This is a genomic window from Sulfurovum sp. TSL6 (assembly GCF_019972115.1).
Classification (GTDB): domain Bacteria; phylum Campylobacterota; class Campylobacteria; order Campylobacterales; family Sulfurovaceae; genus Sulfurovum.
The window spans coordinates 806,612-864,282 of the sequence record NZ_BPFJ01000001.1; the positions used below are offsets into that span (position 1 = coordinate 806,612).

The 57,671-nt window shown below is 40.0% G+C and carries 47 protein-coding genes, 1 tRNA gene and 1 riboswitch (2 of these 49 running past the window's edge); of the genes, 20 read left to right on the top strand and 28 right to left on the bottom strand.

Going from position 1 to position 57,671, the window contains the following annotated elements:
• The 11 genes from LDM93_RS03965 to glgP form a co-directional block, all read right to left on the bottom strand.
• A protein-coding gene (locus tag LDM93_RS03965) for a glycosyl transferase (RefSeq protein ID WP_223890775.1) crosses the window boundary here: on the bottom strand, window positions 1-494 show its 5' end (the start). The gene continues 736 nt to the left of window position 1, outside the view; the window shows 494 of its 1,230 coding nt (coding positions 1-494); the start codon lies at window positions 492-494; its stop codon lies beyond the left edge, outside the window.
• 10 nt (window positions 495-504) lie between these two features.
• Window positions 505-1,659 (bottom strand): glycerate kinase, encoded by a 1,155-nt coding sequence (locus LDM93_RS03970; protein ID WP_223890776.1) that lies wholly within the window; start codon window positions 1,657-1,659, stop codon window positions 505-507.
• Window positions 1,652-2,446, bottom strand: a complete 795-nt coding sequence (locus LDM93_RS03975; protein ID WP_223890777.1) for a mannosyl-3-phosphoglycerate phosphatase — start codon at window positions 2,444-2,446, stop codon at window positions 1,652-1,654. Before LDM93_RS03975 ends, LDM93_RS03970 begins: the two co-directional genes overlap by 8 nt.
• Window positions 2,447-2,654: 208 nt before the next feature.
• Entirely contained in the window at window positions 2,655-3,875 is a 1,221-nt protein-coding gene (locus tag LDM93_RS03980; RefSeq protein WP_374706123.1) for a glucose-6-phosphate isomerase, read from the bottom strand.
• 1 nt (window position 3,876) lies between these two features.
• Window positions 3,877-4,509 carry a bifunctional 4-hydroxy-2-oxoglutarate aldolase/2-dehydro-3-deoxy-phosphogluconate aldolase gene (gene eda / locus LDM93_RS03985; protein WP_223890778.1) on the bottom strand — a complete coding sequence of 211 codons (633 nt, stop codon included), beginning with the start codon at window positions 4,507-4,509 and terminating at the stop codon, window positions 3,877-3,879.
• On the bottom strand, window positions 4,506-6,335 hold the full coding sequence (gene edd / locus LDM93_RS03990; RefSeq protein WP_223890779.1) for a phosphogluconate dehydratase: 1,830 nt from the start codon (window positions 6,333-6,335) through the stop codon (window positions 4,506-4,508). The genes eda and edd overlap by 4 nt, the downstream gene beginning before the upstream one ends.
• Window positions 6,332-7,030, bottom strand: a complete 699-nt coding sequence (gene pgl / locus LDM93_RS03995) for a 6-phosphogluconolactonase (protein ID WP_223890780.1) — start codon at window positions 7,028-7,030, stop codon at window positions 6,332-6,334. Before pgl ends, edd begins: the two co-directional genes overlap by 4 nt.
• Window positions 7,020-8,483 (bottom strand): glucose-6-phosphate dehydrogenase, encoded by a 1,464-nt coding sequence (zwf, locus tag LDM93_RS04000; protein ID WP_223890781.1) that lies wholly within the window; start codon window positions 8,481-8,483, stop codon window positions 7,020-7,022. The genes pgl and zwf overlap by 11 nt, the downstream gene beginning before the upstream one ends.
• 179 nt (window positions 8,484-8,662) lie before the next feature.
• Window positions 8,663-9,646, bottom strand: coding sequence for a glucokinase (gene glk, locus LDM93_RS04005; protein ID WP_223890783.1), 984 nt, complete (start codon window positions 9,644-9,646; stop codon window positions 8,663-8,665).
• A gap of 17 nt (window positions 9,647-9,663) precedes the next feature.
• The gene (locus LDM93_RS04010; RefSeq protein ID WP_223890784.1) at window positions 9,664-12,861 is read right to left on the bottom strand and encodes a glycoside hydrolase family 15 protein; all 3,198 of its coding nucleotides are present in this window, start codon (window positions 12,859-12,861) and stop codon (window positions 9,664-9,666) included.
• Between the two features lie 391 nt (window positions 12,862-13,252).
• Complete coding sequence (gene glgP, locus LDM93_RS04015) at window positions 13,253-14,914, bottom strand: alpha-glucan family phosphorylase (RefSeq protein ID WP_223890785.1); 1,662 nt, start codon at window positions 14,912-14,914, stop codon at window positions 13,253-13,255.
• 453 nt (window positions 14,915-15,367) lie between these two features.
• Here glgP and pgm point away from each other — a divergent pair, with 453 nt between their 5' ends.
• Window positions 15,368-17,002: a phosphoglucomutase (alpha-D-glucose-1,6-bisphosphate-dependent) gene (pgm, locus tag LDM93_RS04020; RefSeq protein ID WP_223890786.1), complete on the top strand. Its 1,635-nt coding sequence runs from the start codon at window positions 15,368-15,370 to the stop codon at window positions 17,000-17,002.
• 11 nt (window positions 17,003-17,013) lie between these two features.
• On the opposite strand, the gene glgB is transcribed toward pgm, so the two are convergent.
• From glgB to LDM93_RS04060, 8 genes are read right to left on the bottom strand one after another with little or no spacing between them, the layout of a single operon-like run.
• A complete protein-coding gene (gene glgB / locus LDM93_RS04025; protein WP_223890787.1) occupies window positions 17,014-18,933 on the bottom strand; it encodes a 1,4-alpha-glucan branching protein GlgB in 1,920 nt (639 codons plus the stop codon).
• Window positions 18,930-20,420, bottom strand: a complete 1,491-nt coding sequence (gene glgA / locus LDM93_RS04030; RefSeq protein ID WP_223890788.1) for a glycogen synthase GlgA — start codon at window positions 20,418-20,420, stop codon at window positions 18,930-18,932. Before glgA ends, glgB begins: the two co-directional genes overlap by 4 nt.
• On the bottom strand, window positions 20,413-21,852 hold the full coding sequence (locus tag LDM93_RS04035; RefSeq protein WP_223890789.1) for a glycogen synthase: 1,440 nt from the start codon (window positions 21,850-21,852) through the stop codon (window positions 20,413-20,415). Before LDM93_RS04035 ends, glgA begins: the two co-directional genes overlap by 8 nt.
• Window positions 21,845-22,876, bottom strand: a complete 1,032-nt coding sequence (locus tag LDM93_RS04040) for a DUF4931 domain-containing protein (RefSeq protein ID WP_223890790.1) — start codon at window positions 22,874-22,876, stop codon at window positions 21,845-21,847. Before LDM93_RS04040 ends, LDM93_RS04035 begins: the two co-directional genes overlap by 8 nt.
• Window positions 22,869-24,911 carry an alpha-amylase/4-alpha-glucanotransferase domain-containing protein gene (locus LDM93_RS04045; protein ID WP_223890791.1) on the bottom strand — a complete coding sequence of 681 codons (2,043 nt, stop codon included), beginning with the start codon at window positions 24,909-24,911 and terminating at the stop codon, window positions 22,869-22,871. The genes LDM93_RS04040 and LDM93_RS04045 overlap by 8 nt, the downstream gene beginning before the upstream one ends.
• Window positions 24,912-24,957: 46 nt before the next feature.
• Window positions 24,958-26,994: a glycoside hydrolase family 57 protein gene (locus tag LDM93_RS04050; RefSeq protein ID WP_223890793.1), complete on the bottom strand. Its 2,037-nt coding sequence runs from the start codon at window positions 26,992-26,994 to the stop codon at window positions 24,958-24,960.
• A gap of 2 nt (window positions 26,995-26,996) precedes the next feature.
• Complete coding sequence (locus LDM93_RS04055) at window positions 26,997-29,504, bottom strand: sugar phosphate nucleotidyltransferase (protein WP_223890794.1); 2,508 nt, start codon at window positions 29,502-29,504, stop codon at window positions 26,997-26,999.
• A gap of 51 nt (window positions 29,505-29,555) precedes the next feature.
• The gene (locus tag LDM93_RS04060; RefSeq protein ID WP_223890796.1) at window positions 29,556-29,837 is read right to left on the bottom strand and encodes a hypothetical protein; all 282 of its coding nucleotides are present in this window, start codon (window positions 29,835-29,837) and stop codon (window positions 29,556-29,558) included.
• Between the two features lie 516 nt (window positions 29,838-30,353).
• On the opposite strand from LDM93_RS04060, the gene LDM93_RS04065 reads away from it, so the two are divergent.
• The 3 genes from LDM93_RS04065 to LDM93_RS04075 all read left to right on the top strand — a co-directional run bounded on the left by LDM93_RS04065 (window position 30,354) and on the right by LDM93_RS04075 (window position 31,853).
• Window positions 30,354-31,025: a CPBP family intramembrane glutamic endopeptidase gene (locus tag LDM93_RS04065; protein ID WP_223890798.1), complete on the top strand. Its 672-nt coding sequence runs from the start codon at window positions 30,354-30,356 to the stop codon at window positions 31,023-31,025.
• A 306-nt stretch (window positions 31,026-31,331) separates the two neighbouring features.
• Window positions 31,332-31,550 carry a cold-shock protein gene (locus LDM93_RS04070; RefSeq protein WP_008244343.1) on the top strand — a complete coding sequence of 73 codons (219 nt, stop codon included), beginning with the start codon at window positions 31,332-31,334 and terminating at the stop codon, window positions 31,548-31,550.
• A gap of 93 nt (window positions 31,551-31,643) precedes the next feature.
• Window positions 31,644-31,853 (top strand): hypothetical protein, encoded by a 210-nt coding sequence (locus LDM93_RS04075; protein ID WP_223890799.1) that lies wholly within the window; start codon window positions 31,644-31,646, stop codon window positions 31,851-31,853.
• Window positions 31,854-31,926: 73 nt separating this feature from the next.
• On the opposite strand, the gene bioA is transcribed toward LDM93_RS04075, so the two are convergent.
• The 4 genes from bioA to LDM93_RS04095 form a co-directional block, all read right to left on the bottom strand.
• Window positions 31,927-33,213, bottom strand: coding sequence for an adenosylmethionine--8-amino-7-oxononanoate transaminase (bioA, locus tag LDM93_RS04080; RefSeq protein WP_223890800.1), 1,287 nt, complete (start codon window positions 33,211-33,213; stop codon window positions 31,927-31,929).
• A gap of 314 nt (window positions 33,214-33,527) precedes the next feature.
• Entirely contained in the window at window positions 33,528-34,316 is a 789-nt protein-coding gene (locus LDM93_RS04085) for a hypothetical protein (RefSeq protein WP_223890801.1), read from the bottom strand.
• A gap of 170 nt (window positions 34,317-34,486) precedes the next feature.
• Window positions 34,487-34,561, bottom strand: a riboswitch (cyclic di-GMP riboswitch).
• 311 nt (window positions 34,562-34,872) lie between these two features.
• A complete protein-coding gene (locus LDM93_RS04090) occupies window positions 34,873-36,309 on the bottom strand; it encodes an RtcB family protein (RefSeq protein WP_223890802.1) in 1,437 nt (478 codons plus the stop codon).
• Between the two features lie 12 nt (window positions 36,310-36,321).
• Window positions 36,322-36,735 carry an archease gene (locus tag LDM93_RS04095; RefSeq protein WP_223890803.1) on the bottom strand — a complete coding sequence of 138 codons (414 nt, stop codon included), beginning with the start codon at window positions 36,733-36,735 and terminating at the stop codon, window positions 36,322-36,324.
• 201 nt (window positions 36,736-36,936) lie between these two features.
• Here LDM93_RS04095 and LDM93_RS04100 point away from each other — a divergent pair, with 201 nt between their 5' ends.
• Entirely contained in the window at window positions 36,937-39,768 is a 2,832-nt protein-coding gene (locus LDM93_RS04100) for an AMP-binding protein (RefSeq protein ID WP_223890804.1), read from the top strand.
• A gap of 14 nt (window positions 39,769-39,782) precedes the next feature.
• Here the strand turns inward: LDM93_RS04100 and LDM93_RS04105 are convergent, their stop codons facing one another.
• From LDM93_RS04105 to LDM93_RS04115, 3 genes are all read right to left on the bottom strand, one after another.
• A complete protein-coding gene (locus LDM93_RS04105) occupies window positions 39,783-41,462 on the bottom strand; it encodes a long-chain fatty acid--CoA ligase (protein ID WP_223890805.1) in 1,680 nt (559 codons plus the stop codon).
• 98 nt (window positions 41,463-41,560) lie between these two features.
• A complete protein-coding gene (locus LDM93_RS04110) occupies window positions 41,561-42,778 on the bottom strand; it encodes an aminotransferase class I/II-fold pyridoxal phosphate-dependent enzyme (protein WP_223890806.1) in 1,218 nt (405 codons plus the stop codon).
• Window positions 42,768-43,727, bottom strand: a complete 960-nt coding sequence (locus tag LDM93_RS04115; RefSeq protein WP_223890807.1) for an L-threonine 3-dehydrogenase — start codon at window positions 43,725-43,727, stop codon at window positions 42,768-42,770. The genes LDM93_RS04110 and LDM93_RS04115 overlap by 11 nt, the downstream gene beginning before the upstream one ends.
• 277 nt (window positions 43,728-44,004) lie before the next feature.
• Here LDM93_RS04115 and LDM93_RS04120 point away from each other — a divergent pair.
• The 8 genes from LDM93_RS04120 to LDM93_RS04155 all read left to right on the top strand — a co-directional run bounded on the left by LDM93_RS04120 (window position 44,005) and on the right by LDM93_RS04155 (window position 49,090).
• A tRNA-Met gene (locus LDM93_RS04120) sits at window positions 44,005-44,081 on the top strand.
• A 26-nt stretch (window positions 44,082-44,107) separates the two neighbouring features.
• A complete protein-coding gene (locus LDM93_RS04125) occupies window positions 44,108-44,278 on the top strand; it encodes a hypothetical protein (RefSeq protein WP_223890809.1) in 171 nt (56 codons plus the stop codon).
• Between the two features lie 286 nt (window positions 44,279-44,564).
• Window positions 44,565-45,746, top strand: a complete 1,182-nt coding sequence (locus LDM93_RS04130; RefSeq protein ID WP_223890810.1) for a N(5)-(carboxyethyl)ornithine synthase — start codon at window positions 44,565-44,567, stop codon at window positions 45,744-45,746.
• Window positions 45,747-46,049: 303 nt separating this feature from the next.
• Window positions 46,050-46,268 (top strand): cold-shock protein, encoded by a 219-nt coding sequence (locus LDM93_RS04135; protein WP_008244343.1) that lies wholly within the window; start codon window positions 46,050-46,052, stop codon window positions 46,266-46,268.
• A gap of 93 nt (window positions 46,269-46,361) precedes the next feature.
• Window positions 46,362-46,571 (top strand): hypothetical protein, encoded by a 210-nt coding sequence (locus LDM93_RS04140; RefSeq protein WP_223890799.1) that lies wholly within the window; start codon window positions 46,362-46,364, stop codon window positions 46,569-46,571.
• 187 nt (window positions 46,572-46,758) lie between these two features.
• On the top strand, window positions 46,759-47,079 hold the full coding sequence (locus LDM93_RS04145; protein WP_223890811.1) for a hypothetical protein: 321 nt from the start codon (window positions 46,759-46,761) through the stop codon (window positions 47,077-47,079).
• A 286-nt stretch (window positions 47,080-47,365) separates the two neighbouring features.
• Entirely contained in the window at window positions 47,366-47,929 is a 564-nt protein-coding gene (locus tag LDM93_RS04150) for a DedA family protein (RefSeq protein WP_223890812.1), read from the top strand.
• A gap of 345 nt (window positions 47,930-48,274) precedes the next feature.
• Window positions 48,275-49,090: a protein-glutamate O-methyltransferase CheR gene (locus tag LDM93_RS04155; RefSeq protein WP_223890813.1), complete on the top strand. Its 816-nt coding sequence runs from the start codon at window positions 48,275-48,277 to the stop codon at window positions 49,088-49,090.
• Window positions 49,091-49,141: 51 nt separating this feature from the next.
• Here LDM93_RS04155 and rtcA read toward each other — a convergent pair whose 3' ends face one another.
• Entirely contained in the window at window positions 49,142-50,209 is a 1,068-nt protein-coding gene (rtcA, locus tag LDM93_RS04160) for an RNA 3'-terminal phosphate cyclase (RefSeq protein ID WP_223890814.1), read from the bottom strand.
• Window positions 50,210-50,494: 285 nt separating this feature from the next.
• On the opposite strand from rtcA, the gene LDM93_RS04165 reads away from it, so the two are divergent.
• A complete protein-coding gene (locus LDM93_RS04165) occupies window positions 50,495-50,875 on the top strand; it encodes a DUF504 domain-containing protein (RefSeq protein ID WP_223890815.1) in 381 nt (126 codons plus the stop codon).
• Between the two features lie 350 nt (window positions 50,876-51,225).
• Here the strand turns inward: LDM93_RS04165 and LDM93_RS04170 are convergent, their stop codons facing one another.
• Window positions 51,226-52,089, bottom strand: a complete 864-nt coding sequence (locus tag LDM93_RS04170) for a cache domain-containing protein (protein WP_223890816.1) — start codon at window positions 52,087-52,089, stop codon at window positions 51,226-51,228.
• 445 nt (window positions 52,090-52,534) lie between these two features.
• On the opposite strand from LDM93_RS04170, the gene LDM93_RS04175 reads away from it, so the two are divergent.
• The 6 genes in view from LDM93_RS04175 to LDM93_RS04200 are tightly spaced (each overlapping or abutting the next) and all read left to right on the top strand, a layout consistent with a single transcriptional unit that may run on beyond the window.
• Window positions 52,535-52,897 carry an NADH-quinone oxidoreductase subunit A gene (locus tag LDM93_RS04175; RefSeq protein ID WP_223890818.1) on the top strand — a complete coding sequence of 121 codons (363 nt, stop codon included), beginning with the start codon at window positions 52,535-52,537 and terminating at the stop codon, window positions 52,895-52,897.
• Window positions 52,888-53,406, top strand: coding sequence for an NADH-quinone oxidoreductase subunit B (locus tag LDM93_RS04180; protein WP_223890819.1), 519 nt, complete (start codon window positions 52,888-52,890; stop codon window positions 53,404-53,406). Before LDM93_RS04175 ends, LDM93_RS04180 begins: the two co-directional genes overlap by 10 nt.
• On the top strand, window positions 53,399-55,045 hold the full coding sequence (nuoD, locus tag LDM93_RS04185; RefSeq protein ID WP_223890821.1) for an NADH dehydrogenase (quinone) subunit D: 1,647 nt from the start codon (window positions 53,399-53,401) through the stop codon (window positions 55,043-55,045). The genes LDM93_RS04180 and nuoD overlap by 8 nt, the downstream gene beginning before the upstream one ends.
• On the top strand, window positions 55,042-55,485 hold the full coding sequence (locus LDM93_RS04190) for an NAD(P)H-dependent oxidoreductase subunit E (protein ID WP_223890823.1): 444 nt from the start codon (window positions 55,042-55,044) through the stop codon (window positions 55,483-55,485). The genes nuoD and LDM93_RS04190 overlap by 4 nt, the downstream gene beginning before the upstream one ends.
• Window positions 55,475-56,707, top strand: coding sequence for an NADH-quinone oxidoreductase subunit NuoF (nuoF, locus tag LDM93_RS04195; protein WP_223890824.1), 1,233 nt, complete (start codon window positions 55,475-55,477; stop codon window positions 56,705-56,707). Before LDM93_RS04190 ends, nuoF begins: the two co-directional genes overlap by 11 nt.
• On the top strand, window positions 56,704-57,671 hold the 5' portion of the coding sequence (locus LDM93_RS04200) for a 2Fe-2S iron-sulfur cluster-binding protein (RefSeq protein WP_223890826.1). Its footprint extends 376 nt past the window's final position; 968 of the gene's 1,344 nt are visible here — the first part of the coding sequence; the start codon lies at window positions 56,704-56,706; its stop codon lies beyond the right edge, outside the window. The genes nuoF and LDM93_RS04200 overlap by 4 nt, the downstream gene beginning before the upstream one ends.

Consider the following 57,671-nt stretch of genomic DNA (forward strand, 5'->3'; position numbering starts at 1 on the left):
TAAAAAAGCCGAGCAGGAACTTCACGACTGTAGTTTACAATGTCGCAATCATGCAGGGCAAATGCAAAGGCATTTTTATCTGCAAGGGCATAGCCCAGCATCGTCCATACATTTCGACCTTTTCCTTTAATCTTAATACTGTTAAATCCTAGATCACTAAACTCTTGGTAGAGTTTTTGAACATTAGGCCCATCATTCCAAAGTACTTCTACCCTCACATCGAGTGTGGACATGATCTCTTTAACCTTTTCAAACTCCTCTTCCGTTGCTCTGTCTAAGCCCAAAATGATCTTATAAAGATATTTTATCCCTTTCAGTTCTTTAAGGATCTGTTGCATAGCCGGTGTTTCAAATTCTGAGTAAAGTGCAGGCAGAAGCAGCACCATATTGTGTCTTTTTGAGAACTTTTCTAACTCAACCTCCATCTCATCAAGTGTTCTATTTGAGAGATTTTGTAGTGTTGTGATTAATCCGTTTTGAAAAAAATCTGCCATTGCTTCTCCTTTATTTTTTTAAGATGATCATAAAATCCATCACATTCGTTCCTGTAGAACCTATGGTAAAATCGGAATTTAGTGCTTTAAAAAAAGTATAACTGTCACTGTTTTTTAAATATGTTTTTGGTTTTAAGCCTTTTATTTTCATTTTTTTGTAAATATTTGATTCTAAAAAGGCGCCTGTTGCAGGCGAATTTCCATCGATACCATCACTCCCTGCAATTAAAATAGAGATCTTGTCCGAAACCAATGCATCTTCCAGCAGTCTTAGAGCCAACTCCTGGTTGCGACCTCCTTTACCCGTACCTTTGACTTCTGTGGTCGTCTCTCCGCCAAAAAGCAGACAAAAAGAGTCATATCTTTTGTCATACTCTTTTATTTTTTTAATTAGATATTTCGCAGCCTCTTTAGAAGGTCCGTTGAGTGTATTCGTTACTATTTTTACCCTCTCAACTTTGCCTTTGATATACTTTTTTGCCTCTTTTAAAGCAATCGTATTGTTTCCGATAATATGGTGAGGTATTTTACCGTTCATCATTGGAGCAGAACCGATAGTCTGTAGATCATCACCGATCACATCACTCAATACCAAAACCACCCCTTTGGCCTTTGTATGGTTCGCCAGTTTTCCACCTTTGATCTGAGAGATAGCTTTTCGTACACTGTTCATTGTTTGAATATCTATACCCGAACCTAGCAATGCGGAGGATATTTTTTGAAAATTCTCTAAAGTGATGCCATCAATAGGTTTTTCGATCATGGCTGAAGCCCCACCTGAAAGACAGAAGATGAAAAAGTCATCTTCACCCATGGTTTGCATAGCTTCGATCAGTTTTTCTGCAGCGTCAATACTCTTTTGTGAAACTAAAGGATGTGTTGAAGTATGGTGTTCAATAAAGCTACATTCACCCTCTTGATGTGAAATAGCAACCCCTCCTTGGATCAGAGGTCCTAAAATCTTTTCTACAGCCTTTGCCATACCTAATCCAGCTTTCCCCACGGAAAAAAGGTATAGTTTATTCAACTTTTTCAAAGGGTAAGCCGTGTTGCAAATGGTGAGATTTTTTTCATCCAAAGTGATATTGTTACGAATGATCGTCTCGGCTTTTACCGCCTGGAGGGCTTGGTGATAGATCTGTGCTAATATTTTTTTATTAGACATTTTTCAATACCATTTCATTCCAGCCTTTACTGCCTTGATAACTTGATTTTTGTATATGGGTCACATTGGTTTCAAGATAGCTTCCATCATATTTTTGAATCAAAATAGGTATGTCAACATGCTCCAGCATTTCAGTATCATTTTGGCTGTCACCTAAGGCAATGGAACGGATATTCTCATGATATAATGCTTCAAAAAGTTCTATCGTCTTGATCACGGCAATTCCTTTATCCTGGGATTCACGCATTAAGTGATAGAATCGTCCGCCTTGGGTGATTTTTAACGCATAAGAGTGAGCCAACTTTTTTAATGCGTCTAATTTTGTCTCATTCTTAAGTATAAATGGTTCCGTAAAATCACGATGTTTTGCAAGGATAACATCTCTTTGGCTCAAGCCCGTTAAATGTATAATTTCATCATCAGACATATCACTCATTCCAAGCATACTGAATTCATCTTTATAGCGTCTATAAAATTCCAGAACTTTCGTATAAGATTCACCAAAGACCATAACTTTCTTATCATCATAATTTCCAAGAAATGACAGATCAAGTCCTTGATACCCATCAGGTATAAAGAGTGCTGCACCATTTTCAACAATAAAAGGTTCCGAGATACCGACCTTTTCTTGCAAATATTCAACTTCCGCTTTCGTTTTACTCGTAGTGAAAATAAGAGGAATCCCTGCCTCTTTGATTTTTTGCAGTGCCTCAAAAGATTCTTCAAAGGAGTAATCATGGTGATTTAAAAAAGTACCATCTAGATCAGTGAATATTATACGTTTCATACACATACTATAACATATTAGTGAAATATCATTCATGAATTATTGTATAATATCTATACAATTAATAAATAATTTATTATCTAACATTATTATTTATTAACCAATGGGCAGCACTGTAGTTTTACTGTCTTACATACGTTTAAATACTAAAGAGTAGAGGCAGTGTTCTATGCATACCTACCTGCTGATTGTACTTATCACTATAAAATCATAGTTCCTGCAATTTACTCTTCAAAATAATTTTTCCTGCCTCTACTCCTGGTTGATCATAAGTATTGACATCTATCAATTCTCCCACCAAAGATGTGAGTAATTCATAATAGAATATAAGAGAACCGATATTTGATTCTGTCACACTTTGAATAGTGATCGTATCTAAAGGGATATTGTTTTGATCCAACAGTGCTTCGATCACAGAATCACATTGCATATTGATCAGTTTTGAAAAAGGAAGATTATTTAAACTGTCAAGCATTTCCAAATGAGGCAGTGTAATATCAGGTATCGTGGTATTGTCATGAAAATCTTCTATCTTTATAAAGGTCACCGATTTATCTCTGGTACCTTCCATGATCAGTTGTAAAAAAGAGTGTTGGTCTTCAGGCCCGATAAGTCCGATAGGAGTAAGCCCTACATGAAAGGCACTGTGACGCTGATGTTTTCCTAAACTCTCACCCCAGAGTTGCACATACCATTGACAAAAGTATTTCAGTGTTTCTGAATAGGCAAAGATACAGTTAATACTGTACTGTGCATGGTTTTTAGCATAATAGACAGCTTTTTCAAGCAACATATCTTGCACATATCCTTTGTTAAAGAATCTCTCTTTGATCAATTGTGCACCCGTTAACAGGTCTCTGATATCAATACCGCACAGTGCCAAAGGGACCAAACCTACCGTTGAAAGGACTGAGAACCTACCGCCTACATTATCAGGAAGGTAGAGTACAGAAGCGTCTATCTCTTTGGCATATTTTTCAAGTGGCGAACCAGGGTCAGTAATAAAAGTATAGAAAGAGGGATCGTTTTGTAAAGAATAAATGTATTTATAGATAGAAAATGTTTCTACTGTGCTCCCTGATTTTGAGATGACCAAAAAATGTGTCTTATTGACATCAAGTTTGGAAAGGAGTTCAGTAATATTGATAGGGTCGGTACTTTCAAAGAAATAGAGTTTTCTAGATAAGTCTTTGACCGGTTTCATGAATTCATAAACTGCCTTGGCCCCCAAAGAACTTCCTCCTATCCCGATCACCGCAATCGTTTCTATGGTTTCAGGAATCGTACTGCAATACTCAAGTATCGGACCAATATCCTGATCTGGCAAAGCATAATATCCTATAGACTTTTGTTCTTCAACAATGGCTTCAAATGCCTTTTCTTCTGCTCTTTTACTGATCGAACTAAAATAAAGTTTGTTTTTTATCATCTTATTTTTTTCCTTTTATGACCTGTGTGGCTTCTGTGCAAAGCTTTGTGATCTCTTTAAAATTTTTCTCTTTCATCGCATGTTTAGGGACGATCCAGCTTCCTCCTGCACAGAGCACATTTTCAAGTGAAAGGAAACCATTGATATTGTCAAGATTAATGCCTCCTGTAGGGCAAAATCTCATGCTGGGAAAAGGTCCGAAAAATGCCTTCAGAATCTCAATTCCTCCTGCAAGTGTTGCAGGAAAAAGTTTACAATGTTCAAAACCGTTATTTTTCGCAAGCATCACTTCTGAAGCCGTTGCCACGCCAGGAATCAATGCAATATTTAATTCTTTTGAAGTCTGCATCAATGCTTCGCTGATACCTGGGCTAAAGACAAACGCTGCGCCATGAGCCACTGCATTTTTAAAATCACTTCTATTGAGTACGGTTCCCGCACCGACATGCATCTGTGGCAAAGCCTTTGAAATGATCTCTATAGCCTTCAGACCTGCCTGGGTACGCAGTGTGATCTCCATAATGTTAATGCCGCCCTCCAACAATGCTTTTGCAAGAGGGAGTGCATCTTCTTCATTCTCCAGTGCTATGACTGGAACGATAGGTGAAAGTTTCATTACTGCTTCAGCCGTCATGCCCGCTCCTTACCAGAGATATCAAATAGACTTGCACCCTCTTCTGCCATACCGACACTCTGACGGACAGAGACAAAAAGCTCTCTACCAAACCCATGGGTATTGGCACTAAGGTCTGGTCTGTCAATGGTACGTGCCTTTAACTCTGCATCCTCAACCAAAAGCATGATCTCCCCTTTTTTTGCATCAAAACGGATCATATCCCCGCTTTTAACCTTGGCCAGAAGTCCTCCATCAAGGGCTTCTGGAGAAAAGTGAATGGCAGAAGGCACTTTGCCCGAGGCACCGGACATACGTCCATCGGTGATAATGGCAACTTTATACCCCTTGTCTTGAAGTGCACCAAGCGGCGGCATCAGTCCGTGTAACTCCGGCATTCCATTGGCCTTTGGACCCTGATAACGCACTACAGCAATAAAGTCTTTTTCCAATTCACCTTGATGAAATGCATCCTGTAAAGCTTCCTGAGATTCAAAAACGATCGCCGGTGCTTCAATGAAAAACTGTTCGGGCTTCAATGCAGAGGTCTTGATAACACTGCGTCCAAGATTTCCATTGAGGAGTTTAAGCCCTCCCTCTTCACTGAAAGGTGTTTCTTTGCTCGAAATCACCTCTTTGTTACGTGAAACCTGAGGACCGGATTCAAAGGTCAAAATACTCTCACTCATGTGAGGTTCAACAATATAGGCATCCAGCCCTCTGCCTACAATTGTTTCGACATCATTATGCACAAGTCCTGCATCAAGTAGTTGTGAAATGACAACACTCATCCCTCCTGCGTCTCTAAAATGATTCACATCCGCCTGCCCGTTTGGATACATTTTACAGAGCAGAGGGGTCACCTTTGATATCTCATCAAAGTCATCCCAATTAAGTAGTATTCCCGCCGCTCTTGCCATAGCGATAAGATGAATGGTATGATTCGTAGAACCACCTGTTGCCATCAACCCTACGATAGCATTGACAAAACTTTTTTCATCAATGATATCAGCTATAGGTTTGTAGCTTCCCCTTAACTCTGTCATCGTTAAGATCGTTTTTGCAGCATGTGCAGTCAATGCTTCTCGCAAAGGCGTATTGGTATTGATAAAAGAGCTGTTTGGAAGTTGCAATCCCATCATCTCAAGCAACATTTGATTGGAGTTTGCCGTACCATAGAATGTACAGGTACCGCTACTGTGATACGAAGCAGATTCGACTTTGAGCAGCGCATCTTCACTCACCTTGCCTTGGGCAAAATCTTGACGTACTTTTGCTTTTTGTGCATTACTGATACCTGAAGGCATAGGGCCTGCAGGAACGAAGACTCCAGGAAGATGTCCAAAGGCCAAAGCACCGATCACAAGTCCCGGAACGATCTTATCACACACACCAAGATAAAGTGCACCATCATAGACATTATGAGAAAGACCTATAGCAGTTCCCATGGCAATATTATCACGACTGAAAAGACTCAACTCCATACCAGGCTGTGATTGGGTGACACCATCACACATTGCAGGGACCCCACCTGCAACCTGTGCAGTAGCACCCAGATCCATCAAGGTACGTTTTATCAATGGAGGATAGAGTTTATACGGCTCATGTGCAGAGAGCATATCGTTATAGGCTGTGATAATAGCAATATTAGGACTTTCTAATCCAGCAAGCGATTTTTTTTCACCCTCTTCCATAGGTGCCATAGCATGTGCTAAATTACTGCATCCCAGTTTATTACGGTTGACGCCATGTCCTTTTGCTAAAGCAATTCGGTCCAGGTAAATGGTTCTACTCTCTAAAGAACGTTCACGAATTCTGTCTGTCACTTTTTGAATAACTTCATTCATCTGTAAAATACCTCTATCTCTTTAATGTCTTGATTTAATACACTGCGTATAGGCATCATATACATATCTTCTCCGGCAATCGCTTCTTCATACACAGCAATCTTCTCATCACCTTCAAAATGGATATAAATATGTTTGGCACCTAAAATGGCCCAACGGGTTAAACTCATCCTTGTATAAGGTGCTGTTGTCGGTTCTATAGCGATACAAAAGTTTTGATTTTTAAGATCAAAAGCCTCTTCTAGTTTAATATTCTCCGGGAAAAGAGACGCCGTATGGGCATCAGTTCCCATACCCAAGATGAGTACATCAAAAGGGAAAAGCTTCTCTTTCATCTTTTTTGAACATAGTTTTTGTGCAGTATAGATATCTGTATCTTCACAATACATCCCTACAAAGTGAGCCTTTGCAGCCTCTTCTTGAAGCAGATATTTTTTGACAAAATGTTCATTGCTCTCTTCTTTGGAAACATCAACCCATCGTTCATCACAAAGACCTACAGTTACTTTATCCCAATCCAAAACTTCTTTTCTAAGTTTTTCAAATAAAGGTTTAGGTGTACTTCCCCCTGAAACAAGTAGAGAAGCTTTTCCCTTTTCCTCAATGGCTTTTTGAAGATTTGCCAGTATACTTTGACTTAATGCCTCTATAAGTGCTTTTTGTTCATTAAAAGCATGTACAGATCTACTCATCATGCCAACTCCTGCCATCTCTAGCGATTAATTGCACTGCAGCACTTGGTCCATCCGTTCCCGCACTGTAACTTTTCATCGGAACCATATCTGCTGCCCAGCTTTCCAAGATCACATCTGCCCATTTCCATGCTGCTTCCACTTCATCCAAACGCATAAAAAGTGTCGGATTTGCACGAATCACATCTAAAAGCAAGCGCTCATAGGCATCTGGCTTATGTGCAACATTTAAAGGTGTATTGAGCTCAAGTTCTACAGGTTTTAACATCATCTGTTCACTGAGACCCGGAATTTTATTCATCAGCTGCAGATGGATACTCTCTTTGGGCTGCAGTGCAATGACCAGTTTATTTTCTGAGATACATTTACCTTGATTGGCAAAAATAGAGTGTGGTATACCTTTAAAATGTATCACGATCTCAGAATTTCGACGTCCCATACGTTTACCGCTTCTAAGGTAAAAAGGTACCCCATTCCAACGCCAATTGTCGATATCTACACGAAGTGCAGCAAAAGTTTCTGTAGTACTTTCTTCCATACCGTCACCCTCACGATAACCCGGTACAGGCATGCCGTCACTAGAACCCTTCGTGTACTGCGCACGTACTGTTTTCTGTTCAATATCCGCAGGTGACATTCTACGAAGAGAACGGAGTACTTTCACCTTCTCATCACGTACACTGTCAGCATCAAGTGAGCAAGGCGGCTCCATCGCTACAAGACAAAGCAACTGCATGAGGTGATTTTGCACCATATCACGCATCGCACCATAATCATCGTAATATCCCCAACGTCCTTCAACACCGACACTTTCGGCTACAGTGATCTGTATATGGTCAATATGGTTTGAATTCCACAATGGCATAAAAAATCTGTTTGAAAAACGTAGCGCCATGATATTTTGTACGGTATCTTTACCCAGATAATGGTCGATACGGTAGATCTGTGATTCTTCAAAATACTTCAGTACTTCGACATTGATCACACGTGATGATTCAAGATCTCTTCCTATAGGTTTTTCAAGCACTACCCTGCTTTGTGGTGTGACAAGCTCTAACTTGCTCATAGACATACAGATCGTACCAAAAAAGTCAGGTGCTGTAGAAAGATAGTTCACTCTTTCTCTTTCTGGATACGCATCCAATAACGTTTTAAGTCCTGTATAGCTCTCCACTATATCAAACTCAATGGTCACTACATGAAGTTGTGCTCTAAAATACTCAAATTTCTCCTCTTCAAAAGCATCATCTGATAAAAATTCTTTCAGTTTGGACTTCACCAGATCACAATGTTCATCATTACTCATAGGTACTCTGGTCGCTGTGATAATACGACTTTTCTCATCCAGATATCCGCTATTGCTCAAATGATACAGTGCAGGCATCAACTTCCTGAATGCTAGGTCACCATGTCCGCCAAAAATGGTAATATCACATAAACTTTCCATTGTATCCATTTGATCTACCTTCCTTTCACGCTTATCGTAAAATCATCGTTCTATCAAATTCTAGTTATCAACTCATATTTTATTATAACACTTTATTATCTATCAATGATTATAACCCAATATGGATCATAAGTAATCATTACTATGCCTATATTTTATGCAATCTGTATTTTAAAACCAAAATATCCTTAAAGTCTATCGAATGCAAAATGCGCAGCGCCCAGTAATGCAGTTTCAGAGTTTAAAGAGATTTTCACCTGCATTGCCTGCAACATTTCATTAAAACGGCCTTTACTTAAAAATCCATTCATAAAATGGTTATTGGCAAGTACAGGTAAGATTTTAGGAGCAATACCACCACCAATATATACGCCACCCAATGACATTGTTTTTAAGGCAAGATTTCCCGCCTCAGCACCATATATCTCTGCAAAAAGTCTAAGTGCTTCCATGCAGAGCGGATTGTGTTCTTTTAAAGCACATTCACTCACCATGGCACTACGGTCTTTTCCTTCGGGTATATTTAACATCGAGCTCGGCTCTGCTGAAAAACCACTTTCCACTAAATATTCATACAGTGTATAGATACCCGGGCCTGAGAGTATTCTTTCAAAACTCACATGTCCCGGATACCGATTACGCATCCACTGCAACAGTGCATCCTGCTGCGGTGTCAAAGGTGCAAAATCACTATGCCCACCTTCAGAACCGATAGGATGATATGCGGTACCGTCATAATACAACATCGCTTCTCCAAGTCCTGTACCTGCAGCGATCACCGCTCGATTTCCACCCATGAGCCGAGCTTTAGGGTTGAGATCTACAAATTCATCGTCAGGAAGATACAACATACCATAAGCGGTTGCTTCCAGATCATTCAGGAGCCGTACCTTTTGAATGCCCAGATGTTCCTGCAAGCCTGATGTCGTAATATCCCAGGGTAAATTAGTCGTACGGCAACGCCCTTCAATTACCGGACCGGCGATACCAAAACAAGCTGCATCTATATGTGGCATGGAAGTCTTTTCCTTAAATAATGTGATCACCTCATCGAGCGTGGAAAATTCTCTACTGGGAAAATGATGTTGTGCATGTACACTCAATCTGTTTTCTTTATATTTAAAAAGTGCAAGATTCGTTTTTGTACCGCCTATATCTCCTGCCATTATCATACTAACTCCCTATTCTTCTATACTGTAAGATCATGCAAAGCATCCTGTGGTGATAACAAAAACATAAAGGCCTCTAAAAATGCTTTGTCTGTTTCTACAGGTGAACGTGTATAAAACGCTTTCCAAGCTTCTGAACGGTGCTCATTATAATGCTTTGAAGCACTCTCCTTTTCCCAAGATATGCGTACTGCATGTCCTATGAGTACATCCATAATGAGGTCATCTTCAAGATGCAGGTCGGGGTTTTCTCTAAATAGTCTTACCAGGCTTTCGATCAGTTCAATATTCAACTGGCGGTAATCAGGGGCATCGATACTTTGTAAAAGTGCATCGATCTTCAAGGCAAAGCTTCGTTCACCTGCAGTTGATTCCAATGTAAGTTCTGAACCTATCCTGTTTTGAACATTGTATTTATCTCCGATCACCAAGCCGCTGCATTGCCGTAATAAATACCATATATCCTTATAGAAAACAGAAGAAAACGGACCTATCATACCCCTCTCATATCTCCATTGCGACCAGTCAGTGACTTTGCCAAACTCCGTAACTGTCGGACCTTGTTTAATTGATTCAAAAGAAGGTGTACCCGAAGCATGTAAATTTTCATGCACGAGAAACAGCGAGACTTCTCTTTTAAATGATTTTAATACCCTGTGCAAACGGTCATAAATTGCGTGAGGAGCTAAACTAAGCAACCTTTCATAAGCATCGGCCATATGCAGGTTCTCCTCCCTGCTTATCTGTCCTACAAGTAACTGAATAAAGTACCAAGTACGAATCGTTAGCATATTTTCAAAAAGTTCAGGTTCATTTCTGATCATATATCCAAGATGTAAAATGATCTCCTGTGTCAAGACACTTTCTGCTGTATTATTACCACAATATTCCATGATCGTTTTAACGATATCACTACTTTCATACGGTTTTGAAAATGTCGCTTTTCCACTGTATGACCGTCCTACTGCAAGGCGCTTTTGCCGTATCACTATATCAAGCAATACATCTTCAATACGATCATCATATTTTTCTGTAAAATCAGCGATACGCCGTACCAGATTCCACTCATGACACACGGTAGCTAATTCATAAAGATTTTGGGCAAACTGTGACAATGTCACATTTTCATGTTCCACGGAAAATACAAAATCTGCACCCTTGCGTTGCCACATCTCTTCAAGTGCATAGGTCTTATATAAACGATTTTTTTTACCCAAAAGTATCTCTATCAATCCAGAGTCATCCTGATCACTAAGAGACTGTATTTCCTCTGGACTCAAAAATGTATGGATTTCAGTTTCCTTCAAACAGATACCCAATCTATTATTATTTGACACAATGTCTGAAGCTTGCAAGGTAAACCCGTGAATATCTTGCATACGTTCCATACACGCTAGACCCAATAATTTTTCCAATGGGCCTGTCTGAATAGTCACATCGCCACTCTGCTCTTTTTGTATATCCTCCAATAGTTCAACCAGTGCCTCACGTTCACTATCAGAAAACATCGATTCACGAACAAAGAACGGTATGATAGGATTACCTCTTGCATCCCACTGCATAGCAAGGAACTTTAATGATGCCCGAAAATGTTCTACTAACAATTGATTATCCGCTGAGAAATAAAATCCATGCGGATTAAAATAATAAGGAAGAAAGACTATCTCTTCACCTCCATAGAAGTGAACCCTTGCAGTCGTCATTGTTCTTGCAACTATCCATTCCCTACCGCTTAAAGAAAGTTTTTCATTTTGACCCAAAAACGTATGAAGCATAGAGAGTTGATCAGCATGTAAGATCCGTACAGGCTTGATCTCTTCGATGGTTTCACTTTCAAAACCAAGATCAGCCAATTTTTCTTTAACCGATTCATTTTCAGCGATCACCGGAACCAAAGGTTTGGTACCGAAACTGTGTCCTATACGTTTGTGACGCTCTAAGGGATCTATATCTTCCGATTCCAAAAGACCATCAAGCATCATATCGGAGAGCATATAAAGACTTTGTGCCCATACCAAAGGTATATTTTCATTGGCAACACGTATTTGACTTCCAGGATCTTCTTTTTCTGCCTCTATACTTTCTTTGGGAACAATATAGAGTTCAGGTAAAAGCTTCTTCCCATCCTGTTCAACAAAAAGCGGTTGCAGTTTTTGCTTCCAATGCTTGATCTCTTCTTTCTCATTACGTATCAATGCATCCAGTAGTAAATAGGTGAAAAAAAGAGGCCATTCTGATTCAATATGTTCAAATTCACGCAACTCTGAGGGTTCATAGTGCAGGCGGCTCGCATCTTCAATACTGCTTTGATGACCATCGAGTAAAAAACGTTTACATCCGTAATTTCCTGCAAGTTTTTTGATGATCTTATCACGTGTACGTTTGACCAGTTTCGTATCTTCAACCGCATAGGCGGGATAGCCTATAATACTCAGCAATGCGGCATCAGTCTCTTTAGAATTGGATTCTCTGGGTAACAGTCCCTGCAACGTGAAGCGAGAACGGGCGATATCACTAGGAACCACATGGATCACAGCTTCATGGTTTGGCAGATCAGCAAAAAGATTAAAGCCGTCCAAGGCTTCAAGTGCTGCTTTTGCCATACCTACAGAACTACCATTGACTTCTGTATTTCCATGATTGATCTTATTTCCGCGCTCCCAGATACCATAATCAGGGGTACAGTAAGTATGGCTGATATAGTGCACCATATTTTGTACAAAATCAACTTCATCCATCGTATAGATAATACGCAGTCCAGAAGCAATCATTTGCGCGATCATCAAGAGAAAAAGAGAGCTTGCATCCAGTTGCAAATGCCCCCATTCGTCATCTCCTACCACGGCTAAACCTGTATTTGTACCATACTTCGCATGCAGAGCATCTGTAGGATTATGTGTTTTTTTAAATACTTCGATTCTGTCCGACTGTCTCATCATAGCAGTGAGCAGTCCCCTCATCAATTTAACCACACTCTGGCTCAAAAGATAACTACGATGATGGTCAGCATCAAATTTTCTATAGGCAATTGCAAGTCCCCAGACACTCAAAATGCTGTAGACATTATCTCTTACCCAGGCATCGGTATAATCCCCATGGGCATTTACCGCTGTACTTGCAGGCAACAAACCGGTGATAGGATCTTGCCGTGAGAGGATGATCTTGTCAACAACCAGAAAATGTCGATCAAGTGTAGCCTGAAGTGTATCTTGATTCATATATCTCACCTTTTGCAGCATACTATTCATGAGTACAGCTTATATAGCTATAGTACATTTTTATTACTTAAGTTAATTATAATCCAATTTTGGAAAAAAGTATAATATTATTGTTTCAATTTTAATCAGTAGATAGAGAGATTTCTTATATTGTCATTTTCTTTGATATTTTTTTATAGCATCCAAATAACCGCTCCATTCTCTAGTTATTGGAAGAAGGTGACGAGCTTTAAAAAACAATGATACTGCTGTCTGATGCAAGCAAAGTAAATTAGCTACAAATAGACGAATCTCTTGCACTGTCTGCGGCAAATCTATAATAGGAGTTTGATCCTTTATAATATATTTTTATCAGTTAAATATGATTGTAGTCATATAATGATTACATACTCTACTTCTCAACCTGCCCCTCATCATCATACATCCACTTATAGTATTGGTGTGCCATACGAGTTGAATTAAATTCTCGCACTACATCATTCATAGCATATTTCATCATTTTTACCCATTCCTTCATGTCATTATAATACAAGGGTAAAATAACGTTTTCAAGTTTATCCATCATCGCTTTATGATCATAATGATCTTGGTCATGGATAGGTAAAGAAGCATCTGCTGTGGCTATAGAAAATGCATTTACCCCGTCTTTGGCAAATTCTGGATGCCATCCGTCATTGATAGAAAAATGAATCGAAGCATTCATACTTGCGGACATACCACTTGTACCACTAGCTTCACGTGTTACACGTGGTGTATTAAGCCATATATCACTTCCTTGCTTAAGCATTTTAGAAAGGTTTAACTCATAACCAGTCAGCACAGCCATATTTTTATAGCCATGGCTCAACTCAATAAGTTCATTAAACATATTGATAGCACCCGCATCATTAGGATAAGGTTTTCCTGCCCATATAATCTGTACAGGATATGTTGTGTTATGCATTAGCTTATGAAAACGTTCAAAATCATAAATGAGTAATTCTGGACGTTTGTATTCAACAAAACGACGTGCCCAAACTATGGTTATGGTATCAGCAGAAAACACTTTTCCTGTTTGATTGGCTACCTCTTCAAAAAGAATTTTTTTAAGGTGTTTTTTACGTGCAATAATTCCATAGTCTTCATGCTCTTCCAGCGCTCTTAATAATGGTTTATCAACCCAAAATCTACGATTTTGTGCATTGGTAATCCCAATTATCTCACATCGTCCATCAACATTTTTCCACATTTTGTTTGCTACTTTTTCATGTATCTTAGATACAGCATTGGCACGTTTAGATGTTTTCAATGCACCAATTGTTAAACAAAATTTTTCATCATAATAATGAAGTTCATTTTGGATCTCTTTTAGAGAATATCCGTTAAAAAATCCCATTTGGGCTAAAAGATAGACATTGTGTTCTTCATTTCCTGCCTTTTCGGGAGTATGTGTCGTAAATACCACATGTTCACGTACCGCTTCAAACGTTTTATATGTATTTAACAACTCAAATACCAACGGTAATGCATGCCCCTCATTCATATGGTATATATCGACCTTTTGATTGAGTGATTCGAGTGCTTTCACACCACCAATACCCAAAACAACTTCCTGTGCTATACGTGTTTCTTCATTTGGATCATAAAGTTTATGTGTGATAGTACGGGAAAGAAAATCATTTTCAGGAATATCTGTTGTGAGTAAAACAAGCGGTGCAGAACCGAACACCCTGCTAGGCATGACCAGTACCTTCACTTGGACAGGTTGACCATTGACGTTTACGGTTACTCTAACTTCAGGATCTTCAAGAAAAGAATAGTATTTACGGGTATATTTCAAATCTAAAGTGCGATCTTTATGCCGATCCTGGTCATAATACCCATAACTCCAAAGTATACCCACACCAACCATATGCTGTTCAAGATCGTATGCACTACGCATATGAGATCCTGCCAAAAATCCCAATCCGCCAGAATAAATTTTAAGCGATTGATCTATCGCAAATTCCATTGAGAAATAAGCTACTTTTGTTGCATATTGGCTGTCAATTTCATAATGCACCAAATTTTTCATTCTATTTTTTCCTAAAATTAATTATTACCCACAAACACACACCTATCAACAAGGCGAAAACTGTATCCCCATTCATTATCATACCATGCAAGTACTTTAACCGTAGCGCCAACAACTACACTGGTCATATCTGGGTACGTAAGTCGAACTGTAGGTCGAGCCTATAAAGTTACTTGAAATAAGTTTACCTTTTAAATAGCGACATCCTTGGCTGCACCCGTTTTCGTAGCACAAGATGCATTTGAGATAATTGTCTCTCCTTTGTACTCACTAGTGCAGAACCAAAGTCGAGCTCATTCAGATCATAGGATCCCTTTATATTCTTACATTATTATATTTAAGATATAGTATAAAAATGATTACATAATTGTTTCATTTTTAATCCAATACCTAATATTTAATCTATTTAAAAAACGCTAAAATAACATAATTAATTCTTCTTAAAGGTAAACAATGAGTCTTCATGCATATGCTGGAAAACTGGCACCGAAATCAATTCTTGTAAATGTTCCTGAACTCATCAGTGATTACTATACTAAGATTCCCGATACAAAAGACAGAGCCCAGTGTATCAGCTTCGGAACCTCTGGGCACCGTGGTTCTTCACTGCGTAAAAGCTTTAACGAGATGCATATCCTTGCTGTAACACAAGCCGTCTGTGACTACCGTAAAAAAGAAGGTATAGAGGGGAGACTCTTTATGGGTATGGATACCCATGCACTCTCATATCCGGCACAGCTCACTGCCATTGAAGTCTTGGCAGCCAATGAGGTCGATCTTTATATCGCCGAAGATTTCGGCTATACACCGACACCTGTCATATCACATGCGATTTTGACACACAATGCAAAAGGCGGACCGCTGTGTGACGGTATCGTGATCACCCCTTCACATAACCCGCCGACAGATGGAGGGTTTAAATACAATCCGCCGCATGGCGGACCTGCAGATACCGATGTAACGGATTGGATAGAAGCACGTGCCAATGAAATTTTGGAAAATAACCTGCAAGATGTCAAAAAAATACCCATAGAAGAGTCATTAAAGGCAAAAAATATTACCCAATACGACTATGTAACGCCTTATGTAGATGATCTTGAAAATGTGATAGATATGAAAGCTATTGCTGCATCGGGTATTCTCATCGGTGCAGATGCTATGGGCGGTTCGGGTATGGCATACTATGCTGCCATCAAAGCACGTTACGGACTCAATATGGAGATCTTCCACGATACACTGGATGCTACATTCTCTTTTATGCACTGTGACAAGGATGGTAAGATCCGTATGGATTGTTCTTCCCCTTATGCAATGGCCGGACTGATAGAGCTCAAAGAAAAGTATGACATTGCTTTTGGAAACGATACAGATTTTGACCGTCATGGCATTGTCACGAAAAGTGTCGGACTTATGAATCCCAATCATTACCTCAGTGTAGCCATCAACTATCTGGCACAAAACCGTCCTGAGTGGAACAGTGACCTGGGTATAGGAAAAACACTCGTAAGCAGCTCTATGATAGACCGTGTAGCAAATGACCTAGATAAAAAAGTGATCGAAGTGCCCGTCGGCTTTAAATGGTTCGTTGATGGTCTTATCAACGGGAGTATCTTCTTCGGAGGAGAAGAGAGTGCCGGTGCAAGCTTTTTGCGTAAAGACGGTTCGGTTTGGAGTACCGATAAAGACGGCATTATCCTGACACTTCTGGCCGCTGAAATATTGGCAGTGACAGGGAAAGACCCTGGTGTGCATTATCAAGAGTTAACGGAAAAATTCGGAGCTCCTATCTACGCCCGTATCGATGCACCTGCGGATGAGCAGCAGAGAAGTATTCTGAAAAATCTCTCCCCTGATGATGTGAAAGAAAAAGAACTTGGCGGTGAACCTATTGAAGCTATATTGACCAATGCCCCGGGTAATGGAGCTGCCATAGGCGGTCTTAAAGTGGTCGCAAAGAACGGATGGTTTGCACTCCGACCATCAGGAACGGAGCCGATCTATAAGATCTATGCCGAGAGTTTCATCGATGAAGCACATCTCAAACAGATACAACAAGAAGCACAGGCCATGGTCAGTAAACTTTTTTAGATCTGTCTTCTTTATATCTTTTTCAAATAGATAACCCCCAAAGGAGGCAGCGTCAGAGTGATCGAATATTCACGTCCGTGCATCGGTTCTTTGATCGCCTTAAGAGGTCCTGTATTACCGATATTCCACCCCTCATAATAACTTGACTGAGAATTAAATATCTCGACATACTCACCTTCACAAGGCACACCGATCTTATAGCTTTCCCATGTCTCATCAGCAAAGTTACATACGACATACACTGTCTCATCGAGAAGATCACACTTACGCATAAAGCTGATACAGTTATGCTGATAGTCTCCGTCATCTATCCACTCAAAACCAGCATGTTTTTCATCATATTGGTACAAAGCACGTTCATTACGGTAGAGGAGATTAAGATCACTGAGCATCTTTTGCAGGTTGGCATGGTAGGGATCTTCAAGAAGATGCCAATCAATACTTTCCTCAAAATTCCACTCAGTATACTGAGCGATATCTCCTCCCATAAAAAGAAGTTTTTTACCAGGATGTGCCATCATATAAGCATACATAGTACGCAGATTGGCAAATTTCTGATTGGTGTCACCCGGCATCTTGTTGATCAGGGAACCTTTCATATGTACCACTTCATCATGACTTAAGGGCAACATAAAATGCTCATCAAAAGCATACCATAGGCTAAAAGTCAGTTGATGGTGATGATGCTGACGATGTATAGGGTCATAACTCATGTACTTTAGCGTATCATGCATCCATCCCATATTCCATTTAAATCCGAATCCCAGACCACCGATGCTCGTAGGCCGTGTGACCATCGGCCATGCTGTAGACTCTTCAGCGATCATCATGATATCAGAGAATTCGGCATAGATGCTTTCATTGAGTTTACGTAGAAATGCAACCGCTTCGAGGTTTTCATTTCCTCCATTGACATTAGGTGTCCACTCCCCCTCTTCTCTGGCATAGTTCAGGTACAGCATGGAGGCGACAGCATCCACACGTATACCATCAATGTGATATTTGTCGAGCCAGAACATGGCTGATGAGATAAGAAATGATTTTACTTCATTACGCCCATAGTTAAAGATATAACTTCCCCATTCAGGATGAAAACCTTTTTGTAGGTCTTCATGTTCATAGAGTGCCGTACCGTCAAAATTGACAAGCCCATGCATATCTACAGCAAAATGTGAAGGTACCCAGTCCATAATAACACCAAATCCGTTCTCATGCAACACATCGATAAGATACATGAGATCTTGAGGTTCACCAAAACGTGCCGTAGCGGAAAAATAACCTGTGACTTGATACCCCCATGAACCAAAATAGGGATACTCCGTTAAAGGCATGAACTCCACGTGGGTATAATGCATTTGTTTGAGGTATGCCAGAAGTTCTACGGCCAATTCTCTGTAGCTGAGATAGCGGTTCTCTTCTTCAACTTTTCGCTTCCATGAACCAAGGTGCATTTCATAAACACTGACCGGGGCATCATGTGCATTGACCTTATGACGTGTTATCATCCACTTTTCATCTTGCCAATCATACCCATCAACAGTCCAGACACGAGAGGCTGACTTAGAAGGCTTCTCAGAGAAAAAAGCAAAAGGATCACTCTTGTCATGGATAATATTATGAAACTTTGAGACGATATGATACTTATAGGTCAAACCCTGTTCCACACCTTCAATAAAACCTTCCCATATACCAGAATCATCTTCCCGTAATTTAAGGGGGTGTGTATCTGTGGCATAGCTGTTAAAATCACCACGTACACTTACACTTTGTGCATTAGGTGCCCAAACAGCAAAGTGTACACCATCCAAGCCTTCGTATTGCATTTTATGCGCACCGAATTTTTCATAGAGTTTCGTATGATTTCCCTCTTTAAACAGATAAATATCAAGATCACTCAATGTTGAGATATTATAATGCATGGCATGTGTCATTTGTGCTCCTTATTTTTAAGACGACCCTGAATGATATGACGATATAGGTCTTCATAACCATGTGCTGCTTCTTCCCAGTTAAAACGCTTTAACATAGCATTGTGTTGGAGTTGTTTAAACCCCGATTTATCCTGATACCACGTATCGACTGCCCATTGTACAGTCCCGATCAATGCCTCAGGTGTTGCATTGTAAAACTTAAATCCTGTGCCGCTTTGATGCACACTGTCATAATTCTCTATAGTATCATCCAGCCCACCGGTTGCATGTACTATAGGCAATGTTCCATAACGTAAACTATAGATCTGATTGAGTCCGCACGGTTCAAAAAGCGAAGGCATAAGGAACATATCACTGCCTGCTTCGATCTTATGGGCAAGATCATTGCGATATCCGATATAACAGGCGAATTTTTCAGGATATTTAGATGTAAGCTCTGAGAAGAAGTGCTCTGCCCACTTCTCTCCAGTACCCAACAGTACTATCTGAATATCCAGTTTCATCAATTCTTCCATCGCGGCTGAGAGCAAGGTAATACCTTTTTGTTCAACCAGACGTCCAACCAAACCTATAAGTGGGACTTCGTTTTGCTGTGGAAGATCGAACTCTTTTTGCAATGCAGTTTTACAGAGTGCTTTTCCCGAAAGATCATCAAGATCAAAGGTCGCTGGAATGAAGGTATCTACTGTGGGGCTCCACTCTTCATAATCTATCCCATTAAGGATACCGTAGAGTTTATACGCCTTTGCATCGATGAGCCTGTCCAGTCCCCATCCAAACTCCGGTGTACGTATCTCCTGTGCATATTTCTGACTCACAGCATTGATGGCATCTGCATGTACAATACCGCCTTTAAGCAGATTGATGCCGTCAAACTCTTCAAGTTCATCTGCTTTAAAGTGCTCCCATCCTACACCCAACACATCCATCGCACCTTTGTAAAATTTACCTTGGTGCTGCAAATTATGAATAGTTAAAAGTGAGCCTGTGTATTCAAAGTCGGGATCAAAAGCATAGATGGTATTAAGTAAAATAGGTATGGCTGCAGTATGCCAGTCATTGGCATGAATCACATCAGGTTTAAAATGTAATTTTTTTGCTAGCTGCATGACTGCCTTAGAGAAGAATATAAAGCGATTGTCATTGTCATCATAGCCTTTCCCATCTTCATCATATAAGCCTTTACGTCCAAAAAAACCTTCATGCTCTATAAAGTAAATAGGTACATCACTTCCAGGCAGTACACCTTCATATACACCTGCCCATGCTTTACCCATACTTCCCATCGGAACGCCCAGGGAACCTTCAAGTGCTTTCAAACCATACTTTTCCTTATCTACAATATAATAACGAGGCATCACCACACGCACATCATGTCCCAAGGCTCGAAGTGCTTTGGGAAGTGCTCCAGAGACATCTGCCAAACCGCCACTCTTTGCATAAGGCACCACTTCAGAAGCTGCCAGTAAGATATTTAATTTATCCACGTTGACTCTCTTCTTTTAGTTTTTCATATTCTTTAATATATAATTCTCCGCTCTCTCTCCATGAAAAATCACATAACATATTATGTTTGACTATCTGGTTATATTGTGTTTTCATACTGTAAAGCAGTAAAGCTTTTTTAACTGCATCTAAACATGCATGATGATCAGGTTGGCTAAAGACAACCCCATACCCTTTTTGACTTTTAGCATCAAAGGCTGCATAATCATGTACCGTATCTGTCAACCCTCCCACACTGTGCACGATAGGCATCGATCCATAATGCATAGCGATCATTTGTGCCAATCCGCAAGGTTCGAACAGTGACGGCATCAAAAAGAAATCTGAAGCTGCGTACATACGGTGAGAGAGTGCTTCATCATAACCAGACTTCAGATATATATTGTCATGTTTGTTAGCTAATGTTTTGAGTGCATCATGGTATTGTGCTTCACCATCTCCAAGGACAACGATATTGCATTCCATCAAAGCCATATCAGGTAAAGCATCAATAAAGATCTCCAAGCCTTTCTGCCACGTAAAACGTCCTATAAAAATAACCAAAGGTCTTTTAGGATCTTTCAACTTTATCTCTTTTAAAAAAGCTCTTTTATTGACTGCTTTTCCTCTGAGATCAGTATAAGGTGAGACTAGCATCTTGTCAGTGGATGGTGAAAACTGTTCGGTATCAATACCATTCACGATACCTGTAAGTTTACCACTGTGGTATTGCAAGAATCCCTCGAGACCACATCCAAACTCTGGGGTTAATATCTCTTTGGCATAAGTAGGACTGACCGTTGTAATCTTATCAGCATAGGCTATCCCTGCTTTCATAAAATTAACCTGCCCGTAAAATTCCAGACAATCCATATGAAAATATTTTTCATCAATGCCCAGTCTTGCGAGTGCTTTTTTTTCAAAAACTCCCTGGTAGGCAAGATTGTGAATGGTAAACAAACTTTTAGTCTCAATCTTTGGCTCATTATTAAGCAGTAGAGGCAGCAATGCAGTTTGCCAGTCATTGAGGTGTACGATCTCATAGATATCCCGTTTCACTATTTCCAACATGGCATAATTAAACAGTGCAAACCGGATATCATTATCTTCATAACCGCCTTGAGGATTTCCATAGAGGAACTCTCTGTCACAAAGCAACGGTGTATAGATAAAACGGTACGTTATATTTTCATATTTACAAATATAAAGTGTGACAGGATAAGATTTATTTCCCATCATGATATTAAATGTTTCGCCACTCGCTTGTATGCCAAACTGTACACGGTCTATGAACTGGTAAAGAGGCATGATGACATCAACGTTATATGCTTCATTTAATGCTCTTGGCAAACTGTATGCTACATCAGCAAGTCCACCGCTTTTAGCAAAAGGATACACTTCACTTGCAGCAAATAGTATCCGTGAATTACTCATCAATACTCCCCCTTAATAGCTTAGCAGCATGTTCAGGTGCAACAGGATTTATATTTATTCCTGTACTCACTTCAAATCCAGCCAAATGATAGAGACGTGGCATAATTCGAATCGCAAAACGGCACATCTCATCTGTATGTGTGAGTATATCATATTCAAATGCATTCCCCTGTAAAGGCGGTGTGCTGATAGAAAGGTTAAAAGTAAAACAACCCAACTGTTTTTTCATATTTTTTAGTATTAATACTAACAATGGTGCAACTTCTGCTATAGTCTCATCATGAAGGGTATCTATTTGTCCTAATGCCTTTTTAGAACTGATGATCACTTCAAAAGGATAGGCACTAGCATAAGGACAATAAGCGGTGAACTCACCATTCTTGGCTACAATACGCTCATCGGATGCTTCCTCATGCTCTATTTCTGACTCTAACAAAGCACTCGAATTTTGCTTATAGTACGTAAAACTACGCTGATATCTCTCTCTTAGTAATTTTGGAACGATTGGCAGTCCTATGAGCTGTGTATGACAATGCTGCTGTGAAGCGCCTGCCTCACTCCCCTCATTTTTAAACAGTGAAATATAGGCAATACGTTCATCCTTTCTTAAATCAGAAACCCTTGCTCGCAATGTTTGTAACCAGTGCACCACTGCACTCTCACTCCATTGTGTGATGGAAGTATGATGTTCCGGTGTATCTATGATCAGTTCATGTGCACCAAAACCTTCCCAATGCTCAAAAAATCCATAATGGTGTTCATACGCTGTTTCTATCTGAACCGCTTTATAAAGGTTTGGAACCACACGTGTTTTCCACCCCTTTTTATTTGGAAGTGAACCTTTTTTTCTTAGTGCAAAGATCTCAGGTGGAGTCATGGACTCATTGCCTTCACAAAATGGACAATACTCCTCCTTGACGATCTCTTCATTCTCTTCTACTCCATAACAATGGGGCCGATGTAAACGTTCGGGTGCAATGATCACTTGCGTACCATGTACACGATCATGTCTAATATCAGACATCTTTTACCTCCAATGTTCCCTTGATGGAAATATCCTTACTAAACGGCACCACCATGGCGAAACTGATTCCTTGTACACTAAGGTCAAATCCGTGTTCACTTTGCGAAAGTGTCTTGAGTTGGAAATAATGGATATCACAGGTTTGATCAAGACTAATCACGATATGTTGCTTTAATTCTGCATCAAAGATCTCAAGTGTATCCGTACTTAAAACACTCCCCTGATCAAGTAAAGGATCTCCATTAATGACAACAGATTCATAGTCACAAAAATGAAAATTGTGCTCAAGTATATACTTGAATGTTCCTTCCGCCTGTGTAGAGAGGCTGATCTCAAAATCAAATCCATGTTTATTTGGGATATAGGTCTTCTCCAACTTTGCTGGTACTTTTTGTGGGAAATATAAACCGCCTTCTCTAGAAAATATCACTTTCTTTTTATCTACATAGACATCAAAAGGCTGATTGGAAAAATCGCCAAATTCATGAAAATTACAATGCTTAAAATTGTCCATACAAAAATTATCATCCGAGATATGATCGATAAAAGAGTTTTTAAGATACCAATCATAAATGATCGCATCTCGTAAGTTATCGTCGATCTCAACGGCGGCATGGTGAATCGTATCGATCCCTTCTTCAGCCATAGGTACCTCTTCTTTAGGTGTATCTTCGAACAAACGCTGATGATAGGCCTCTTTACGTCGTGTTAAAGTATTTTGCCAATTAAAGCATGCATCTCGACTGTCAAATTCTACCAACTGACCTCCATGTGCCGAATCAAAGCGGAAAATATGTTTTTCAGTCACTGCCTTGACCTTATCATAGCCGTCTAAATCATTTTGGTCAGTGACTAAAACACTTTTTTTCTTATAACGTACATTCTCTGCTTCGATAATATAGTGATAGGCATTGTCTCTTAAGTTTGGCAGATATAGCCCTCCAAATACCCCATGCCATAGAGCATCATTGGTTTGTGCTTTATAGAGAGCCGTATCAAAGGCAGATTTTTTCACCTCTTGACGTACTTTTGAAAGTTCCATCATACGTTTATGGATACGGTTGCTCTCCTCATACTTCACAAAGAAATTTTTCCAAATACCGCCTTTAAGGAACTTCACACCCTCCTTCTCATAACGATCATGTCCCATCTCTTCTTTGAAGAGTTCGAGTTTCAGTGTATCATCTGCACGAAGGCTCCACTCACCCATTTCATAATAAGAGACATTGGGCAAATAGGCAATACCGCGTGTGCGTTCCTCTTCATAATAGGTACCATAATGCATCGTCTCGATCTCATCATCCTCTAACACAGCCTGCACGAATTTATCAAGCCACCCTTTTTCATAGACCCATTCATAGGTTCCCGGCCACATACCAAACTTCTCTGCATCGTCAAAGATGATCGCTGCAGCGTTTTCTTCTCTATTGTACGATTTGATCGCTTTAATGGCAGCATCCACATTTAAAAAAGGGATCGCATAACGCAGCTTCTTGCTGATAGGGAAAAGACCTATCTCATGTCCTCCCTCTTCACTCATATAATATCCATCCAAAATCTCTTCATCAAAACCGGCACACTGAAAATGGTAATCATCCATGACAGTGTATTGAATACCTGCACGCTTCAGATCAGGAATAAGAGACGATTCCCAAACACGTTCAGTAAGCCAAAGCCCCTGTGGTGTTTGATTAAAACCTGATGCAATGAAGTCATTAAGCATTTTGATCTGTGTCACGCGGTCTTCTGATGGTATCACACTTAAAATAGGTTCATAATATCCAGCAGAAAAAAACTCGATACTTCCTTTCTCAGCCAATGTCTTTATCTGTTTGTAAAGCTTAGGATGAAATGCTTCTATCTGTTCCATAAGCCATCCGCTGCAATGTACAGCAAATCGAAACTCCGGATATTTACTCATCACTTCAAAAAATGGGCCATAACAGACTGCCACACCATGTTTGATAACCCACTCAAAATTATCGACGGGTTGATGCATGTGGATACCAAAAAGTAATTTTGTTTTATTGAGCATCTTTTTTCCCTTCTTCATTTGATATCTTTTACCTATAGTTGTTCATTTATACAAACCAGTTATGGACATACGTTTCATCCAGATCAATAAACAGTGCACCATAACCAGGCATCGTCTGTATGATCTCACTCCCTTTGAGTATTTCAAAACGAAGATGCACAGTACTGTAGTCTTTAAAGTGTGCTTTTGAAATGGAAAGTTCTATACGCTCATCAACCGCAAAACATATGCCATCCTTTTCATAAGGTGTGTCCATAGAAAAATTGAAATTAAAATGTTCTCCAGTTTCTTCTACGATGACCTCCAGTTTCATATGTGACATTTTCAAAGATGCAACATCCCCTTCCAAGGCTAGAAAAATATTTTGATCATCATGGCCATAGTAGATCATATCTATAGGTCCGCGAACCCGGTCCATGGTAGAGTAGAGCTTACTCTCATCAACACTTCCACAGCCGATCCATTCAAAAAAGGTACTGTGTTTGCCATCAATGACCGGTGAAATGTGTGCGTGCGGTTTGACTAAAAATGAAACCGCACTCTTTTGTGAAATGATCGGCATGAAAAGATCTGAAGGCGGTTGCATATGCATCAGGCGGTAAATACTGATAAGATGTTCTCTAAAGAGTTTATCAAATTCCAACCCGAACTCTGTGACATGATCATCACCATACCACCAAAACCAGTCACTACACTCTGAAGCAAGGAAGTGAAATTTTACTTTTTCCTTCACTGCATCAGAGATATCACCCTTATGGTTATCGACATCACGCCGTGTCTGATAGATCATTTCCCATGCACGATTCTTTTCACTGTGTCCCGACCAGGTATCAAAGTTGCCATGTATCCAGCTTCCTGGCGCAAGCTTCTCCAGTTTTCCCGGATCTGATAAGCGTGAGACTTCATCCATAGTGACCGTTTTGCACCATGACGTTTGCATAAATTTCCCATAAAGTGCTGTAAAAAAGTTATAGGCATTATTTTCAAAAAACTCCCACGCATTTTCCCCATCTAAGATGACAAACACCGTAGCATTCCTCTGTGCATGTCTAATATGTTCTAGTGCATGCATAAAATGTTCACTGGCATCATGTCCGGATTTAAAACGATAGTTAAATCCTATCAGGTCACTGAGTCCATGGTCACGAAATCCTATGGTCACATCATTATAGACGTACGGCTTATAGAGATTTGCACGAGTATTGTCTTCAAGTGATCGAAATAAGATCGCCTCGTCCGTGGCTATCCAAGAGATTCCTCGATCTTTGTAAATGGCTATACTCTCTTCATCTACGGCACCTTCTGCAGGCCAAAATCCTGTGGGCTCAGCACCAAAGGTCTTTTTATAGAGAGTGATAGAACGTTCAACCTGCTCAATGGCATCTTCTCTGAGTGACATAGGATTATCCGGCAGAGTGGTATGTGCATTGGCACGCTTTGTATTTTCCATATCAAGCAGCAGTGGCAATATAGGATGGTTATAGGGTGTAGTGGAAAGTGAGATCACTCCCTCTTCTTGCAACTGTGCATAAAAAGGCAAAATGGTTGCTACAAAGTCGCACAAAACCTGAAGTAACTGCACTTTATCTGTTTGGGTAAAACCTTTTCCTTTTTGAAACAATGTTTTTACAAGTGCATTTTCCTGACGAAGATAGTTCCCGCACCAGGCGAGCATAAAAAGCATCTCAAAGTCAATAAGTTCTGCATCACTGAGTTCTTCCTTATGATAAAGCAGACTCAGATATTCTATGGGTCTGATCATCGTCTCATACTGTGTTGATTTACACGTTTTAATGAGCCAATCTCTCTCGTCATTCACTAACGTTGAGGGATCTTTTTCCCATAATGAGAGAAAATAATCATTTTTCAAAGGATCACTATAGAGGTGGATCTGCTCTATCAAAGGAGGCGTGATATTGAAGGTTGCTTTAAGTCCCTTATGGCGACTTAACAGCCATGGCATTTCATAGTAGTCTTTTATTGCATGGAGAAAAACCCACGGCATACTCATCACTCCGTTACTGTCTCTGTAATCGGGTTGGTGCATATGCCAAAAAAAACAGAGATTCAGTGATGGCTTCATTGTTATTCCTTAGACCATTTTTCAATTTTAGCAGAGTATTCAGCCAAGATTGCTTCCCCTTTTTCATCATTTTCAGACTGGATATACAAGTTAAGGTGATCTCTATACTGATCCGGGATCATGAGGATCCAATCATTTTTATCTAACCATATCTTGACACCATCAAGTGTGGATGCTTCTTTACCTTTGGCATCTGCAAGGAACATACGCATCATCTTGCCTTTCAGTGCCTGTCGACATTCAATCTTCGTTACCTTATAATAAAATCTCGGTAATGAATCGATCATTTCAGAAAGTTTTATCTCATGATGCAATATCATTTCAAGTATTCTCAAAGTGGCGAACATTGAATCCCGATGCGTCGAAAATTCGGTAAAAGCAAAATTACCTTCACCCGTAGCCACAAGATCATACTCTTTCAACTTTGCTGCTTTAAAGTTTGCGTATTGACCCCGTTCTATTACAAGATTTTCAAAATAGACGATATCTGCTGCCCATGTTGGTAAGAAAACGCGTTTTTTAGTTCCTGCTTCCTTCGCCTCCATATTTAAAAGTAAAAGAACCACATATAAGGCGTCTTGTTTACCAAGAACAACACCTTTATCACTTACGATATCCAAACGCTGACCATAAGGATAAATAATAAATCCTGCATTAAGTTTCAGTGCATTAATGACATCATACATATCTTCCTTTGTTTGTTTAACTAAAGCATTGATATTGGCAAGACGATGTTCATCCCTATGTGCATTAAACATAATATTCTCTACACCAACATCATATAAAATATCCGGGAAAACATCTGAAGCCATTCCATGCATCATATCAACTGCAACACGACAATCGAAACATTTAAATATATGCGGGTTCACTAATTGTATCATTCCCTCTTTATACACTCTATATTCTTTTTCATGACTGGACTCACGAATCTGGCCGATCAGCGAATAGTCTACACGTCGGAAAGTTTCTTTGAAAAATGTTTTTTCTACTTTTTTAGACATTTCATTATTGATACGTAGTCCTTCACAGTCAAAAAAAGTCAATACCGTACTGGTTGGATCATCAGTTTTTTGACGGAAATGAACACCTGCAATGAACTGATCATGTGAAGATAAATTACAACGTAAAACAGCTGAAGGAATATCACGATAGTCGATCACGTTTATACCTGCTGAAAGAAGTCCTCCTAGAAAAGCACGTTTAAGCATACGTGAACTTTTATGATAATCTCTGGAGACAAGTACTGTTGAGCCGACAGGCAGTTGTGCACCAAAAGCTTCAGCAAGTTTTGTGGCCATTTCACATGAGAGTTCAACATTGGACTTTCCAAACACCGTCCCATTTACGAAAATAGAATTTTTGTATTTATTTCCAAGAATCAAACTGTTGTTAACGATAGAAGCATCATCAATTTTTTTATCAGGCCAGATGGTAACATCTTTTTCGATCTTGGTTAACTGACCGATCTCACATCCCTCTGCCAAGATCATCCCTGCATTTGCAGTGACATTATTACCGATCACATTATCATTACAGATCACACAACCATCCAACTTGGCTTTAGCATGAATATCCACATCATTCCAAATCACAGTGTTTCTTATCTTACTCTCTTTGCCGATGGTAACATTATCGCCAATAACGACATTATTGAGCTTCACGCCCTTCTTCAGCGTAACATTCTTTCCCAATACCACCGTACCAACAAATTCAATACTTTGATCAAAACTGTACGTCTCATCACTGTAAAGCACACCATCAGAAAATTGTGTTATTTCCCCATCAATGTTGAACTTGACCTTACCTGTCAAAATATCATCATACACATCCCGGTAGCTTTCCGGATTTCCCACATCACGCCAATACCCTTCAGAATATCCGGCCATCAGATCAATACCATTACGCATCAGTTTAGGAAAAAGGTCTTTACCAAAATCATAGTTTTTATTTTTAGGTATATACTCCAGGATCTCCGGCTCTATGATATAGATACCCGTATTTATCGTGTCACTGAAAACTTCACCCCAACTTGGTTTTTCAAGAAACTTTTCTATTTTCCCCTCTTCATCCGCGATAACCACACCAAACTCCAAGGGATTATCGACCGATGTCAAGGTAATGGTCAGTTTAGACTTTTTCTCTTCATGATAGTCAAAGATCTTCTGGAAATCAAAATCCGTTACAAGGTCTCCACTGATGATGATAAAGTTATCATCTCCTATGTGTTCCTGTGCCAACTTCACTGCACCTGCTGTACCATAATCATCATCCGGTACAACATACGTGATCTTGATACCAAAATCACTTCCATCACCAAAATGCTCTTGAATGATCTCAGGCTTGAAATAGAGCAAAACGATAAACTCTGTAATACCTAAGTCCTTCAAGGTCATCATAGTGTGTTCCATCATCGGTTTATTCATGATGGGTAACATTGGTTTTGGACGAGAATTAGTCAGTGGTTGGATCCGGGTTCCAAAACCACCTGCCATTACAACAGCTTTCATTTATACTCCTGGTTATAATATGTTTGACACTCTTATCTATGAAATATCTATTTATAATTCAAGTAAAGAATTTTGACTTCCAAAGGGAGAAGGAACAGAAGAACACGCATCTTCTGTTAGCCATTGCTCACCATTGACCATATATCCAAACTCGAAACTCTTACCTGTATTTAGCACTTTTGTTAGATAATAATCACCATTTTTTTTCTTTTTCATCGGTTCACCTTTCCAAGTGTTCCACGCTCCTAAAAGCGTTATGCCTTCTATGGGATTCTTTGAAGAAACTGTAAATGTCACCCACACTTTTTCACCGTTCTTTTTAATCACAAGCATATTTCATCCTTTTTCAAAGTATTTTAAATTATATACTAACAATTATCCAACTATTTTTTTAAAGTGATTGATTATTAATCAATAATGAAATTTCATGCTTAATGTAAAAAATATATATTATTAAAAGTTAATCTTTAAAATAACTTTAAAAAATTATACTGATTAATTATTAATCGATAATGAAATTTCATGCCTAATGTAAAGAATATATATAATTAAATATAAATCTTTAAAATAAATTATAAATATGTATGAAGTCCATATCTACAACATATACCTTTGTTTTTTTAATGTCACATCTGCTCCATTGATACTCTAATTCGGATATTAATAAAGAGATAGTAAAAATACTACAAGAAAAAAGATACATTTTAGTATCACGGCGTATAATCTTATTAAACTCAATCTATACACATTTACAGAAGATCTCCATAGAAAAAAGAACACATATCCTTATGATTGATTGTATGACTCTTAGATATAATTGATGATATAAAAGATTTGAAGGTTGTCTTTATGGGTAATACCGGCACATACGCATCACTGATTCAATCACGACTCTATCTTATCTGTGAACTGCTGGGCATCTTCGTTATTATACCAGCCATTATCTATGCCTTGCTTCCACTACCCTTTATCCCCATTTTATGGTTGATCACTTTCTTGTGTATTTGGGCTGTGTCCAAAGACAAAACCTTTGATCGTGATTCTCTATGGCGTGCATCAGAACTTAAGAAAAATTATAAAGGTATGTTAAAACAGTTTCTCATAATAACTGTAGTGATGATGGCTTTGGTCTATGTCTTTATTCCTGATCATCTTTTTTCCCTTATCAAAGAAGATCCACTAGTTTGGTCACTCATAGTGATCTTGTATCCGCTTATTTCTGTCTTTCCTCAAGAGCTGCTCTACAGAACCTTCTTTTTTCATCGTTACAAGATGCTCTTTAAGAAGAAATGGCAGATCATCACTGTAAATACCCTGCTCTTTGGCTACATGCATATCATTTTTCAAAACTGGGTAGCAGTTGGTCTTACTGTTCTAGGAGGGTTTCTCTTTGCTTCCATGTATGAGAGGACACGTTCTACACTCTTGGTTTCAGTCGCACATGCACTCTATGGAGAGCTTATATTTACAGTAGGTTTGGGTACATACTTTTATACCGGTACCCTATTAACGCTATCTTAAATGTTGAATGAGTTGCCTAATATGACAAAATCTATTATCAGTAAAGATGCTTTTTCTTTCCAATCATTCATGACATCATATTGAAGGCCTTAAAAAAGTCATAAAAAATATTTATTATGCATTATTTGCTATTATTAAAATATTCAGCTATAATAATACTATTGAAAGATGATTTAGAGTTTCATCTTTGGCTAGACTTTTATTGCTTACCTTTAGTTTACAGTATTATCCACCCGAAAAAGAACACTCCACTTTATATTTTCAGCACATCAGAAATGAAGTGTATAACAACTAAAAGGAATTGCAATGGCAACTCAAGTAAACGGAACCGTAAAATGGTTCAACAGTGAAAAAGGTTTCGGTTTTATCGAACAAGAAAATGGTGGAAATGATGTATTTGTACACTATCGTCAAATTAACAGCAACGGTTACGACCGTGTTTCCCTTAATGAAGGTCAAAAAGTGACTTTTGAGATCGGTGAAGGTCAAAAAGGCCCACAGGCTGAAAACGTTACTGGTCTTTAAGACCCTCTAATGGACAGAGAGATCTGTCCATAGTTTAAACACTTCTATAAAGAGACTACTAGGTCTTTTTATGAATTGCTTAAAGGAAAACGTATGAAAAGTAAAGAAGCTGTTTTTGAAGCGTTAAATGAAGGTAAAAATCTTATGAGTTGTATCACAGGGATACAATATACAATGATTAAAGGGATCTTACATACTCGTCATAGTGAAAGAAGTGACTGGGAGCAAAGTGAACTTAATTTTTACAATCCGCCATCTTGGCTCAACCTCAAAATAATAGAGGAAAAATCTGCCAATATATAAGATATCACAGAGTCTGATGGACTCTGCTGTTCCACATCTTAAAATCTCTACTCTCCCATTCATTTGATGCTTGTTATGTAGATCTTTTACTGTAAGCTGCAAACTCTTTTACCACATCATAGATCGCTTGTGTTATTTGCGTTAACTCTTCACTTGAAGTAATATATGGCGGCATAATATACACAAGATTCAAAAAAGGTCTGATCCATATACCTTGTTGAATAAACTTAGGGGTCATCCATGCAAGATCTACATCCCTGTTGAGTTCCACCACACCTATAGCACCTAAAACGCGCACCTCTTTAACAATATCAAGTGTATTACACTCAGACAATTCCTCTTTGAGTTGTGTCTCTATCCCTAAAATTCTTTGCTGCCAGGGAGAGTGAAGCAGTAACTCTAAACTTGCATTTGCAACACTGCACGCCAATGGATTTGCCATAAAGGTCGGCCCATGCATCAACACATTCCCATTTGACTCAACGCCATGCATCACTTTTTTTGTAGTAAGCGTCGCTGCGAGTGACATATATCCACCCGTCAGCGCCTTACCTACACATAAAATGTCCGGGGAGATATCGGCATGCTCATACGCAAATAACTTTCCTGTTCTTCCAAACCCTGTAGCTACCTCATCCAGTATCAACAACACACCATACTCATCACATAGCGCTCTTACCACTCTTAAAAAATGAGGTGAGTAGATCCTCATTCCACCTGCACCCTGAACTATGGGCTCAAGTATGACTGCAGCTATTTCTTTGTGATTTTGCTCCAACTTGGATGCGAAGTCGGCAATGTACCCTTCATCCCACTCTGCATTATAATCACACCCGGGAGCCTCTGCAAATATATTTTTATGGAGTATCTTTTCAAAGGCTGAGTGCATCCCTGTAATGGGATCACATACACTCATTGCGCCAAACGTATCACCATGATACCCTTTAGAGAAGGCTAAGATCTTACTTTTTTCGCTGTTTCCTTGTGAACTCCAGTATTGAAATGCCATTTTCAAAGCCACCTCAACACTCACAGAACCAGAATCACTAAAAAACACCCTCTCCAAAGATGTATCGGTAATGTCGATCAGTGTTTTTGCAAGCTTTATGGCCGGTTCATGCGTAATGCCCCCAAACATTACATGAGACATTTTTGAAAGCTGTTCTACCGCAGCATTATTTAAAGCCTCTACATTATAGCCATGGATGACTGACCACCATGATGACATGGCATCGATGATCTTCTTTCCGTCTTCCAGTTCAAGGTAGACGCCCTTGGCTGATTTTACAAAAGTCATATCTGCGGATGGATTGGAAGGTGCATAAGGATGAAGAATATGCTCTCTATCGTACTCTAACATAAATTTTATCCTTATTTTTTTAGTTTTTATCTATGAGATTATACAAGCTAGTTTCTGATTGCTCTATGAAAATAAAAAAGAATTTCAGACAATGATGAATAGTAGGAATAGCCCAAAGTACTACAAGAAACTTTTGAAATTACAGTCTCATCTGGATACTGAGAGAAATAGAGGTGTAAGAAGCTATATTGAATGGTAAGTTTTATTATAAAAGTAGAGGTTAAAATAATTTTTCATTTTAACCTCTACTACTTTTGTACTTATTAGATCAATAGACTTTATTTTTATAATGAAATATTTATGCTTGACTCATATTAATCGTCATCCTCTTCATCCAATATACCGTCATTGTCATCATCGTCATCTTCGTCATCATTGATACCATCATTGTCGTCATCATTGTCATCGTCATCATCCAAGCCATCGTTGTCATCATCTACATCATGATCATTTGTGACACCATCACCATCTGTATCATTATCTTCGATGCCATCACCATCATCATCCGTATCCACGTCATCAGTGAGACCATCATTATCATCATCGTCATCGTCATGATTACTCAAAGTATCATTATCATCATTCTCATAGACATCCAGAAGGCCATCACCGTCTTTATCCATTGGATCATTCTCAAGTTCAACGGTAAGTAAGCCATCTTCTACTTCAAGTTCCAATATCTCATCTGAAACACCATCACCTTCAATATCTACAATAAATGCACGATCCATCGCCAGGTCTACATATCCAAGATCCACATCCCCTTCTGCTCTGAAAAGTGTACTATTGCCATCAGCTGTGACAATGCCGATCGGTGTTACGACTTTATTATCAGGATCATCCTCATTCGTTGTCATCACGATACGGCAATCCGTACTAAGCGGCACTTCTATCTCAAAAGGGTGTTGGTCTGTACCGTTTTGTACCGATTGTGTAGAGTAGTAGCTACCATCTTCACAAAACAGTTCTATCAGTGTACCTGGAACCGTACCACTCACTTTTGCTGTTTGTTCTGTAGAGGAGAGATTCTCTCCACAACCCATCAAAGAAAAACCTACCAGAGTTGAAAGCAACCCGCTTGTTAATATATGTAATTTTTTCATACCTTATCCTTTATATCATTTGATATGCTTGGTTCAATGTTGTTCAAGCCATGAAAGCCCATGATGAAGGCATTCGCTAGCAGCTTTTGACACAACAAAACAGCTTTGGAATTAAATATGATGAGTGGACAACCTATCGAAAGGATAAAAGGAAGTAATGAAGTATTCATTATGGCAACCCCGCTATCTACTTGAGACCGGAGGCTTTCCGTCCTTGCTTCGCAACAAGTTTGGCACAACAATAATATTTAATAAATCAGATACCATTATAACCCGAATATATAAATTTTTTTCTCCAATTGGTAACAAATTGATAACATTGCTAAAATGCTACAGAGAATCTCTAAGCGAGTTATCAATGGTATTCCATTAATTTGTTAAGCTTAAGATCCATATTGAAAGAAAGCATGCATGTTTACATTCGGTTAGTGTAGACCAAGTAAACTCATTCTTACATAGCAACCAAAAACATGAAAATATCAATTTTTATGTTGACTCCTTCCTTGTAAACTTCCCCCCCCCTTTATTTGGTTGCTATCATAAAACAAAATAACCACTACCCTTTGATACACACCTTTGGTTTTAAAAAGGCTACCCTTCTTGCCAACCCTGCTTTTTCAGTCGCTTCAGCAACAAGGTCGACATCCTTATAAGCATCAGGGGCTTCTTCAGCAACCCCACGCATAGATGCAGAACGGATGAGAATACCTTTTTGTGCAAGATCTTGTATGACTTGTTTCCCTTTCCAGAGTTTGAGTGCCTGATGACGGCTCATTGCGCGGCCGGCCCCATGACTTGCTGAAGAGAAAGCTCTCTCCTCTCCCTCTTTGGTACCTGCAAGAATATAGGATCCCGTTCCCATACTTCCACCGATTATAACAGGCTGACCCACACTCCTGTAGCCTACCGGGATGTCTTGATGTCCTGGACCAAAAGCACGCGTTGCTCCTTTACGGTGAACCCATAAGGTACGCTCCACACCATTTACCAGATGCATCTCCTCCTTACAGGTATTATGGGAGACATCGTAGAGTGTCTCAATATTCACACCTTTAAATAAGCCCTCAAAAACATTTCTGGTCAAATGGGTCAGTACCTGTCTGTTTGCCATAGCGCAGTTGATCGCTGCATTCATAGCACCGATGTACTCCTGTCCTTCAGGTGAATGGATAGGTGCACAGGCAAGTTCCCTGTCAGGCAGTGAGATTCCCAGTCGTGTGGCCGCTTTTGCAAGCGAGACCATATATTCCGTACCGATCTGATGTCCCAGTGCCCGAGAACCGCAATGGATCGATACAAGGATCTGACCTTTTTTGATACCAAATGCTTCTGCTGCTTTTTCATCATAGATCTTGGCAACTTCCTGGACCTCAAGGTAATGATTTCCAGAGCCTAGGGTACCCACTTCTCCAAGTTGCCGTTCTTTAGCCAGTTGGGAGATATTCTCAGGCCTAGCACCTTCCATCTTACCCATCTCTTCAACGAAACTTAGATCTTCGCCTACACCATATCCATGATGGATCGCCCATTGGGCACCGCCTCTAAGGACATCATCAAGCTCATCGATCGTAAGTTTGAGTTTTCCCTCTCTACCTACGCCTGCAGGTATCGTGCGGGAAAGCTCATCCGCCAGCTTTGTAAGATCTGTAGATGTCAGATCCTCTCTCATCAGGTCTGTACGTAAACATCGAATACCGCAGGATATGTCAAATCCTACACCTCCTGCAGAAATGATGCCCCCTTCATCCGCATCAAAAGCAGCAACACCGCCTATGGGAAATCCGTAGCCCCAGTGTGCATCCGGCATTGTCATGGCCTCTCCTACCAAACCCGGCAGTGTCGCGACATTACTGATCTGCTCTAAGACTTTATTATCCATACTTTTTAATAATGGTTCTGATCCGTATAAGAGTATGCCACTTCTTTTTTCTCCTGCCTTTAGAGGGATGGTCCATGTATAATCATCAATTTTTTCCAATAGGTTCATATTCATAACACTTCTCCTTTAAACATCGACGACACATCGGGCTTCCCAATGGTCTTCTTTTTCTTTGACGGAGAGCATGGTCAGTGTTGCCCCTTTAACCTCTGTTCCACGCTCTATCTCTTTTTTCCACTTGTCTCCCCATGCTTTCCCTCTCCAAGAGTTACCCTCTTTCTGCAGTTCAAACCGTCCCAAAGCAAGATGTTTCATATGCGCTAAAGCCAAAAGCGTATTGAGCCACTCTATCAGAGCAAACTCGTTATCATCCTCCTCGAATGTCACTTCTATCAACTCATCACAATGCAATACATCTACATCAGCCATAATAGCAAACATTGCCACTGCAGCTGATTCGAATGCCTCCTCCAGGCGATTCCCTCTTCCAATAATACCGATATCCGCATCATGCTCAAAATAACCATATTTTTTGTTCATATTTGGCCTTCTTTAGTTTGTAAGTTCTACCGTTTCCAATACACCTTTTAAGAAAGATCCTTACTTATTCTAGCATCATTTTCGTTTTTTACCATCACTATCTCTGGTATTTGCAACTTTATAATCGTATAAAAGCAGTACTCTCTAACTTGTAATCTGTTATGATTATCATAGAATCTGTTACTTGAAAGAAGTACTATCATGAAACATGAAATGAAGTCTAAAGCGGATAAAAGGGCTCAAGCTCTGTTAAAAATTATAAGTGAACTTCTTACAGAGATACATCCCCATCATCTTCCTTCTGAGCATATTTCACTTGATAGCAGATTTGAAGAAGAGCTTGGACTCGACAGCCTTTCACGGGTTGAACTTATCGCAAGGGTTGAGAGGGAGTTCAAACTTTCATTACCGGAACGTGCTTACTCTGAAGCAGAAACACCACGGGACCTTTTGCGTATGCTGCTTGGTACACAAAAGGCATATGCTACCCTTCAAGATTCGGAAATTGCTTCAATAACACTCGATAAAATAGAAGGTACACCTTTTGAAGCAAAAACCCTTGTAGAGGTACTGCAATGGCATGTGGCACACCATCCGGACCGTCCCCATATCCAATTCTACCAAGATGATGGTCAGGGCGATGTCATCACTTATGATGAACTGGAAAAAGGTGCCAAAAATGTCGCAGCAGCATTGCAACAACGTGGAGTAGAGTCTGGTCAGTCGATCGCGATTATGCTACCCAGCAGTCCGGATTACTTTTTCATCTTTTTTGGCATACTGATGGCCGGTGGTATACCCGTCCCCATCTACCCACCTGCACGCCCTTCACAACTTGAGGACCACATCCGAAGACATGCCCGTATACTGGATAACTGCCGTGCAAATATCCTTCTTACCGTACCTGAAGCCAAGCATGTTGCAAAACTTCTAAAATCGATGGCTCCAAACCTTCATCATATCGTATCAACCACTGACTTGAAAGCCTCCTCCCCAAGTACCATGCTTCCAAGTATCAATGAACAGGATATCGCATTTATACAATATACATCAGGAAGTACCGGAAACCCTAAAGGCGTAGTACTGACACATGCCAACCTTCTTCACAATATCAGAGCTATGGGGAAAGTGGTCAAAGCAGGATCTAAAGATGTTTTTGTCAGTTGGCTGCCGCTTTATCATGATATGGGCCTTATTGGTGCCTGGCTTGGCAGCCTCTACTACTCTGCACTTTTTGTAGTCATGTCTCCATTAGATTTTTTGGCCAGACCTGAACGCTGGTTATGGGCGATCCACCGCTATAGGGGTACACTCTCTGCATCACCTAACTTCGGATATGAGTACAGTATGCATCGCTTAAAAGATACCGATCTGACAGGGTTGGATCTTAGCTCATGGCGTGCTGCATTCAACGGAGCAGAAGCAGTCAGCCCTGAAACTGTAGAACAGTTCAGTAAACGATTTGCACCATTTGGATTTAACAAAGAGGCGATGATGCCTGTTTACGGCCTTGCAGAGTCTTCGGTCGGTTTGGCATTTCCACCACTCGGACGTGGTGTATATATCGACCATATAGACCGCACTACTTTCACCCGTTCAGGAAGTGCCATAAGTACTTTACAAGATGACAGCAATGTTTTAAGATTTGTCAGTTGTGGATTACCTCTTCCAGGACACCACATCAGAATCGTGGATGAAACAGGGCATGAACTGCCCGAACGTCAAGAAGGACGCTTGGAGTTTCGCGGTCCCTCTTCGACCAGTGGCTACTACCGTGATGCCCAAAAGACTCAAACCCTTTTTGATGGAGAGTGGCTCGATACAGGTGACCTGGCCTATATTGCCAACGGAGAACTTTATGTAACCGGACGCATCAAGGACATTATCATACGTGCCGGACGTAACATTTACCCGGATGAACTGGAAAAGATGGTAGGGGATATACCAAATATCCGAAAAGGATGTGTGGCAGTATTTGCCAGTATGGATCAAAAGAAACAGACAGAAAAACTGGTTATTTTAGCTGAAATACGAAGTGAAGACTCGAATGAACACCAAAGATTGCGCAACGACATCAATACACTATCGATCGATCTCACCGGAATACCGCCTGATGAAGTTGTCTTGGCACCTCCTGGGAGCGTTCTAAAAACTTCAAGCGGAAAGATCAGACGTTCTGCAAGCCGTGAACGCTATGAAAAAGGAATGATCACTAAAAAGTCCCAAAATGTAATATGGCAGGTGGTCAGACTGGCACTTAGCGGTATCAAACCCCAATTACGACGTCTAAAACACTATCTTGGCAGCCTATTCTTTGCTGCATATAGTTTGTCCATCTTTGCTTTGATCGCACCGATTGCATGGCTCTCTATGACACTCCTGCCAAAGTTTTCCATGCGATGGCGTATGGTACAAGGCTGTGCAAAACTTCTAGCCTATATAACTGCCACACCGCTCAGAGTAAATGGTGTCGAAAACCTTCCACTTGCAGGAAGATCCTGCGTCTTAGTCGCCAATCACGCCAGTCTTCTTGATGCCGCAGCCCTCATAGCAGCACTACCGCGTCATTTTCGCTTTATTGCCAAGTCTGAGTTCACTAAAGACTTTTATACCCGTCTGCCACTGGAAAAGATTCATACGGAATTTGTCGAACGTTTTGAGACCACTAAAAGTGTTCACGATACAGAACATCTTCGTACCGTCCTCGAATCGGGTCATGCATTGTTCTTTTTCCCTGAAGGGACTTTCAGCCCGGTTCCCGGTCTTATGCCGTTTCGGCTGGGCGCATTCAGTATTGCAGCTGGGGCAAATGTACCGGTCATTCCCATAGCCATCAAAGGTACACGATCGATACTGCGGGATGGTTCCTGGTTCCCGCATAACAATCCGATTCACATAGAGATCGGTACACCTATCGATCCGAAGAAGATCAGATCCAAAGCAGATATAAAAGAGTGGGATGTAGCTATAGATTTGCGCGACCAAAGCCGCGAATTTATTTTGCAACACTGTGGTGAACCGGATCTTTCATAAATGTCATGCAGTATTTAGAGTTCTGTATTTTTCTTCATCTCCCTCTCACGTAACAGGCGACGCATCAATTTACCCATGACATTTTTAGGTAACGCGTCTACAAATTCGACCGATGATGGAACCTTGAACCGTGCAAGCTTGTTTCTAAGGTATTCGATGATCTCATATGCTTCAGCCTCTTGGCCCGATTTTAGCACTATGAATGCCTTTATCTCTTCACCTTTGTACTCATGCGGTATACCCACAACTGCTGCATCTTCGACTTTTGAGTGCGTGCAGCACACCTTTTCCACTTCTGTAGGTGATACGTTCAACCCTTTAACAATGATGATATCCTTTTTCCTGTCAACCACATAAAAATAGCCCTCTTCATCCATTTTTACAATATCACCGGTATAGAGCCAACCCTCTCTTATCGCTTCATCTGTCATTTCAGGTTGCCCCCAGTACCCCTTCATTATCTGTGGACCCCTTACGATAAGCTCCCCCTCTTTTCCGACCTCCATCTCATCCTTTCCGTTTTCAAGATCAACGATCCTACACTCTGTATCGGGCATGGGCACACCGATAGAGTTTGGTTTATTTGGGGCGTTCATCGGATTGGCATGTGTCACAGGAGATGCTTCTGAAAGTCCATAACCTTCAACCAGTTTTGAACCTGTCACTTCCACAAACCTCTTTTTGACACTCTCTATCAACGGAGCACCTCCGCAAATGCATGCCCTTACAGAACTGAGATCATACTTTGCCACACCCTTATAGTTACCCAATGCTGCATACATCGTAGGTACGCCCGGCATGATAGTGATCTTCTCTTTTTCCATCGTTTTAAAAATGTAAGCCAAGTCTCTGGGATTGGGGGTCAATACCAGTGTACCTGCACAGCTCATCGTATAACTAAGACAGGCTGTCATACCGAAGCTGTGAAAAAAAGGAAGCCACCCCAACACATGCTCTTGGCCTTCAACCGTATCAGTCACCCATGCCCTGCACTGAAGTGCATTGACGACAAGATTATAGTGGCTGAGCATCACACCCTTCGGTGTGCCTGTTGTTCCACTGGTGTACTGCAGTAACGCGATATCTTCAGGTTCAACCCTTATATCAGGCCTCTTATCATTGCTTTGTTGCATCAACTTTTCCAACCAATGATCTGTCGCATCTATGCTCACCCTATCCTCTTTCTCTTTTAAAAGCGTAAAGAGGATCTTGGTGAAGAGGGGGAAGTACTCTTTGACATTGGTAACAATGACGTTTTTAACACCTGTTTCCTCTTTTATCTCTTGGATGATCGGATAAAAGCGACTCATAACGACCACAGTTTTAGCACCAGAGTCATTAAGCTCATATGCCACTTCTGCAGACTTAAAAAGAGGATTTATAGGAACAGCGATCGCTCCAATCTTTAAAATGCCATATAGCATAATAATAAACTGGGGTGTATTGGCAAGATAAAGTGCCACACGGTCACCTTTTTGAACACCCAGATCTGTAAGAGCATTTGCTGCTTTGTTTACCAGTCTATCCAGCTTGCTGTAAGAGATGTTATTTCCCAGGTAGGAGAGAGCCCTATTGTGTGGATATTTTGAAGCTGACTCTTCCAAAAAAGTAAAAAGTGGTACCTTAGGGTACTTTACAGTGGCAGTTACACCCTGATCATAATGTTTTAACCAAATCTTTTCATCATATATCATCTATCTCTCCTTCTTTATCGTAGAAGATGATCCAAATTATCCTTCATATCCTATGCATCCTGTCAATATTCTTCTTTCCCTCTCTGCCTCTTTGGTTCCTAAAAACGCTTCAAAACACCCAACAAGTAATCGATATCTTTTTCTGTATGATTGGCAGAAACCTGAAACCTGATCTCCTCATCGCCCTTTGGAACCACGGGAAAGTTAAGGCCTGTGGCCAGAATGCCATTCTCAAAAAGATACTTCACAAGTCTGGAAGTCTTTTCAGTGTCCCTTATCATAAGAGGGACAATGGGATGCTCTCCTGGGATAGTTTCATAACCAAGATCCTTTAGCCCCTCTTCAAGCCCCCGGGTTAGTGTGCGAAGCTGTTCCAGTAACTTCAAACCCTGGGGACTGTCGAGGATATCAAGTGACTTACTGGCCGCTGCTGCTTCAGAGGGAGTAATAGGATTGGAAAAGATGTAAAAGGGGGCTGTCTCTCTCAAATAATTAATGACAGTTTCACTGGAAACCACATAGCCGCCATTGACGCCGAGGGCTTTTCCGAGGGTCCCAATGTGGATATCGACTTTTGTACCAGTCACTTCCTCTGTTCCCCGACCGGTTTTACCGAAGGCTCCGACACCGTGTGAGTCATCGACAACAGTAATGATCCCTTCTTCAAACTTTTCTTCATATTTTTTGCAGATCCCAACGATCTCATTAAGGGGTGCATTGTCTCCCCGCATGCTGAAGATACCGTCGGTAACGACGATCATCCGTCTGCATTTACCTGAGAATCGCTGGATAGCAGCTTCAAGGTCTTCCATATCAAGGTGCGGATATACGGCTTTTTCAGCAGGGTGTGCCAGCCGGATGGCGTTGATGATGCAGTTGTGGTTCAGTGCATCACTGATAACCACCGTTTCTTCTGTTATAAGCTGTGGTAGGACACCCATAACGGCCGAATAGGCTGCGCTGAAGATCATGGCCGCTTCTCTGCGACAGAAGTCGGCCAGTTTCTTTTCGAGTGTCACATGAGGCGCAAAGGTACCGCTGATAAAACGCACGGCACCTGGCCCGGTACCAAATTGGTGTGATGCCTCCTCTTCGGCTTGAATGACATCTTTATGCGTTGATAAGCCCAGGTAGCTGTTGGAATTCATCTGCAAGAAGGGCTTATCTCCCTGCCCGGCAAGCGTAACCCTCGGTCCGAAACCACCTTCGGCTCCCATGATCCCTGTAATGATCTTCTCATACCGTTTACTGACACCCTTTGAATCTATGGCTTCAAGCTGCCGCCTTAAAGGAATTTCAAGCTTTTCAAGTGACATGGGAACCCTCCTTTCTCAACTTTTCAATCATCTCTTTCGTCATCGCTTCCATATCATATTCCGGTTGCCAGCCCCATTCGGCTCTTGCTGCGCTGTCATCCATTTTATGAGGCCAGCTGTCAGCGATTTCCTGCCTTATGGGGTCGACTTCGTAAGTCATACTGAAATCGGGCAGCTCTTTTTGAATGGAAGCATATAATTGGTCCGGAGTAAAACTCATAGCCGTTATATTATAGGCATTACGGTGGGTTAGCATCCTCGCATCTGCCTCCATCAGCTCAATAACTGCCCGAATGGCATCGGGCATGTACATCATGTCCAGACGCGTTCCTTCTTTCAGAAAGCATCGGTATGGTTCATTTTTTACAGCAGCATAGAAGATTTCAACGGCATAATCGGTTGTTCCTCCGCCTGGCAGCGTTTTATAGGAGATCAAGCCGGGAAAGCGAACGCCACGTATATCCATATCATACTTTTTAAAATAATAGTCGCAAAGCAGTTCACCAGCCACTTTTGTAATACCATAAAGTGTGTTGGGACGCTGAATAGTCACCTGAGGGGTGTTGTCAGGTGGTGTGGATGGCCCGAAGGCCCCGATGGAGCTGGGGAAAAAGAGCGTGCAGTGGTGGTGACGGGCAACTTCGAGAACCGTCTGGAGCCCATTCATATTGATATCCCATGCAAGTTGGGGATTCTCTTCCGCTTTTGCCGAAAGAAGCGCTGCAAGATGATAGATGGTATCAATGCTATACTTTTGTACAAGTGCAGAGATGGATTGCGCATCTGTCGTGTCCATGATCTCATAGGGGCCAGCATCAATAAATTCATCTTCCGGCTTTCGTCGGTGCCCCGCAGCAACTACATTCTCTCTCCCATATTTATCTCTAAGAACAGGGACAAGCTCAGAGCCGATCTGACCTGTTGCCCCAGTGACCAATATCCTTTTCATCTTTTATCCCATTAAATAATAATATTTTTTTGCTCTACAGTTTTCACTATATCTCTTAAGATTAACCTTACTTATTCTAGCATTATTTTCGTTGTTTACACTCACTATTTTGGTAAAGTCTACCACATAGCATTTTATGTTCTATGTCTAAAAATCCTTCGCATCTGTATAGATTTATGCTTAGTTAAGTTTATATGGCTATACTGACCATCTATTTTGTAGCCTTCACTAATCTATAATTTAATCAAACACACTTAAATATTTCCATATTTATTATCGCGGAATAGAGCAGTCCGGTAGCTCGTTGGGCTCATAACCCAAAGGTCGGTGGTTCAAATCCATCTTCCGCAACCAATCACAATTAAAACAAAGGAGAAAATATGTCAATCACTAATATATCTGAACATTCTAGACTAAAAGTACTCATTAGACTTTTAAAAGATAATGAACAATTTAATATTGCCTGTTCTAAATCAGGCTTATCAATCAATATTGCTAAACAACTTTTAAATAAATACAACCCAATAAAACAACAGCACTTATATCAATAATTTTTCCCTATTTTTTAAATCAAATGGTGTAATGAATATAATCATCATAAAGGTCCATTGAAACTATTAAGTTCAAATTAGACCTTAACTACAGAAAGACTAAGAAAACATTGAAGAGAAATATTAGTCTTTAAACCCCCTCCTTCACCATGAGTAATGAGTTTCACTTTCTGAAACTTTGGAACACTTGCAACAAACCAAAATATAAAAACGTAAACCTATTGACGGAACTGATTATTCGTTATTGAAGTCACGCCTATATGTTTTTTAATAAAAAGGCAATAAAATGAGTAAATTAAAAATAGGAGTCATTGGGACTTCAAAAAAAGAAGATGAGAGACGTTTTCCAATCCATCCGGAGCATTTGTCTCGTATTCCTGAAGCCCTTCGTCGTCAGCTAATATTTGAAGAAGGATATGGAGCGGCCTTTGGTGTCTCAGATTCTGAAATTGCTGCTCAGACAGGTGGTATTGCCTCAAGACATGAATTATTAGCCGACATTGGCACAGTTATCATTAACAAACCAGTATTGACTGATTTGGAAGAACTAAAAGTTGGAGGAACACTCTGGGGCTATGTGCATTGTGTACAGCAGCAGGATATTACCCAGGCTGCACTTGATCGCAAGCAAACACTCATCGCCTTTGAGGATATGTTTGTTTGGTCTCCTGATGGTTATATGGGGCGCCACACATTTTATAAAAACAACGAAATGGCAGGTTATTGTGCAGTACTGCATGCCTTACAACTTAAAGGTATCGATGGACACTACGGCAATCAGCGCAAAACGGTTATTTTCAGTTTTGGTGCAGTAAGTCGTGGGGCGATATACGCTCTCAAAGCACATGGATTTAGAGATATCACAATCTGTATTCAGCGTCCAGATCATGAAGTACGAGAAGAGGTACTAGATTGCCACTACGTCAAGGTTCGTCCAGGCACTAAAGGTGAGGCACGCATGATGATGGTGGAACACGATGGAACTGCACATCCGCTAACTGACCTAATCAGTGAAGCCGATATCATCGTAAACGGAACTTTTCAAGAAACAGATAACCCTATGGACTTTATTATCGAAGAAGAAGGCTCCTGTCTCAAGCCCAATAGCCTGATTATCGATGTCAGCTGCGACGAGGGAATGGGATTCTTTTTTGCCAAACCAACCACATTTAAGAATCCAATGTTTAAATATGAAACTGTCGATTACTACGCAGTGGACCATACTCCGAGTTACCTCTGGGAAAGTGCAACACGCTCAATCTCTGCGGCCCTGATTGTTTATTTACAGACGGTGCTAGATGGTCGTGATAGTTGGCAGAAAAATGAAACCATTCGAAGGGCTATAAACATTGATGATGGCGTGATTAAAAATCTCTCTATTCTGTCATTCCAAAATCGTGAACCACACTACCCTCACGCGCACATTAGTCCGCTTGGAAATGCTGTTACAGATATAGTTGTCGTCTAACAACTTCCTACAACCGATGCACCTTCGTGCGCGGCTAAAGAAAGTATTACATGTACATGTGGTTATCATCATGCTCCTAAATCATGATAATCTTATAAAAAATATCTATTTTTATAAATAATTTGCTATTATTAAAATATTCAGCTATAATAATACTATTGAAAGATGATTTAGAGTTTCATCTTTGGCTAGACTTTTATTGCTTACCTTTAGTTTACAGTATTATCCACCCGAAAAAGAACACTCCACTTTATATTTTCAGCACATCAGAAATGAAGTGTATAACAACTAAAAGGAATTGCAATGGCAACTCAAGTAAACGGAACCGTAAAATGGTTCAACAGTGAAAAAGGTTTCGGTTTTATCGAACAAGAAAATGGTGGAAATGATGTATTTGTACACTATCGTCAAATTAACAGCAACGGTTACGACCGTGTTTCCCTTAATGAAGGTCAAAAAGTGACTTTTGAGATCGGTGAAGGTCAAAAAGGCCCACAGGCTGAAAACGTTACTGGTCTTTAAGACCCTCTAATGGACAGAGAGATCTGTCCATAGTTTAAACACTTCTATAAAGAGACTACTAGGTCTTTTTATGAATTGCTTAAAGGAAAACGTATGAAAAGTAAAGAAGCTGTTTTTGAAGCGTTAAATGAAGGTAAAAATCTTATGAGTTGTATCACAGGGATACAATATACAATGATTAAAGGGATCTTACATACTCGTCATAGTGAAAGAAGTGACTGGGAGCAAAGTGAACTTAATTTTTACAATCCGCCATCTTGGCTCAACCTCAAAATAATAGAGGAAAAATCTGCCAATATATAAGATATCACAGAGTCTGATGGACTCTGCTATTCCACATCTTAAAATCTCTACTCTCTCATTAAAAAATATTCCATTTATTAAATCCAAAGCGTCCATCCTTATCTAATATTTTTATAATAATTTTATGTTAATATATAATTATTATTTATACTATATAAATGAAATACTATTTCTGAAAGGGATTATAATGGGATTAACATTGATTATTGTAGGGTTGGTCATTTCATATTTTTGTTGGATACAAAAAAGAGAGATAGAGTATATTGATAAAAAAAATCATGAAAATGAAATAGGCATAGAACGTATAGGTGACAAGGGCATAAAAATTCAAACCAAATTGCTGAATAATGAAAAACTAACCCTCATTGAGTGGCTGCATTTGTATTCACATAAAATAACGTATAGTGCGCTCAAATATGGTTTTTATGGTGGTTTTGTTTTGAGTTTTATCGGTTTTGTTCTGTTTGTTTCCGTCATATTCCATTTTACCACTTCAATGACAGTGTAGTAAGATCACCGATCTTCTTATGTTCTAGCATACATATTTACATTCCGTTAGTGTAACTTATATACACTTCTTCATAGCAACCAAAAACATGAAATTTATTTTTCATGATTAACTCCTCAATTTTTAACTCCTCCCTTTGGTTGCTATTTATTAAACACGAACAAAACTACACCAAAACATCCCTAAATGAATTAAGCATGCTTAACGTTATAAAAATAATCATATAGTTATATTTTATATATTACTCGCTCCAATTAAGTATAATAATAAATAAGGATAAAAAAGTATGTTAGAAGAACTTACCTCACTTGTTTCACAATATGGTTTATGGATTGTATTCTTTGGTATGATGACAGAAGGAACCATTATGATCATGGTCTCTGGAGTATTGTGTTATCTTGGGATGTTATCTTTAGAAGAGACTATCCCTGTTGCTATATTTGGAGCAATCATAGGCGATCAGTTTTGGTACTGTATAGGTAGATGTTATGGTCAACATATACTAAACAGGTTTCCTTTGCTAAAACAAAGAATTAAAGAGCTTGAACATTCTGTAAAAAAACGAGGAATATGGCTAGCATTCAGTGGGCGTTTTATTTATAGTGGTGCGATATTGTTTCCTGTAACACTAGGTACCTATGGGTATCTTCATAAAAAATTTACTCTTTTTAATACACTAGGTATCATCGTATGGAGTGTGTCAGGAATTTCATTAGGATACATATTGGGTACGGGAGCAGAACACGTTTTTGGAAAAATTGAAAAGATCGAACATTTTATAGGACTTGTACTCATCATTATTTTTTTAGTTTGGATCACAAAGCCTTATTTCAACAGTAGAGAAAAATAGAAAGATGATGATTTTGATCTAGTGGAAGAATGTGAGGGATTCCAACACTAGATTAAATCCCTTAAACGCCCTATTCTAGGGCATACATAAATTAAAAAGTTAGCTGTTGGCATACAAATAACGTACAAATTTGGCAGAGTCTACCAAAATATTATTAGTTGGGAAGCTTTGAACTGCTAGCTATATTCTACATTCAGTAGTGCCAAGTTTTTCAAGAAGTTCACCTTCTGATTACCAAAGGTACGATACATTATCTACTGACAGAGAACATGCTAAGCATATTAAAAATATAGTGAAAGAAAAAGAGAATGATAACGCATGCCCTAAATGTGAAAGTGAATTTTTATGAAAGATACTGAATGTATTGGTTTCTTGCAGCAAGCTTTGCCGACACTGCATATGCAGTGGCAGGGATTTCGCAAAGTCGGAAAGCAGGTATGCAAACGGATAAAGCGGCGTTTGCAGGCATTGGGCTTAGCTGATATCACAGCATACAGCAGATATCTGAAAGAAAATAAAGAGGAGTGGAGTGTTTTGGATGATATGTGCCGTATCACCATTTCCCGCTTCTACCGTGACAGAGGGGTGTTTGACTCTATTCGCGAAACAGTGCTTTTAAACATAGCCAGAGAAGCTGAGGCAAAGGGAGAAAAGAGCATAAAAGTCTGGAGTGCAGGAGCTGCTTCCGGGGAGGAAGCCTATACACTCTCGATCATATGGGAGCAATGCTTTGCAAAGCGCTTTCCAAGACTGACACTAAAGATCGTTGCAACAGACAGTCATACACATATGCTCAAGCGGGCAAGAAGAGCCTGTTACGCGTTTGGAAGCCTCAAGGATTTTCCAAAACAGTGGCTTGAAGAGGCATTTGAGAGAAAAGATGGACACTACTGTCTAAAGGAGCATTATAAACACCAGGTCCGATTTCTTCAACAGGATATCCGCCAAACAATGCCGGAGAATTATTTCGATCTGATACTCTGCAGAAATCTTCTCTTTAGCTATTTTGATGAACCGCTTCAACGAAAAATACTCACACAGTTGAAAAGAAAACTACACCCAAATGGTTATCTGGTTATCGGCATCCATGAATCTCTGCCAAAAGACTCTGGAGGATTCAGGGAGATTTCAGAGCATAATAGAATCTACCAAAAAACTTAAACCTTAGTAGTGACTGCTGCCCCGGTCAGCTATTATTTTTGAATTATTGCTTCAGTACACTGTCGCACCTGAAACAATTATACGCCCAGGTTCTCCCACCTCTGCATCTATAAAGATATCTACAGCTATGAACTGCCTGATAATGTGGGCATTGGTGACCAGGTGCCTGCTGATGCAATCGGTCTTAAGTTCGCTGACCCCGTCTGCCAGAGACATGGGCAGAAGCAACTGATCAGCCAGATATCGGTCCACAGATGCACCGCTTTTGTGATACTCTATCAGGTAGGCACATGCTTCTTCGGCAACCTCTTCAGAGTATTTACCCGGCTTCCCAAGCGCTGAGAAACCAGCCAGGGCATGCTCGTATTGTACCGTCAGGAAAATTCCGGCCCCGGATCCTACGCACCGCTCGCGCCGCGGGGTGATCTCGGCCGAGAATCCGCTGCTTTTTAGGATTGCTCCCGCCCTATCGGCCATCCTTTGGGGAATATGCGCCGGTAGGTTGCAGGCAGTTGCATTCCCCCATATACGTTGGAGATTCCCGCGCTCAGTGAGTTTAAGCGGCATCAACGAAGCAGAACCGAAAATTTCCACGGTCATCTCTCCACCCCCAACAGGATAGAAGCCCCGGGCATTCAACCGGCATTGGGCTTTTATTCCCATGCGCTCAAGCATTGGCAGAAACACATGGGCTATATACTCATACGGAGGGCTCCACGCCACATTGGTGCCTCCACGGAGCACCAGATGGCTTTTTGCGTTGGTAAGTGCGAGAGGAAGCAGCAGTGTCTGCAGTATAAGTGTCACCGATCCGGCACTGCCTTTTTGCGCCGCTTCTGTGACATCAAAGATATATCTGTCCGCTCGCGGCTTGGCTTGGGGTTCAAACAGCAGTTTCATCGAGCCTATTTCGGCGCCTTCGACATTTGCATCACAGATCTCGGCCAGTGCAAGCACGTTGGTCAAGTGCTGGGGTGCAAGCCCGGGATTCGGCCGGTTTTTACGAATGTTATGAATGGCTACAGGTTTTCCGGTCAGGGCTGAAAGTGTAAGAGAGGTCCTGATCACCTGTCCGCCACCTTCACCGAAGGAGCCATCTATCTCTACCCAGGTTTTCATACCTCGTTCCGATCATACCGATGGAGATGCATAGACCAGTTCATCCTACCAAAACCTCTCAATCTCAATAAGCCCATCTATACCCTCTCTTTACAGGATTTTCATCTATCTATTTTATCTTACTTATCATCATAGCATCTGTTTGCATAAGCTTGAGTAATATTTCATAGGTTTTGAAAAGTAGACAATTTTGCTATACTCTTCATACTGAATTATCGTAATAGAAAGAGACTTTGTATGTCAAAGTATTGACTGCAGTTGGTTTGATCCATCAAAAGAACAGGAGTGACACATGACCTTAGAGCGAGTGCAGGAGTTTTTCAGCTGGAGTGCTTCACTGGGCATGGGCATACTGCTTTTGTCTTTTTTCATCATGCCCTCTCCGACTTTGAGCAGTTTGACATGGTATGCATTGTAGACCTACTCAACAGGATCCGATGGGACAAAGAGTTCGGTAAAGGAGAGTTTGTCATAGGCTACGAAAATCATATGCTGGATCAATATGTGTACGTACCATTTAAAGAGATCATCTTTGAAGAAGGGAACCACTTCTCTTTTGAACTCATAAATGAAATGGGAGAATTCATCACCATTCCGTTTCACCGTGTCAGAGAAGTCTTAAAAGACAATAAGGTCATCTGGCAGAGGCCCCCGCACACACCATAACCCAAAGAAAATAAATATAATCTAAGATACACCAGAATTGACGTGATTAATTGAGATAGAAAATTGTATTTAGTTTTAGGATAAGTATTAAATTATATGCATTTGTTGTAACAAAATTTAAAAAAGTGATTTATTTCCCATATATTTGGGCTTTGTGAATGGCGGACAGTGAGAGGGACTCGAACACTAGTTTAAATCCCTTAAACGCCCTATTTTAGGGCATCTACAAATTAAACAGTAGCTGTTGGCAAACAATTAACATACTGATTTGGCAGACTCTGGAAAATTAAATAATCAATCTAAACTATATCTCATCCATGTAATGAAATAAGACTCAAAGTCTTATAATCTTAATCCAGATACAATCCTGCACATACAACAATCATTTTCCCATCGATCATCACTTTTTTGACATATGCTGATTTTTGTGACTTTTCTACATCTCCTGGTTTTGGCCATGGATAATCAACCCAACCTCTACCTTTTGTTTTGGCTACATTTATAAATTCCCTTACAAAATAGTTTCCCTGAGCATCTTTATAATCAATCACATTACGCCCTTCTAATTTTGGAAAAGCTGCATTCATTAACTCTACACCATTTTCATCAATAACAAAAACATAGGTATCCTGATAACTATACTGACTTCTCTTGCTTCTTAGAGTATCAAATGCCTTAAGACCATTCCGTTCGATTAGTTTCACTGCTGAATCAACCGCATCTACAATAAAGGATCTTTGTACAGGCATATCATAGGCACCACTTCCTATAAGAAATATTTTTCCAGAAGGGCTTTTCACTTGCATTACATACGTACTTTTCCAACTTGGATCCAACTCACCTGGTTTTGGCCAACGGTAATGTACCCACCCTCTTCCTGCTTTTGATGAAGCTACTTCGATCATGAGTTTACCAATTGGCTTTTCATCAACATCTTTAATGTCACGAACATATTTACCTTCACCTTTTACATCAGGGGGATATACATACCGTAACCCATCCATATCCCAGACAAATATATATTGATCATCATGGAACCATTTTGTTCCCTTTTGTCTGAATGCATTAAATGCTTTATCACCTTTCTCTACTATCAAAGCTGCACCACTTTTGACAAACTGTTCAAGTGCTACTGCTTCTTTCGCATGCATTACACTTGCAACAGTACTTATCAACACTATGAACTTCAAAAAACGTACAATAAAATTATGCATATCAATCCTTTTCCTAAATATGATCTCGTACATAAACAAATGACTAAATTCCTATTCTCATTATGCGATATTGCATAACAAAAGGTTTATGTAGGGACAGATAATAACTATGTTCCTTACTAGTATAATATAAGTAAATTATAAAAAAGTTGGCAGAGTCATTTTTTGGTGTAATCGAAAAACCGAAAATACGGGATATAATCTATGATTCGGGCAGCTATTTTTTTTCATTTGATCTAATTTTTTATATCAATAACTCATTTTATAATAGATATAGTTAGTTTCTCTGTTTTAAAATCATACAATTATACGTGTAGCAAATGTAAAGTACATAGCCAATTTAGTATTTAAATTTATGATACAATAATATAATAAAATATTAAATTTTCTAGCAGAATTGTAATAGTCTTTTTCTATAATATAAAATCTTTTTAAAGGGGACAAATTGAATGATAATTTTTATTTACCATTGACCATTATTTTAATTCTTACAGTGATGATACCTTTTTTATTTCATTTAAGTCGTTATCTCGGTGATGTAACAAAAAACAATAATGCGATTAATCAAACCTATGAAAGTGGTATAAAAAAAACATACAAAGATAGTTTTGAGCGTTTTAATATCAAGTATTATCTTGTAGCTATTATCTTTATTATTTTTGATGTTGAGATACTTTTTATGTTTCCCTGGGCGGTGACACTTCGTGATACAGGTCTGTTTGGGCTTGTTGAAATGTTTATATTCATGACACTGCTTCTTGCCGGACTGATCTATATCTATAAAAAGGGTGCCTTGAAATGGAGTTAAGTAATCCGTCACTGCCGAATAACATTGCGATCACGACTAAACTTGATGAAGCCATAGGATGGGCAAGGGAATCTTCTCTTTGGCCTATGATCTTTGGAACGGCTTGTTGTGCCATAGAATTTATGAGTGTGGCTGCAAGTAAATATGATATCTCCCGCTTTGGCGCAGAGGTTGTCCGTTTTTCACCGCGTCAGGCAGACTTGTTGATCGTTTCTGGTACTGTTACCTACAAACAAGGTCCCATCTTAAAACAGATCTATGATCAAATGAGTGAACCAAAATGGGTGATCAGTATGGGGGCTTGTGCATGTAGTGGTGGATTTTATGACAACTATACGACCATGCAAGGGATAGATCAGATCATCCCGGTTGATCTCTATGTGGGTGGCTGTCCTCCACGACCAGAAGCGCTGCTCGATGCACTCTTAACTCTACAAAAAGATTTAAGAACCAATAAGTACAACCCAAACAGACATGAGAACTTTAAAGGCTTACTTGATAATGTTTGAAAAAATGATAGTTTTGTCTGATGAGATACATGCATTTATAAAAAGTAAATATGATGAGGGATTTAATTATCTACTTGATATTACTGCGATAGATTACAGTGACTACATCACACAGCAAGAGAAAGATTTTGCTTTAGTGTATATACTCCGTCATGAAAGCTTCAAGAATTATATTGTCATTAAAACCTATTTGCATGAACTGGAGATAGAGACTATTTCAGATATTTTCAAAGGTGCAAACTGGCTAGAGAGAGAAGTGTATGACCAGTATGGAATCTCCTTTAAAAACCATCCAAATCTAAGAAGAGTGCTCAATCATAAAGAATTCGTAGGACACCCTTTAAGAAAATCTTACCCTATCACAAAAGGTCAGATTCTTCATGAAACGGACGACCTTATTGATGAAATGAACCATAGACTGCTAAGCAAAGGTCTTGTGTGTAAAACAGACAATGGTTTATTTAGTGAATGCAGCAAAGATCTTATGTTCTTAAATCTTGGTCCTTCCCACCCGGCCAGTCATGGTACTATCAGAACGTATGTTGCGCTTGATGGAGAGACCGTAGAAGCTGCAGTATCTGAGATTGGTTATCTGCATCGAGGGTTTGAAAAGAGCTGCGAAAATCATACTTATAATCAAATAATCCCTTATACCGATAGACTAAACTACTGTTCTGCTATCAGTAACAATATCGCCTTTGTAAAAACCGTTGAAGAGATGCTGGGAGTTACTCTGAGCGAACGTGCACAAGCGATCAGAGTGATGTTGCTGGAACTCTCTCGGATAGAAGATCATGTGGTATGTTTGGCTGCAGTTTTGGTCGATATGGGCGGACTTACCAATTACTGGTATATGTATAATCCAAGAGAAGACATTTATGATCTGCTTTCGAAACTTACAGGTGCAAGACTGACAAATTCATACATGAGAGTCGGTGGAATGGCCAATGATCTCTATGAGGGTTTTGAAGAAGACCTGAAAGCAGTCATCAAAAAAATTCAGCATGGTGTAGAACAGACCTTAGCCCTTATAAAGCATAATAGAATTTTTCATGACAGAACGCAAAATGTAGGTGTCATCAGTGCAGAAGATGCACTTAACTACGCTATAACAGGTCCAAATTTGCGAGCAACGGGTGTAGCCTTTGATATGCGAAAAGACACCCCTTATTATGGATATGAAAATTACGAGTTCGATGTTGTCGTTGGCAGTGTCGGCGATGTGTATGACAGAGTGATGGTTCGTTTTGCTGAGATAGATGAGAGCATTAAGATCATTAAGCAGGTGATGGAAAACCTACCCGAGGGTGATGTGAATGTCAAAGATGCTTCTGTCACATTGCCAGATAAGGAGGCTGTTTATGGCACTATAGAAGGTGCGATGAATCAGTTTAAACTTATTTATGAGGGGGTTAAAGTGCCTGTCGGCGAACATTACAGTGCTCTAGAGGCTACCAATGGAGAACTTGGATTTTTCATTGTGAGTGATGGAAGCGGGACGCCCTATAAGGTCAAAGTAAAAGCGCCATCATTCACTGCCATGAGTGCCTACCCGGAGATCATAGAGGGATCACAACTTGCAGATGCCATCCTTACTCTTGGAAGTTTAAATATTATTGCCGGAGAGATGGATCGATGAGTTTTTCTTTTAACCAAAACAACACTATGAAGATCGATTTGATCAAAGACCGTTATCCAGAAAAAAAAGCACTTATATTGCCTCTGCTTTGGCTGGCTCAAAAGCAGGAGTCATACATAAGAGAAGATGCAATGCAGTATATTTCGGAATTTACACAGATGCCATATATGCATGTGTACAGTGTAGCAACTTTTTATACAATGTTCAGACTTCAAAAACCTGAAAAAAGAGTGATAGAAGTCTGCAGAACACTCTCTTGTGAGCTAAATGGCAGTGAAGAGATAAAAAAACATCTTGAAAATCACTATAGTGATGCCTTTGAGATCATTGAAGTTGAATGTATGGGTGCATGTTCGGGTGCACCGATGTGTACACTCGATGGTAAGTACCTTGAGAACTTAACACCTGGGAAAATTGACGAGGTTTTAGATGCAAACTAAGATCGTCAGCAAAAATTTTGACATACCACTGTCACACACCATGGATGTTGCACTGAAAAACGGACGATATACATCTCTTGATAGACTTTTTACCTATAAACCGCAACAAGTGATCGATACCATTAAAGCCAGTGGTCTCCGTGGCAAAGGTGGAGGCGGAGCATATGCTGGTAATAAATGGCAATTAGCCAGTGATCATCATGGCATAAAATATGTCGTAGTCAATGCAGATGAGAGTGAACCGGGAACCTTTAAAGACAGACAGATCATTTCGCACGATCCGCATCTTCTCATTGAGGGGATCATTGCTGCATGTTACGCTATCGGCTCAAACACAGCCTATATTTATGTCAGAGGTGAATATGAAGAGTTCAGTGATATTCTACAATCTGCTATAGAGGAAGCATATGAAAAAAAGATCTTGGGCAGTAAGTCAAAATATCTTGTAGATATCACCATACATAGAGGTGCTGGAGCCTATATTTGCGGAGAGAAATCTGCACTGTTAGAATCTTTAGAGGGGAATCGAGGCCATCCAAGACTAAAATCTCAAACACCGCAGCCGGAGTTTTACTTTGGCCAACCAACTCTCGTTACAAATGTTGAAACGATCGCTTCCGTTCCTTTCATTATAGAAAATGGAGCAGATGCGTATAGAGCCTATGGAACGGATGCATCTCCGGGAACTCTGCTTTTTGCGATCAGTGGGAATATTACCAATCCAGGAGTCTATGAAGCTGAATTTGGTGTGCGCATGCTTGAATATATAGAAACCATGGGTGGCGGAGTAAAAAATGGTAAAAAGCTGAAAGCTGTGATACCAGGCGGTGCTTCAACACCTGTGCTTCCTGCAAGTATGCTCAAAGATGCAACACTTGATTATGAGAGTTTAAAGCGTCTTGGCTCTGCACTCGGTACGGGAGGAATGATCATTTTAGATGAAGATGTATCTATGGTAAAAGCTTTGAAAAATCTACTTAGATTTTATCATCATGAATCATGTGGACAGTGTACACCATGTCGCGAGGGAACTTCTTGGGTTGACAAGACACTAGATAAATTTATAGCTAAAACAGCGACACAAGAGGATTTGAACATTTTAAGGTCAGTGAGTCAAAGTATGAATGGAAAAACAATCTGTGTATTTGCTCCTGCGGTAAGTGCTGTGATCGATGGATTTTTAAAACATTTTGAGAGTGAGTTTCTGGAGTGTATCGTATGAAAATCATGATCGACAACACTCCCATAGAATGCGAAGAAAATGAACTTCTCATTGATGTCATGTTAAACAACAACATCCATATTCCTCATTTTTGCTACCATCAGGACTTAGGTGCGGATGGTAACTGTAGAATGTGTATGGTTGAGATCAAAGGTCAAAAACGTCCTCAGATAGCCTGTGACACCCTCGTAAAAGAGAATCTTGAAGTGTCAACAAAAAGTGAGAATATCACGGAGATCAAACGCTCTATCCTTGAACTGGAACTTCTAAACCACCCAGTAGATTGCCCTATTTGTGATCAGGCTGGTGAGTGTAAACTTCAAGATTATTACATGGACTATGGTCTCTATGAGAGTCATCTCAGTACCCCAAAAACAAAAAAAGGCAAACATATAGACCTTGGCTCAAATGTAATACTTGATCAGGAGAGATGTGTTTTATGTACACGATGTACTCGCTTTACTTCAGATATTACAAAAACCGGTGAGCTGGGTATCATTGGGCGTGGAGACAGTGCACGGGTTGCAGTAGCGCCTGGACGTGAACTACATAATCCCTATGCGATGAATGTCGTTGAACTCTGTCCTGTTGGGGCATTAACCTCAAAAGATTTTAGATTTAAACAGCGTGTATGGTTCTTAGATTCTGCGGAAAGTATCTGTCATGGCTGTTCACGCGGATGCAATATTCATATAGACTACAATGAAACGAAATACGCGCATGAAAAAATTCATAGATTTAGGGCAAGAAGAAACACGCAGATAAATCAATCATTTTTATGTGATTACGGAAGACTTAGCTATAAAGAGTTAAATGAGAGCTTCAGTGGTACAGTCTCAGAGATAAAGGAGTTCAAAGCACTACTTACGATGGAGAACAAACTTGCTTTGGTCTCCCCATCCATGAGTCTTCAACAGCTTCAGAGTGTAAAAAGTTTTTGTCAAACGTATGATATTGATCTTTT

Excerpts from the sequence above, each read along its gene's own strand:
- glk (WP_223890783.1), bottom strand. The coding sequence starts at position 9,646 with ATGATAATGGCAGGAGATATAGGCGGTACAAAAACGAATCTTGCACTT.
- LDM93_RS04155 (WP_223890813.1), top strand. The coding sequence starts at position 48,275 with ATGAAAGATACTGAATGTATTGGTTTCTTGCAGCAAGCTTTGCCGACA.
- LDM93_RS03980 (WP_374706123.1), bottom strand. The coding sequence starts at position 3,875 with ATGATAAAAAACAAACTTTATTTTAGTTCGATCAGTAAAAGAGCAGAA.
- LDM93_RS04110 (WP_223890806.1), bottom strand. The coding sequence starts at position 42,778 with ATGTCACTTGAAAAGCTTGAAATTCCTTTAAGGCGGCAGCTTGAAGCC.
- LDM93_RS04075 (WP_223890799.1), top strand. The coding sequence starts at position 31,644 with ATGAAAAGTAAAGAAGCTGTTTTTGAAGCGTTAAATGAAGGTAAAAAT.
- LDM93_RS04115 (WP_223890807.1), bottom strand. The coding sequence starts at position 43,727 with ATGAAAAGGATATTGGTCACTGGGGCAACAGGTCAGATCGGCTCTGAG.
- LDM93_RS04105 (WP_223890805.1), bottom strand. The coding sequence starts at position 41,462 with ATGATATATGATGAAAAGATTTGGTTAAAACATTATGATCAGGGTGTA.
- LDM93_RS04095 (WP_223890803.1), bottom strand. The coding sequence starts at position 36,735 with ATGAACAAAAAATATGGTTATTTTGAGCATGATGCGGATATCGGTATT.
- LDM93_RS04125 (WP_223890809.1), top strand. The coding sequence starts at position 44,108 with ATGTCAATCACTAATATATCTGAACATTCTAGACTAAAAGTACTCATT.
- LDM93_RS04065 (WP_223890798.1), top strand. The coding sequence starts at position 30,354 with ATGGGTAATACCGGCACATACGCATCACTGATTCAATCACGACTCTAT.
- LDM93_RS04190 (WP_223890823.1), top strand. The coding sequence starts at position 55,042 with ATGAGTTTTTCTTTTAACCAAAACAACACTATGAAGATCGATTTGATC.
- eda (WP_223890778.1), bottom strand. The coding sequence starts at position 4,509 with ATGACGGCTGAAGCAGTAATGAAACTTTCACCTATCGTTCCAGTCATA.
- LDM93_RS03970 (WP_223890776.1), bottom strand. The coding sequence starts at position 1,659 with ATGTCTAATAAAAAAATATTAGCACAGATCTATCACCAAGCCCTCCAG.
- LDM93_RS04145 (WP_223890811.1), top strand. The coding sequence starts at position 46,759 with ATGGGATTAACATTGATTATTGTAGGGTTGGTCATTTCATATTTTTGT.
- LDM93_RS04045 (WP_223890791.1), bottom strand. The coding sequence starts at position 24,911 with ATGCTCAATAAAACAAAATTACTTTTTGGTATCCACATGCATCAACCC.
- LDM93_RS04100 (WP_223890804.1), top strand. The coding sequence starts at position 36,937 with ATGAAACATGAAATGAAGTCTAAAGCGGATAAAAGGGCTCAAGCTCTG.
- LDM93_RS04035 (WP_223890789.1), bottom strand. The coding sequence starts at position 21,852 with ATGAGTAATTCACGGATACTATTTGCTGCAAGTGAAGTGTATCCTTTT.
- LDM93_RS04090 (WP_223890802.1), bottom strand. The coding sequence starts at position 36,309 with ATGAATATGAACCTATTGGAAAAAATTGATGATTATACATGGACCATC.
- LDM93_RS04180 (WP_223890819.1), top strand. The coding sequence starts at position 52,888 with ATGGAGTTAAGTAATCCGTCACTGCCGAATAACATTGCGATCACGACT.
- LDM93_RS03975 (WP_223890777.1), bottom strand. The coding sequence starts at position 2,446 with ATGAAACGTATAATATTCACTGATCTAGATGGTACTTTTTTAAATCAC.
- LDM93_RS04085 (WP_223890801.1), bottom strand. The coding sequence starts at position 34,316 with ATGAAAAAATTACATATATTAACAAGCGGGTTGCTTTCAACTCTGGTA.
- nuoD (WP_223890821.1), top strand. The coding sequence starts at position 53,399 with ATGTTTGAAAAAATGATAGTTTTGTCTGATGAGATACATGCATTTATA.
- bioA (WP_223890800.1), bottom strand. The coding sequence starts at position 33,213 with ATGTTAGAGTACGATAGAGAGCATATTCTTCATCCTTATGCACCTTCC.
- glgP (WP_223890785.1), bottom strand. The coding sequence starts at position 14,914 with ATGAAAAATTTGGTGCATTATGAAATTGACAGCCAATATGCAACAAAA.
- LDM93_RS04140 (WP_223890799.1), top strand. The coding sequence starts at position 46,362 with ATGAAAAGTAAAGAAGCTGTTTTTGAAGCGTTAAATGAAGGTAAAAAT.
- LDM93_RS04040 (WP_223890790.1), bottom strand. The coding sequence starts at position 22,876 with ATGTCTGATATTAGACATGATCGTGTACATGGTACGCAAGTGATCATT.
- LDM93_RS04060 (WP_223890796.1), bottom strand. The coding sequence starts at position 29,837 with ATGCTTGTGATTAAAAAGAACGGTGAAAAAGTGTGGGTGACATTTACA.
- glgB (WP_223890787.1), bottom strand. The coding sequence starts at position 18,933 with ATGACACATGCCATGCATTATAATATCTCAACATTGAGTGATCTTGAT.
- LDM93_RS04010 (WP_223890784.1), bottom strand. The coding sequence starts at position 12,861 with ATGAATCAAGATACACTTCAGGCTACACTTGATCGACATTTTCTGGTT.
- LDM93_RS04055 (WP_223890794.1), bottom strand. The coding sequence starts at position 29,504 with ATGAAAGCTGTTGTAATGGCAGGTGGTTTTGGAACCCGGATCCAACCA.
- pgl (WP_223890780.1), bottom strand. The coding sequence starts at position 7,030 with ATGATGAGTAGATCTGTACATGCTTTTAATGAACAAAAAGCACTTATA.
- LDM93_RS04135 (WP_008244343.1), top strand. The coding sequence starts at position 46,050 with ATGGCAACTCAAGTAAACGGAACCGTAAAATGGTTCAACAGTGAAAAA.
- LDM93_RS04070 (WP_008244343.1), top strand. The coding sequence starts at position 31,332 with ATGGCAACTCAAGTAAACGGAACCGTAAAATGGTTCAACAGTGAAAAA.
- LDM93_RS04150 (WP_223890812.1), top strand. The coding sequence starts at position 47,366 with ATGTTAGAAGAACTTACCTCACTTGTTTCACAATATGGTTTATGGATT.
- LDM93_RS04130 (WP_223890810.1), top strand. The coding sequence starts at position 44,565 with ATGAGTAAATTAAAAATAGGAGTCATTGGGACTTCAAAAAAAGAAGAT.
- LDM93_RS04050 (WP_223890793.1), bottom strand. The coding sequence starts at position 26,994 with ATGAAGCCATCACTGAATCTCTGTTTTTTTTGGCATATGCACCAACCC.
- pgm (WP_223890786.1), top strand. The coding sequence starts at position 15,368 with ATGAGTCTTCATGCATATGCTGGAAAACTGGCACCGAAATCAATTCTT.
- LDM93_RS04170 (WP_223890816.1), bottom strand. The coding sequence starts at position 52,089 with ATGCATAATTTTATTGTACGTTTTTTGAAGTTCATAGTGTTGATAAGT.
- edd (WP_223890779.1), bottom strand. The coding sequence starts at position 6,335 with ATGAATGAAGTTATTCAAAAAGTGACAGACAGAATTCGTGAACGTTCT.
- zwf (WP_223890781.1), bottom strand. The coding sequence starts at position 8,483 with ATGGATACAATGGAAAGTTTATGTGATATTACCATTTTTGGCGGACAT.
- rtcA (WP_223890814.1), bottom strand. The coding sequence starts at position 50,209 with ATGAAAACCTGGGTAGAGATAGATGGCTCCTTCGGTGAAGGTGGCGGA.
- nuoF (WP_223890824.1), top strand. The coding sequence starts at position 55,475 with ATGCAAACTAAGATCGTCAGCAAAAATTTTGACATACCACTGTCACAC.